Here is a 57,395-nt window from a genome sequence, read left to right as displayed (position 1 = left end):
GGAGCAGAGCCTGCCCGTCGGCGCGTTGTTGAATTTTCCCCATGAACTGAACCTGGCAGAGCACACAGTCTTCGTCAAGGGTCCCGGTGTGTCGCTCGGGCTCGACCAGAGGGCGTCAGCGGCAGGAGTGACCCGCTCAGCGCCGCAACGTCTCCCGCGGGTACTCCCCGAACCGGGCCGCGTACGCCGCAGCGAACCGGCCCAGGTGCGCGAAGCCCCACCGCCGCGCGACGTCGGCCACCGAGGTCGTCGACGGGTCGAGCGCGCGCAGCTCCTCGCGCACGCGCCCCAGCCGGACCTCGCGCAGGTAGGTCATCGGCGAGCGCTCGAACGCCCGCTGGAACGACTCCTGGATCCCCCGGACGCTCAGGCCAGCGGCCTGGGCGACGTCGGAGACCGTCAGGGGTTCGTGCGCGTGTGCCTGGACGTACTCGACTGCGGCACGCAGACGTCCGTCGCTCCGTGTGCTGTAGCCGGCGGGGAACCGCTCGGCCTGCAGCGGGTACATCCGGAGCAGTGCCCGCGCGACGTCGCGCTGCGCCTCGTGCCAGGCGAGCGAGCCGTCGCCGTGCTCACGGAGGGCTCGCAGGGCCCCGGCGACCGAGGTCCGCCACTGCGCGACCGCCTCGGCGCCGGGTTCGGTCAAGCGGTCGAAGGTCATGGAGCCGTCGACCAGGTGGCGTTCGGCGGCGACGTCGAGCACCAGGTCGCGGCGCAGGTGCACCAGGCGCTGGTCCCAGTCCTGGTACTCCATCTCGAACCGGCGCTCGACGGGGAACAGGGTCGGCACACCGGGGCGCATCCGGACCTCGTCGCCGCCGACGTCGACCCGGGCTTCGCCGCGCTCGAGCCACTGCACGACGACCTCGCCCTCGGTGGCGACGTCACCGCGCAGGTACCCGTGCATCTGCGAGCGCCGGATGCTCAGGTGCTCGTCACCGACGCCGACGTACTTGAACCAGTAGTCCTGGTCGAGCGCTCGCGAGTACCAGGCCTTCCCCGCGTACATGCCGGCGAGGGAGGCGATGGCGGAGTCGGTGTCCCGACCACCGACCGCGACGAGCGAGCGTGCCGCGCCGGTCGCGCTCGGGGTGGGCGTGCTCGGAGTGGGCGTCGACGTCTCGGTGTCGGTCATGCGGGCGCCTCCTCCACGGAACAGCACCGCGGGCATCAGCGGTGCCCCTACACGCTACGGACCAGCGGGCCGGCGAGTGCGTTCGTTGCGCTCCGCGGCCTAGCGTCCGCTCCAGCGTACCCAGCCCTGCACCTGCGCCGCGGCGCTCTCGAGCGACGAGTGCGCCCCGGCGATCGAGTTGTCGGGCGAACCGACGGTGAACTGGTCCGTCCGGGTGACGTCGCAGACGACCTCGGAGCCCAGCCACACGTTCCAGTGGTCTGCAGAATCGTGCACCCACCGCAAGCGGTCCGGCATGAGCGTGTCCAATCGAGTGGAGAGCGGCGAGCAGTCGTCGCCCGTCCACGCAGACGGTAGCCCCGTCCGATGTGTGCCGTTCGGGTGCGCTACGACAGGGGCTCGTAGTCCATGACCTGGCCGTCGTCGGTGCACACGGTCGAGGTCGCGCCGGAGTCGTCGATGACGGTGTACTTCGGCGACCACCAGGTCGGGGTGAGTGCGTCGTCCTTCGGGAACGTCCCGACGATCGTGTCCCCCAAAGTCTCGGGTTCACCGTCGATCGGGTCGACGGCGTTCGATCCCTGCGGCATGACGCCGTACGTGGTGCCGGTGACGGTGTCGTACTGGATGTACAGGTCGACGCCGCCCTGCATCTCGTCGTTGCCGAGCTGCACCTCGTAGGTGGTGCGGTTGTCGTCCGGTTCGACGGGGACACCCGTCCACTCGATGCGGTAGGCGTCGGCGGTCTCCTCGAGCGTCACGCTGCCGCGGCCGGTGACGAGGTCGCAGGCTGCGGTCCCCGGCGTCGTCGCCGCGGTGGTCTCGGTCGGTGTCGGTCCCGCGTCACCGGACCCGTCCGTCCCTCCGGAGGCGCACCCCGCGAGCGCAGTGGTCACGAGCGCCGCTCCCGCGAGCAGCATGCCGATCCGTCGGTTCATCCCCATGGTCTTACCCCTGTCGTGGTGCGCCGCTCCGGCGCGGTTCCACCGTAGCAACGGACGTCGGTGGCACCTGGCACGATTGACCCGTGCCAGCAGCCCCGATGATCGACGCCGTCGACGTCATCCGCTTCGTCGGGCCGCAGACCTTCGGTCGCGCGCGCGACGTCGTCCGCGCGGGCCTGGTCGACGACGCGGCCTGGAACGCTGACGACGGCACCGTCACGGCGACCGTCTCCGGCACCGCCGACGACCCCTACGAGTGCCGCATCGACATGACCGTGGCCCGCGGCGACTTCATCCGGCCGGTCCGCAGCACGTGCAGCTGCCCCCTCGGCGGCGACTGCAAGCACGTCGCCGCTGCGCTGCTCACCATCAACGCCCGCGCCCTGGCCGCGAACGCCGGCCCGCGTCCGGAAGCGCCGGCTCCGCCGCCCTCGGACTGGAGGCACGACCTCGCCCGCCTCGCCGGTGACGACGCGCAGGCGGTCACCCCGCAGAGCACCCGCATGGGTCTGCAGTTCGAGTTGCGTGACGCGGTCCCCGCTGCGCTCGCAGCCCGGGCCCGGGCCGCCGGGCGCGCCTTGCCGGCGCCGTCCCGCAGCGTGCGGCTCGGGGTCCGGCCGGTGACCCGGAGCGACGCCGGCAACTGGGTGCGCGGGCAGCTGACCTGGGGCACGCTCCCCTACTCGCAGAACCGCCTGGGCCTCGGCGCCGAGCAGCACGGGTGGTTCATGCAGCTCGCGGCCCTGCACCGCGCCGGTCAGCTCGCGGGGCTGCCCGGCGAGAGCGACTGGCTCCACCTCGACGATTTCCGCAGTCCGCTGCTGTGGCCGTTGCTCCGGCAGGCGTCGGGGCTCGGCATCGCCTTCGTGACCGGCAAGCGCGAGGGCGGCGCGGTCCTCGGTGAGCAGGCCCAGGTGCTGCTCGACGTCGCCCGGCACGACGACGCCGTGGTGATCGGTGCGAGCGCGGTGCTCGACGGCCGCCCGGTCGTCCACGGTGCAGCGCGGATGGTCGGCGACCACGGTGTGTACGTGTTCCGCGAGAGCCCCGAGTTCACGGTCGGACTCGCACCGACCCCGACGCCCGTGCCCGAGGACCAACGCCGCATGCTCCTCGAGGGCACCCGCATCACGGTGCCGACGGCCGAGGTCGACGAGTTCCTGGCCGACTGGTCCCCCCGACTGCGCGGTGCCCTCGGACTCGTCAGTTCCGACGGGTCGGTCGAGCTGCCCGAGCGCACGCCGCCCGAGCTCGTGCTCACGGCGACGTTCGAGCCGGCCCGCGCGCCCCGCACCGACGACCGGGTGCACCTGCACTGGCGCTGGCACGTCGACGGCCGCAAGGACCCGGTCTCGCTGCACGGCCCACTCCCCGACCTGTCCGGGCTGCGCGCCGCGGACGATCCCGCCAGCACCGACGATCCTGCGGACGCGGCGGACGCGGCCAAAGCCCTGGACCCGGCCACGTCGACGGCGCCGGCCGACGACGCGACGGCAGCCGAGCCTCCCGTCCGCCCTGCCGGCCCCGGTGGCGGACTGGACTGGTTCCAGGACGGCACCGTCGACGGGGCCGACGTCGCGGTGTTCGCGAACGAGTTCCTGCCCGAGCTGCCGGCGCTCGGCGTCCGGACCGTCGTGCAGGGCGAGCGGCTCGACTACGAGCGGCTGAGCGGGCGGCCGCACATCCGCGTCACGACGATGCCGTCGGACAAGCACGACTGGTTCGACCTCGGGATCATCGTCAGTGTCAACGGCAAGCAGCTCCCGTTCACGCCGCTGCTCACCGCACTCGCGGGTCGGCAGCGGCGGCTCAAGCTCGTCGACAACTCCTACCTGTCACTGGCCGACCCCGCGTTCGACCGGCTCAAGGAACTCATCGACGAGGCCCGCGACCTCGACGAGTGGGAGCCCGACCAGCCGATCCAGGTGACGCCGCTGCAGGCCGGGCTGTGGACCGAGTTCGACCTGCTCGCTGACGAGACCTCGCACGACGAACGCTGGCAGGAGATCACCGCGGGGCTGATGGGGGCGACGCCCCCGGGCGACGTCCCCGTGCCGGACACCGTGCACGCCGAACTGCGGCCGTACCAGCACGCCGGGTACGCGTGGCTGTCGTTCCTGGCGTCGCACGGCATCGGCGGGGTGCTCGCCGACGACATGGGGCTCGGCAAGACCCTGCAGGTGCTCGCGATGGTCGCCGCCCGCCGTGCAGCAGACCCCGAGGCACCGCCGTGCCTCGTCGTCGCGCCCACCTCGGTCGTCGGCAACTGGGTCGCCGAGGCCGCGAAGTTCACGCCGTCACTGCGGGTGGCCGCCGTCACCTCGACGTCGCTGAAGGACCCCGGGCTCGTCGCCCGCACCGCGTCGCAGGCCGACGTCGTCGTGACCTCGTACGCGCTGCTCCGGCTCGACTCCCCGGCGTGGACCGACCTGCCGTGGTCGGCGCTCGTGCTCGACGAGGCGCAGTTCGTGAAGAACCCGCAGTCGCAGACCCACCGGGTGGCGTCCGATCTGCAGGCACCGGTGAAGTTCGCGATCACCGGCACCCCGCTCGAGAACGGGCTGACCGACCTGTGGGCGCTGTTCCACATCGTCGCGCCCGGACTGCTGTCCACCTGGACCCGGTTCGGCGACGACTACGTCAAGCCGCTCGCTTCCCCCGACCTGCGGGGTGCGGCCCGTCAGCAGCTGACCGCGAAGCTCCGGCGTCGGATCCGGCCGCTCATGCTCCGCCGGACGAAGCAGGCCGTCGCCGCCGACCTGCCACCGAAGCAGGAGCAGGTCGTCCGCGTCACGCTCGATCCCGCGCACCGCGAACTGTACGAGCGCACGCTCAACCGCGAGCGGCTCAAGGTCCTCGACCTCATCGACGACCTGTCGAAGAACCGGATGATCGTGTTCCGGTCGCTGACGCTGCTGCGGATGCTCGCGCTGTCGCCCGCGCTGGTCTCGAACGGTCCGGGCTCAGCGGATCCGGACGTCACGTCGCCGTCGACGCCGATCCCCTCCGCCAAGCTCGACCTGCTGCTCGACGAGCTCGAACAGCTCGCCGCCGAGGGCCGCCGCGCCCTGGTGTTCAGCCAGTTCACGTCGTTCCTGCGGATGGTGTCGGACGCCCTCGACGAGCGAGGCGTCGGCTACGAGTACCTCGACGGGTCGACCCGCAGGCGCCCGGAGGTCATCGAGCGCTTCCGGCAGGGCACCGCCCCCGCGTTCCTCATCTCACTCAAAGCCGGCGGCTTCGGGCTCACCCTGACCGAGGCGGACACCGTGTTCGTCCTCGACCCGTGGTGGAACCCCGCCGCCGAATCGCAGGCCGTCGACCGCACCCACCGCATCGGGCAGACCCGGTCGGTCAGCGTGCAGCGCTTCATCGCCGAGGACACCATCGAGGAGAAGGTCCTCGCCCTCGCCGCGCGCAAGGCCGAACTGTTCGCCACGATGATCGACGACGACGCACTGTTCGCCGAGGACCTGACGGCCGACGACATCCGCTCGCTGCTCGCCTGACGCGCCGGAGCGATCAGGCGGGCGCGAGCGCGAGCGCGGGCGTCAGCGTGCGAGCGCGTCGATCGCCGTGACCTCGTCCGCCGAGAGCTCGATGCGGGCGCCGGCGGCGTTCGACCGGATGCGCTCCGGGTTCGACGACTTCGGGATCACGACGAAATCGTGCGCGACGTGCCACGCGACGATGACCTGGGCGCTGTCGGCCTCGTGTGCGGTCGCGATGTCGAGCAGCGTCGGGTCCTGCAGGTTGCTCGCCTTGAAGGGGCTGTAGCCCTCGAGGACGACCCCGCGTTCGGCAAACCCGTCCGCGATCGTCCGGTCGTACTCGACCGGGCTCCACTTGATCTGGTTCACGGCGGGGGTGGTGCCGGTCGCGGTGACGAGCTCGTCGATCTGGTCGAGCGAGTAGTTGCTCACGCCCACGGCCCGGGTCAGTCCGTCGGACTGGGCCTGGACGACCTGCTCCCACACGTCCGGGCGGGCTGCACCGTTCGGCGGCCAGTGCACGAGCCAGAGGTCCAGGTGGTCGAGGCCCAGCTGGTCGAGGCTCTCCTCGATGGTCTCGCGCACGCGGTCGGCATTGTCCGGCGGCAGCTTCGTCGTCACGAACACGTCGTCGCGGGCCAGGCCGGACTCGGCGAGGGCCGTGCCGACGCCGCGCTGGTTGCTGTAGCCGGTGGCGGTGTCGATGTGGCGGTACCCGGCCGCCAGTGCTTCGCCGACGGCGGCGGGGGCCTCGCCGTCCGGGATCTGCCAGGTGCCGAAGCCCAGGAGCGGCATCGACCCACCGGTGACGGACACGGACGGATTCGCGTAATCGGTCATGTCCCCGTGTCTACGCCGTCGGCGTCCGCCCGTTCGGAGCGTGGCCTCCGCGGCGGTGTCCGAGGTCTCCGGCATGATCGTCGAGGCCACCCGGCCCGCACCACCGCACCACCCAGGAGCCCCACCCGCATGACGTCCCGCCGACGCCGCCGTACCCGCATCAGCCTCACCTCCGTCCTCGTCGTCCTCGCCCTCGCGGTCGGTGGCTACGCGCTCGACGCCACCGGCGTCCTCGGTCCGGACGCCGACGCGGCTGCCGGGCCCACGGCAGTCGGCACGGCCACCGTCGGCACGGACAGCGGCGCACCGGAGCCGAGCCGCGCCTCCAGTCCGACCGTCAGCTCGTCGACCGACACCGATGCTGCGGACGCCCGCGCGCTCCTCGCCACGCTGCCCGTCAAGGGCAAGGCCGCCGGCACCGGGTACGACCGCACCGGTGCGTTCGGCAGCGCGTGGATCGACGTCGACCACAACGGCTGCGACACCCGGAACGACGTGCTCGCGCGCGATCTCAGCAGCATCGTTCGCCAGGGTCCGTGCAAGGTGATGACCGGCACGCTCGTGTCGCCGTACACGGGGGCGACGATCGACTTCGTGCGCGGGAACACGACCTCGACCCTCGTGCAGATCGACCACGTCGTCGCACTCGAGAACGCTTGGCGCACCGGCGCGCAGCAGCTCAGCCAGTCGGAGCGGGAGGCCCTGGCGAACGACCCGTCGAACCTGTTCGCCGTCGACGGCCGGTCGAACTCCCAGAAGCGCTCGGGTGACGCCGCGACCTGGCTGCCCGCGAACACGGCCTTCCGCTGCACCTACATCGAGCACCAGGTCACGGTGAAGGCGAAGTACCGCCTGTGGGTGGCTCCGGCAGAGCGGGCCGCGATGGTTCGGGTGTTGGACGCCTGCTGACGTCGGGCGGGCTGGCGCCGCTGGGTGTCGGCCTGGAGGCGCGGCGCACCTCCGCCCCGCGTGGCAGGCTTCGGACATGGCTGAGCAACTCACGGTCCCGCAGGCGTTCGCGCTCCTCCAGATCGAGCCCGACGGCCGGAAGTCCCTCGACGGGCAGACGTTGGATACCGGTCTCGCGGGCGCGGTCCTCGCTGATCTCGCGCTCCGCGGTGCGGTCTCGCTGCAGAACGGCCTGGTCGCCGTCGTCGACGGCGCCGCCACGGGCGACCCGGTGCTCGACGGTGTCGTCGGCTCGATCGCGGCGTCCGGTACACCGCGCAAGGCGAAGTGGTGGGTGAGCCGCCTCGGCAAGCAGCGGCTCCGCGACGACGTCTTCGCCGGACTCGTCGAGCGAGGGATCATCAGCGTCGAGCAGGGCAAGGTGCTCGGGCTCTTCCCCACCACGAAGCACCCGGAGCGCGACGGAGCCCCGGAGGCACTGCTGCGATCCGGCATCGCGGACGTCCTGGCTCGGCGGGCGGGCCCGACGCCGTTCTCCGCCGCGGTGATCGGGCTGCTCGACGCCACGAACACGCTGCGCAAGCAGTTCGGCGCCGTCGACAAGGGCCTGGTCAAGGAGATCACCTCGGGCACCTGGGCCAGCCCCGCGGTGAAGGCCGTGCTCGAGGAGATCCAAGCGGCGGCGATGATCGCCATCATGGCGGCGACCACCGCGACGACGACCACGATCGTCACGAGCTGAGGTCGGTCGCGCGACGGGCCCTGGTCGCGATTTAAAACAACAGGTGTAGTCTAGACGTCTCGATGCAGATGCATCGATCGGACTCGCTGCCCCACCGCGGACCCCGAGCCCTTCACCGTCGAAGACCTCAGGAGGCCTCCCCCATGCCCGAAACCAACTCCGTCACGTCCCGCTTCGCCGACCGCGTCGTCCTCATCACCGGCGGCGGCTCCGGCCTCGGCCGTGCGACCGCCGTCCGCCTGGCCGCCGAGGGCGCCGCGCTCTCCCTCGTCGACGTCTCCGAGCAGGGACTCGACGCCACGAAGGCCGCCGTGCTCGAGGCCACCCCGGACGCACAGGTCCTGACGACCGTCGCCGACGTGTCCGACGAGGCCCAGGTCGACGCGTACGTCACCGCCACCACCGAGCGCTTCGGCCGCATCGACGGCTTCTTCAACAACGCCGGCATCGAGGGCAAGCAGAACCCCACGGAGTCCTTCACCGCCGCCGAGTTCGACAAGGTCGTGTCGATCAACCTGCGTGGCGTGTTCCTCGGCCTCGAGAAGGTCCTCAAGGTCATGCGTGAGCAGGGCTCCGGCATGGTCGTGAACACCGCGAGCGTCGGCGGCATCCGCGGCATCGGCAACCAGTCCGGGTACGCCGCCGCCAAGCACGGCGTCGTCGGCCTGACCCGCAACTCCGCCGTCGAGTACGGCCGCTACGGCATCCGCATCAACGCCATCGCCCCCGGAGCCATCTGGACCCCCATGGTCGAGAACTCGATGAAGCAGCTCGACGCGGAGAACCCCCGCAAGGCCGCCGAGGAGTTCATCCAGGTCAACCCCACCAAGCGCTACGGCGAGGCCCCCGAGATCGCCGCGGTCGTCGCCTTCCTGCTGTCCGACGACGCGTCCTACGTCAACGCGACGGTGGTCCCGATCGACGGTGGGCAGTCGGCCGCGTACTGAGTCGCTCCGTGACAGCATGGCTGGCGTGAGTACCGATCAGACCAACGGATCAGCCTTCGGCCGCGGCGTCGACAAGGCCCCGCCGACCGCGGCCGCCGAACTCCGCCGCCGGATGGCAGCCTCGCCAGCGGGCTTCCTGCGGAGCGCGGCGTGGGTCCCCTGGAAGCCGGCGGGCGGCCCGGAGGCCGGCAGCGTCGCCCACGTCATGATCCGTGACAAGCCGTTCGTGCCCGTCTTCACCGACCCGGACGAACTCGCCGCCGGTCTGCCCGACGCCGAGGGGCGTCCGGTGCCGATGTCCGAGCTCGTGTCCGCGCTGCCCGAGGAGTTCGGGATCGTGGTCGACCCCACCAGCACGGCCGAGGCGAACTTCCTGCATGCCGACGTCCTCGCCGAGATGCGGGTGCAGATGCAGAGCGGCGTCCCGACCAGCGACGACTGACCCGCTCCGTCCGAGGCTCGGAGTGTTCGTCGTCAGGCAGCCGCCATCGCCGCGGCTGCGACGGCCCACCAGTAGCCGAGCAGACCACCCGCCGGAACGGCCAGGACCGCGAGGACCCGAGCCCGGCGCATGAGGCTGCGGCGGGAGCGAGCGTCGGCGATCTCGCGTTCGAGTCGCTCGAAGCGCTGGACGTGGCGGAGGGTGTCGTTGATGACCACGGCGTCCACGTGCCACGTGCCCCGCTCCTCCGCCAGCATCGACAGGAAGCGCACGGCTTCGTCGGAGTGCGCACGCGGCAGACCTCGGATCCAGTCCCCCACACGCTCGGGCTCGAGGATCACGGCTGCCGGCGGCGTCTTGCCGAACCGGAGATCGGCGGCTGCGACCACCAGGATCGGCTGCACGAGGATCGGACCGCCCGCTGCGGCCGACAGCAGTGCGGTCGCACGCTCGCCCTCGACCAGCGCGCGGTGCGCGTGCGGCGTCCGCTGACCGTTCACCATCAGTGTGCGTCCGCCCGCCCAGACCGCGTGACCAGAGTGGTTCTTCGTGTTGATCGAGAAGACACCGGTCGGACCGACCACGACGTGATCGATGTCCGTGCTGCCCTTCCCGATCGGGACGGCGTGCAGGACCGTGAAGTCCGGGCCGAGTTCCTCGAGCTGTGCCGCGACCTGCCGCTCGCCGATCGCTCCCTTGAACCACGAACGGGCTTCCGGCCGGAGCGGGTCGTGCCCCCAGAACCGCTGCCAGGTCGTCAGCGCGCGGCCGTCGGCCTGGATCGCGAGACACTGCTGCATCACGGCGTACCCGGGCTTGCGGGCGCGGAGTGTCAGCGGCGCCGTTCCCTTCGGGCTCGGACGGTCCGCGGTGATCGTGTGCTCCCCCATGCCTCCACCGTTCCAGGACAATGGTTGGTCCGGCCAGCCCTCGTTCTGGCGTCACAGCGCGGCGGGTGGGTCCACGGTTTCGCGCGGTTGACGGTTCTGGTTCGCGATCCTCGGGGTTCGTGAACCGAAACCGTCAAGCGGGCGTCAGGAACCCGACGCCGCCCCGATCACCGCAAGCGTCAGTGCGATCGCGATCGCTACCGCCGCAGCCGTCCCGAGCGCGACGAGCCACCCGAGCGGCCGCTTCCGACGGACCTTCGCCGCGAGCACTCCGCCCGCCGTGCACACGAAGACCAGGATGATCGCCTCGACCACTGCGGTCTGCATGCCCGTGGACCGGTTGCACACGCGCGTCGAGGACTCCCAGTCACACCCGTACTGCGACATCGTGCCGAGGACCCAGCCGAACAGCACCGCGAAGCCGCTGAGCATCGCGATGACCACGAACAGGGCGACGGTGACGACGAGGTCAACCGTCCGAGCCACGTTCGGCTTCGGAGCCGTGACCGTGTCCGGCGCTGGTCCCCCGGCCGGCAGTGATCCTTGCGATCCTGCAGACATCGTCCCCCGCTCCCCTGGCCCCCTCGGCCGTCTGCAGCCTAGAGGACTCGGCGCGTCGCCTCGGTCAGCGAGCCGGTTCGACGAGCTCGATGAAGCGGGACAGCAGCGAGAGTCCCGCGATCGACGGCGGCAACCCGGTGGTCAGCGCCGGCGAATGCACGAGGTATGCCGCCCACTTCGCCCGCGAGATCGCGACGTTCAACCGGTTCGGCATGAGCAGGAAGTCGAGGCCGCGCGGGATGTCGGCCGCACTCGATGCCGCCAGGGACACGATCGACACCACGGCCTCGCGGCCCTGGAACAGGTCGACCGTGCCGACCTGGGTGCCGGTGAAGCCCGCGCGGTCGAGCTCCTGACGGATCAGGGCGCCCTGCGCGTTGTACGGGGCGACCACGATGACGTCCTCGTCGGTCAGAGAGCGGGTCTCGGAACCGTCGGTCCACGTGCGGCCGACGATGTCGGCGACGAGTGCGACGACCCGTGCAGCCTCTTCAGCAGAGGACGTCGTGTTGCCCGCGTGCACGACCGGCACGGGGTGCACACCAGCGCCGATGCCGTCGAGGTGCCGACCGGAGACCATCGACGCGAGCTGCCCGTCGTAGGACAACGCCGACACGGACTCGGTCAACGCCGGCTCCATGCGCCGGGTGCGGGCCAGGAAGTAGCCGAACTCCGGCGGCAGGACGTGCTCGCCGTCCGCCAGCCAGCCGAGCGCGGACTCGTCGACGGGCTCCGGGTGCGAGCCCTGTGAGACCTGCGGGAGCTGTTGCGGGTCTCCGAGCAGCAGGAGTCGGGTCGCGGCGATCGAGGACGCGATGGTCGGAGCGAGGGAGAACTGCCCGGCCTCGTCGACGACGAGCAGGTCGAGGGACCGGCGCTCGATCGTCGACGCGTTCGCGAACGTCCACGCGGTACCGCCGACCACGCCGCCGGTGCCGGACGCCTCGCACGATGACAGGAACGCGGCAACGGCGGCACCGTTCTTCACGGGCGTCCACGCGGCGGCATCGAGCTCGTCCTCGGTCGCACCGGACTTCGGCACCTTCACGACCCGGTCCGCGGGCACGCCGGCGTTCACGACCGAGGACAGGAAGTTCTCCGAGGTCGCGTGGGACTGGCCGACGACACCGACGCGCCAGCCGTACTCGCGGACGAGCCGTGCGACGACGTTCGAGCCGACGTAGGTTTTGCCCGTGCCGGGAGGCCCCTGGATCGCCAGGTACGAGCGGTCGAGGCCGAGCAGCGTCGACACCACGGCGGACACCGTGTCGTCGCCCTGCACGGGCACGATCGCACCGCGCGGCGGCACCCGGCGCAGCAGGTCGAAGGCCGGGTCCGCCACCATCGAGGGCAGCTCGTCGAGGACCTGCTGCCCCCACTCGGCGATCGCCTCGGGCTGCGGCTTCGCGCGGGGCGGCGCGGACGGCGCGAGCGCGACCGGGAACTCGTGGTGGGGCTCGCCACCAACGGGCAGTCCCTCCTTCACCAGCACCTCGACCGCATCGCCGTCGTCCCCCACGTCCACGATCACGGCGCGAGATGACGCGCCCTTCGACCCGGGGCCCGGAGACACGACCGACGGCGGAAGTGGGTCGTCGTAGACGAGGTGGGGCGTGCCTCCCGGACGGAGCCGCGAACCGGGCGCGAGCGTCCCCGACAACCGGAGTTCCCGCGACTGCGAGCGGGCACGCGGCAGCGTGTCCCAGTCACGCTCGACGGACGCACTCTCCACGACGAGCACGTCGCGGGTGTCGGCCCAGTCGTCGACCGGGTTGCGCAGGCGGTCGAAGTGGTCCTGCCAGAAGGTCTTGGCCTCGCGGCGGTGGTAGTCGATCGCGGCTGCGGCGAGCGCCAGCGCGGTTTCGTCCGGCGTGCGGTCGAGGGCGTCGACACCCTCGAGGTGGGACGCGAGCGCGACGTAGACCGGGTTCGGCTCGCGCTCGACGGGGATCGGCGGGAGCTCGAGTTCGAGCGCGGGATCGGATGCGTTCGGGTCGTCGGTGCGCAGCGACCGGAGCCAGTCGCGCAGGCGCAGGGTCGAGCGGCAGTCGTAGGCGTTGTAGTCGGCGACCTCGTCGAGCATGTGCTGGCCGGCGGCGGGGTCGCCGTTCCGGAGCTCCTCGATCGCGTCGACGTAGGCGGTGATGCTGTCGGCGGCGTTCGTGACGTCGCTCTCGCGCAGGTCGTCGCCCATGTAGAGCGGCTCGAGCTTCTTGATCGAGTAGCTGTGGCTCCCCACGACCAGGGCCTTGCGGACGATCGGGTACAGGTCGACCAGGACCCCGGCGCGCAGCAGGTCGTCGACGGCCTCTTCACCGACGCCGTGCCGGGCGGCGAGCGACAGCAGGTGCGTCCGCTCGTAGGCCGCGTAGTGGTAGATGTGCATGCCCGGGTACTGCTGCCGCCGGGCTTCGATGAACGCGAGGAACTGCTCCAGCGCAACTCGCTCGTCGCGGATCGTGTGCGCCCAGAACGCGGTGAACTCCGCGCGGTCGTCGACCAGGCCGAACAGGTAGTCGAGGCCCCAGTGCACGCCGTCCTCGGTGTGCAGCGGGTCGCCCTCGAAGTCGAAGAACACGTCGCCGGCGTCCGGTGCCGGGATCGCGTCGAGCGCGCGAGCATCGAGGACCTCGAAGCGCGGCTTGACGGGTTGGTCCGGCCCGTCGGCGCCCTTCCGTCGGGCGTCTTCCGACTCGATCTGGAGGCTCGCCTGCCGCACCAGCCGATCCTGCGTCGCGCGGGACAAGCCCGGCACTGCCCGGGTGCGGACCGCCAGGTCGTCGATCGTCCGCACCTCGTGCTTGATGAGCTTCGCCCGTTGGTCGAGACGCATGCCCGCGACGAGGACGAGGTCGCGGTGCTCGGCCACCTGGGTCGAGCAGACGTCGCAGCGGCCGCACGAGGAGTAGCGCGGGTCACCCCACCGCAGTGGCTCGTCGGCGGCGATGCGCTCGGCGATCACGCGCTGCAGCTCCGCGCGCTGCGTGCGGTACACCGGTGCGATGTCGGCGAGGTCGTGCGTGGTCGTCGTCCGGTCGCCGAGCACCAGGTGCACCTGCTGCCCGGTCGGGATGCCGTGCGCCTGCATCTGCTCGGCGTAGGCGGCGAGCTGCAGCAGGGCGCTGATCTTGGCGTGCCGGGCGAGTTTGGTGTCGTAGACCTCGTACTCGCCCTGGTCGTTGCGGATGATGAAGTCCGCGAACCCGATGAACCCTGGGCTGTCCGTCGAGGGCGCCGCGTGGAACGTCGGCTGGTACAGGACATCGGCGCCGTCGGCGAAGGCCTGTCGCGCTTCGGCTGCGGCGCGTGCGTAGTCCGGCGGGGCGGGGCGGTCGAACTCGACGACGTTCCGGGTCTGCTTGAGGATGTCGAGATAGTCGAGCTCGTGCTGGTCCCCCAGGCGGGCGGTGCGCTCGAGCATGTCGTCGTGCGCCTCGGGCAGGGGTTCCCCGCGACCGAGCTTGACGTCGAGCCGGCGCAGGAACGCCCACTCGCAGGCCGACCACGTGCTGAGGTCGCTCGGGCTGAGCAGCACGTGCCCGTCGACGCCGATCTGCATGCGTTCCCCCGTCTCTCTGGTGCCCTGCGAGCCTAGGGCCGCCCGCCGACGCCGGCGCCGCGCGCGGTCAGACGGCAGCGGCCGGCGTCAGCGCACCTCCGCGGACTCCCAAAGGCGGCGCGCCAGCCGACCGGCCTCGAGGACGGCAGGCCAAGCGACCACGGCGAGCAGACAGCCGTCCGTGAGGGCGCGCGTCAGCGGAACGAGCAGCAACGGCACCTGCGTCCAACTCGCGAGCATCCAGCAGCCCGCGGCGATCCCGATGATGCACCCGAGATGCCGCAGTGCCGTGGAACCGGCCCGACGGGCGATCACCACGCCGATGGCGAGCGCGAGGACCGGCCCGAGCATGTGCGCAACCGACACCGACCAGTACACGGCCATCGGTTCCACATCGACAGCCATGCGACCAACCACCTGAACTGCCAGGGCACCGAGCGTCCAGCCCACGATCCGGTCTCCACGCCAGCTGAGCACGCCCCCGATCAGCAGCAGCACGATGCTCGCACCCGCCAACACGGCGGACGAGCCGGCCATCGGACTCTCGAAGAAGATGCGGGTGAAGTCATCGGCTGCCTGGATCGTCACTCCGAGAGCCCCGAGCGCCCCGGCGCTTCGTCCGATCGACACGATGCGCATCAGTCCTCCGCTCCAGACCGGAGCAGGTCGTCGTGCCGTGACATGGCTGTTCGACACACCTGTTTCCACGCGGGGCCGCGCTCGGACAGCATCGATGGCCATCGCGCCTCGTCGTCCTCCGCACGGAGGAGCGCCAGATCACGCTGGTCCAACGACGCTCGCACGGCCTCGCCGACGCCAGAGAACGCCCGGTCGTAGTACGCGCCGTCCGTCTCCGTCACCCGCTCACCGCGGATCGCACGGACGGCCTCGTCGAACGTGTACTGGGAGCAGTTGGTCAGGAACTCCTGCTGCGCCGTCGGGGCAGGGGCGGATGTCGACGACGACCGCACCTCGGGATCCTCGCGAGGCGGATCGACCTGGGAGATCAGATCGCGCGGTCCGACGACGAACCAGTTCACGCCGCGCCGGGCTCCGCGTCCGTCCACGAGAGCGTCAGCCCATGACGGGAGGATCTGGTCGACGGACCGGCTGCTGCCGTACACACGAACGGAGACCGTGTCGGCCGCGTCCACGCAGTCGTAGCCACGCATCGAGTCCCAGAACGTCAAGTCGTCCTGGTAGTCGTCCCGGTCCTCACAGGGGAGCCCCGCAATGAGCACATCGGCAAGACGCTGCTGCGAAACGGTCTCGATGATCCGGGCGCTTTCCGTCGCCGGGCGGACGGTTGTGGTGGTCCGGGGCGTTCGGGTCGTCGTCGGGTCGGGAGCACCGCACCCGGTCGCGGCGACCGCGACGGCGCAAGCGCCCACCCAGATGAGCGAGCGCCTGCGCCGACGTGTCGCGATCAGCCCCACTGCACGCCCGCGACGCCCGAAGCAGTCATTCCCCGGATCTGCTTCGATGCCGCAACGTTGCCCCAGTTGATGACCACGCCACGGCGACCGGTCCCGCATCCCGACGCGGTCCACGTCGTCTGCGCACGAGCGTTGAAGCCCTTGCTCCACACGCAGACCCCGACCCGGCCTTGGTCGCGGTACCAGCTGTACGTGACCTTCGTCTTCGTGCTCGATCCGATGATGCTGCAACCAGACACGGACGCGAGCATCTTCGGAATCGCCGTGAACGCGCGGTCATGGCAGGGATTCTTCCGGCTGATCGAGTTCCCGTCCTCGTCGACCCGGGTCGCGTTCGCGGGGTCGAAGGTCGGGTCGACGACCACGTTGTCGGGAACGGCCGACCATGGGTCAGGTTCGGCCGCGACCGCCGGGCCGGCTGCCAGCAACGGTGAGACCACCGCGGCGACCGCGGCGACGACCAGCATTTGCTTCATGGTGTGCTGCACTGCACACCCCCCTCTCAGTCAGACAACCGCTCTGGTTGCCGCTGCAAGGTATATCAATGTGGTGACTGATATTACAAGTCCAGCTGGTCCGCGCTCGGTGCCGGCACGAACCGCGGCCCGTCGTACCCGTCACGGGTCACGTGCGCCGTGAAGTCCGCGAGCGTGCGGACCCAGTGCCCCCGCTCGCCGTACAGCGCCTGGTAGACGACGACCGGTTCCTCGGTCTCGACGTCACGGGCGACGAGCAGCACCTCGTAGTCGTTGCCCTTGAAGTGGCGGTACCGGCCAGGAGTCACGTCGTCGCTCACACCCGCGATGCTAGGGCCGGCTGGCAGAGCGCTCCTACACTCGGGCCATGACCGAGCACGCTCGAACGGACCGCGGCCTCGACCGACTCGTCAACTTCTCGGACGCCACCGTCGCCATCGCGATCACGCTCCTGATCCTGCCGCTGGTCGACATCGCCAGTGACCTGCGCGACGGCGAGGGCGCGGGCGACCTGCTCAGAGCGCACTGGCCTGCCCTGCTCGAGTTCCTCATCACGTTCTGGTTGATCTCGCGGTTCTGGATCCTCCATCACCAGGTGTTCGAGCACGTCCGCTCCTACAACGCCCGGGTCATGCAGCTGAACTTCGTGTGGCTCATCAGCATCGTGTTCCTGCCCTTCGCGGCGAACCTGCTCAACAGCGGCGAGAACGACGACCGTGTGGCACACGCGCTCTACCTCGGCAGCATGGTCGTGACGAGCCTGGCGCTCACCGGCATCGAACTCGTGCTGCGCCGGAACCCGGAGTTGCTCGCCACACCGCTGGGCGACTCGGCGCGGGGACTCATCGCCGCCGGCCTGCTGTCGCTCGCCCTGATCCTGTCGGTGGTGTTCCCGAACATCGGTCTGCTCTGGGCCCTGCTCCTCGTGCTGCAGGGCACGGTCGCACGGCTGCTCCGCCGAGTCTGATCGCGGTACGGTCAGCGCATGGGACTGGGGGACGCGGAGACCGTACTGGCACGCAAGAACGCGAACTTCGTCATCGACGAAGCGGCAGCGGATGCCGGCCTCGTCCGTTCGATCGCAGCACCCGGCCGGTTCGGGATGCGCCGTCACGAAGCCGCTGGAGGCCGGCTCACCCTGACCCCCGCGGTCCTCTGGTTCCGCGCGCACCCGTTCAACGTCGTCCGGCCGACGTTCGGCATCCCGCTCGACTCGATCGCCGAGCTCCACGACACCTCGCGCAACGTCTCGCGGCAGATGCAGGTCGTCCTGCAGGACGGGCAGCGGCTGACGTTCGTCATCTGGGGCGTCCGGGCGTTCATCGAGCGGATCGACCAGGCGCGCGCCGCGCTCTGACGACACGCGAGCCCACCCGCGTCACGTCGCCGGTCCACCGCGTCCGGCGACCGCCGCGCCGCCCTAGGGGTCGATCCCGGTCATTTGAATAGTATGCCTATTCTAGGCGCCGCCGACCGGCCGCCCGGCCGGTCGGTCGGACCTCCGGACGCGAGCCCCTCCACGATCGTCCGACCGCTCCGAGACCGTCACGTTCGGTCACGTTCACCCCTGGACGCACCAGAACGACGTACCGTCGCGGCATGACCGTCATCGTGGCCGTCGCCGTCCTGGTGGGAGTCCTCGCACTCGCCACCGTGATCGGCCTGCTCCTGCGCTCGAGGACGGGCCGAGCGATTCCGCAGACCGGCCGTGCGCGCAGCACCCACGCCAGCCCCGACCGCACCGTCGCCGACATCGCTCCCCCGACCGCCTTCGGCACCCGCGCCACCCTCGTCCAGTTCTCCACGCCGACCTGCGCCCGCTGCCCGGCGACGGCCCGCCAGCTCGACGCCCTCGCAGCGCAGCACGCCGGCGTCGAACGGCTCGAGATCGACCTCGCCGAGCACCCGCACCTCGCCACCCGCTTCAACGTCCTGCAGACCCCCACGGTCCTGCTCGTCGACGGCGCCCGTGCCGTTCGCACCCGCTTCGGAGGCCCACCCCGGCCGCCGGAGCTCGCCGCAGCCCTCGACACCGTCCTCACCGGCCCACAGGAGTCCCGATGACCACCGCCCCCGACAATGCAGGCATCGACCCGCGCTCCCCGCGCTTCGGTGCCGCGATCACCACGGTCCTGCTCGCGCTGACGATCGTCCTCACGCTGATCCCCGCGACGTGGGTCGTCGGCATCGTCCTGCTCGCGGCCATCGTGGTGCTCTTCGCCATCGGCGGCATCGCCGGCATCCGCCGCCACCCCTACGGCGCGATCTTCCGTCGCTTCGTCCGGCCGCGGCTCGCCCCGCCCGCCGAGCTCGAGGCTCCCGAACCCCCGACCTTCGCCCAGCAGGTCGGCCTGTTCGTGACCGCGGTCGCGCTGCTCCTCGCCGTGCTCGGCGTGCCGTACGCGGCCCCGATCGGAGCCGCCGTCGCCCTGATCGCCGCGTTCCTCAACGCCGTCTTCGACGTCTGCATCGGGTGCTTGCTCTACGTGTGGCTGGTCCGCGCAGGCGTCTTCCGTCCGCGACGCGGCATCGCCTGACGGCGGTCGACCGGGAGGCCCGGCTCACCTCCGACTCGCCCGGCGGCGGAGGCTCCCCCCACGGCAGCCTCCGACGCCGGGTCGGTCAGACGGCGAGCGCCTGCTCACTGAGCGCGACGAGGTCGTCCGCGCGCAGGTTCGGCCAGCCGTGCAGCAGCTCCCGCCACTGGGCCGGCAACGACGACGCCCCGTACAGCGCACCTGCAAGGCCACCGGCGATCGCGGCGACCGTGTCGGTGTCGTTGCCGGTGCGCACTGCGCGGACCAGGGCATCCTCGAGCGAGGAGCTCTGCTTGACCGCGGCGTAGGCGGCCTGCAGCGCGGACACCACCCACCCGTTCGACTCCGTGAAGTCCACCGGCTCCGAGTGCTCGGCCGTGACGATCCGGTCCACCCACAGTCGGCGACGGTCGAGGTCGAGCAGGTCGATCCCACGCAGGACGTCGAGCTCGCCGGTCAGCACCGCGTGCCGGATCGCCACGCACCAGAGCACGCACGCGTCCCCCGCGTCGGACTCGTAGTGCGTCAGGTCGCTGATCGCGCGAGCCGCAGCCGCGAGCCGCTCCTCTTCACCGACGTCACCGCGCAGGTACGCGAGCACCAACGGTGCGGTCCGCATCAGCGACCCGTTGCCGGCGGAGCGGCCCTTGACCTCGTGCTCCCGCCGGGCCGCAGCCCGCGCGACGGAGGCGATCCGCGCCTCCAGACCGGTCAACACGTTGCGCGTCTGGATGCCGACGTCGGGCGCGTTGACCGACCACGCTGCCCAGGCGGCCACCAGGCCGTCGAGGGCTGGCTCCGACGCCGGGTCGCCGCCGCGGGCGACCGTGCGGAGGATCGGAACCGCCATGCTCGTGTCGTCGGTCCACTCCCCCGGCGCCCAGCCGAAGGAGCCGCCGCCGGTCATCGTGATCGGGGTCGGCGCGGGCACTGCCGGTCGGAACTCGTACCCGGCGCCGAGGGCGTCGCCGGCGGCGGAGCCGAGAACGGCGCCGACTGCCCGGTCGTGGATCTGCGGGGTGGTCATGTGGACCTCCGGATCGGGTTTGCGCGGAATTGAGTAAAACCGATCCTGCACCACTCCCCACGTTTACGCAAGTGTGCGTAAACTCGCCAACGTGACCGATGAGTACCGCGACGCGAGCGGCCGACGACTGACGGACTACCCGCGACCATCCGTCGCCGTGGACACCGCCGTGCTGACCGTCCCCGTGGGCGGGCCGCTGTCCGTCGTGCAGGTGCGCGATGCGTCCGAGGGTGACTGGCGGTTGCCCGGGACGTTCGTGCACGAGGGCGAGCTGCTGGCGGACGCGGTGCTGCGGTCGCTCTCCACCAAGGCGGGCGTGACGGGGCTCGCACCGCAGCAGCTGCACGTGTTCGACGACCCGGCACGAGACGACCGCGGGTGGGTGCTGTCGGTGGCACACCTCGACGTGGTGCCGGCTCGTGCTCTGGACCTGGACGAACCCCAGGTGCGACTCACGCCGGTGACCACGGCGCGCGGGATGGTGCACGGGCACGACGACATCCTCGAGTTCGCGGTCGCTCGGCTCCGGTCCGTCTCCATCGACGCACCGGATCCACACGGGTTGCTCGACGAGCCGTTCACGATGTCGGAGTTGCGGCAGCTGCACGAGGCAGTCCTCGGCGAGCACCTGCTGCCGGACTCGTTCCGGCGAGCGATGCTGCCGAAGCTGGTCGCGACGGACACGAAGCGGGCGGACGGGCCGGGGAAGCCGGCGACGCGGTACCGGCGGGGATGACGGAGCCGGTCGGCCGCCAGGGCGACCGCCCAGGTTCGCGTCCGCCGCTCATCGAGTGAGCAGAAAACGTCGAGTCCGCTGCGGCGACTCGACGTTTTCTGCTCACTGAACGCGCGAGCCCCGCCGCGCAGCCACCGCGCCACCCGTAACACGCAATTTACTTTCACCGCTAGCGCTCGCGTACGAAAGACGCTTTCATAGCGGGATGACGATCACCGAGCGGGTCGAGCGCGCCGACGCCTTCGCCCTCGTCCGCACCCAGTCGGCCACGATGCCGTCGAGCATGCGCGCCATCGCCGACGCCGTCCTCGAGGACCCGGCAGCCGCAGCCACCACGAACGCCGCCGAGCTCGCCGGCCGCGCAGGCGTCTCCCCCGCCACCGTCTCCCGCTTCGCCCAGCACCTCGGCTTCGCGAACTTCGCCGGCCTGCAGCGCAGCATGACCCGGGCCGTGGAGCGCGGCATCCACGAGCGCGAGCACACCGAGATCCACGCCGGGGTCGCCGTCGACGACGACGTCGCCACCGTGATCGCGAAGGTCACCGAGGACGTCCGCGCCGTGATGGCCGACACCCGTGCCGCGCTCGACCCGCACGCCCTCGAAGCAGCGGCCGCAGCCGTGAGCGAAGCCCGCCGGGTCGTCCTGTACGGCGTCGGCGCGAGCGGCATCGTCGCGCGGGACCTGCACCTCAAGCTCGAACGCATCGGCATCGTGAGCTCGATCGCCGACGACCCGCACAACGCCCTGACCCTCGCGAGCGTCATCGGCGAGCACGACGTCCTGGTGCTCGTCAGCCACTCGGGTTCCACCACCGAGACCCTCGAGGTCGCCCACGCCGCCGCAGCCCAGCGGTCGACGATCGTCGCCATCACCGGCCACGCCAATGCCCCGCTCGCCACCACGGCCCACCACGTCCTGCTCGGTGTCGCCGGTGCAGAGAGCGCCCTCCGACCCGCCGCCATGGGCAGCCGCATGAGCCAACTCGCCATCGTCGACGCCCTGTTCATCGTCGTCGCGCAGCGCACCGACGAGCGGTCCCAGCCGCTCCTCGCCCGCAGCCGCGATGCCGTCCGCACCCACCACCGGAACTGAGCACCACCATGACCCACGCCCACGACGCCCTCCGCGACGAACTCGCAGCCCTCACCACCGAGGCGACCGACCACTCGCTGGACGACATCGACACGATCTCCACGCTGGAAGCTGCCCAGCGCATGAACGCCGGAGACCGCAGCGTGCCCGCGGCACTGGAGCCGTGCCTCCCGGCCATCGCCCTGGCGGCAGACTCGATCGCCGCAGCGTTCGCGCGCGGCGGCAGACTCGTCTACGTCGGCGCCGGCACGCCGGGCCGGCTCGGCGTCCTCGACGCCAGTGAGTGCCCGCCCACCTTCGGCACCGACCCGAGCCAGGTGGTGGGGCTCATCGCCGGCGGCGACGTCGCCCTGACCACCGCCGTCGAGGGCGCGGAGGACGACGAAGCAGCGGCCGTCCGCGACCTCGACGGGCTCGGCCTGACGGCCGACGACGTGGTCGTCGGGATCAGCGCGTCCGGCAGGACGCCCTACGTGATCGCAGCCATCCTGGAGGCCCGGCGCCGCTCCGCCTTGTCGGTCTCCGTCGCGTGCAACCCCGACTCGGCCGCGGGGCGGGAGGCGGACATCGCCATCGACGTCGTCGTCGGCCCCGAGTTCATCGCCGGCTCGACCCGCCTGAAGGCGGGCACCGCGCAGAAGCTCGTGCTGAACATGCTCACCACGCTCGCGATGGTGCGCAGCCACAAGACCTACGGCAACCGCATGGTCGACGTGCGCGCGACGAACGCGAAGCTCGTCGCCCGGGCGTTCTCGCTCGTGCAGGACGTCACCGGCGCTGCTTCCGCCGACGTGCAGGCGGCGCTCGACGCCTCGGACGGCGAGGTGAAGACCGCCATCGCCGTGATCCTGACCGGTGCGTCGGCTGCTTCGGCCCGTGAGCGCCTCGTCGCTGCTTCCGGTTCCTTGCGCGCAGTCATCTCCTGACCCGTTCTCCCTTCCTCTCTTCCGTTTCCTTTCCCCCGAGGAGCACAGCAATGCCCGATGCACAGCAACTCGCCCAGCAGATCCTCGACTCCGTCGGAGGCTCCGCGAACATCGCCGACGTCGAGAACTGCATGACCCGACTCCGGGTCGAGGTTTCGTCTCCCGCGTCGGTCGACCTGCCGGCGCTCCAGGCCACCGACGGCGTCATGGCCGCCATCGCGGCCGGCTCGAACCTGCAGATCGTGCTCGGCCCGGGTCTCGTCGACCGCGTGGCCGACGACCTGGAGGCCCTGCGCGCGGCCGCCCCGGCGGCTGCGGCTGGTGGGGCTGGCGCGTCCAGTGCCGCAGGTGCGTCTGGTGCGTCGCCTGAGGAGCTCGCTGCTCGCGGTGCGTCCATCAAGGCGACCGCGCGATCCCGTTCCGACGGCCGCACCATGCGCGCGATCCGGAAGATCTCCGCGATCTTCATCCCGCTCATCCCCGCACTGATCGCCTGTGGGCTGATCGCCGGGATCAACGGCATCCTGACGAACCTCGGGTGGGTGCCCGGCGTGACGCCGTTCCTCGGCGTGCTCTCGTCCGGCTTCCTCTCGCTGCTCGCCGTCTTCGTCGGCATGAACGCCGCGAAGGAGTTCGGCGGCACGCCCATCCTCGGTGGTGCGGTCGGCGGCATCATCGTCGCGGCCGGTGTCGCGAACGTCACGGTGTTCGGCGAGACCCTGGCTCCCGGGCAGGGCGGCGTGCTCGGCGCGATGGCCGGCGGCATCCTCGCCGCCTACGTCGAGCGCTTCATGCGGCGCGTGACTCCGGACGTCATTGCGCTCATCGTCGTGCCGACCGTGACCGTGCTGGTCGCCGGGTCGGTGACGCTGGGGATCCTGATGTCCGTCGCCGGTGTCGTCTCGGTCGCGATCGGTACTGCTGCGACCTGGCTGCTCGCGAACGGCGGAGCCTTCGCCGGCTTCGTCCTCGGAGGACTCTTCCTGCCGCTCGTCATGACCGGCATGCACCAAGGACTCATCCCGATCCACACCACCCTGATCGACCAGACCGGGTGGACCGTACTGCTGCCCGTGCTGGCGATGGGTGGTGCCGGGCAGATCGGTGCGTGCATCGCGCTGTGGGTGCGGTTCCGGTCGAACGCTTCGCTGGTGCGGACCATCCGCGGTGCGCTGCCGGCTGGGTTCCTCGGCGTCGGAGAGCCCCTGATCTACGGCGTGACGCTCCCGCTCGGTCGGCCGTTCATCACCGCCTGCATCGGTGGGGCGTTCGGTGGCGGCGTCGTCGGGCTGTTCGACCAGCTCGGGCACTCCGTCGGGGCGATCGCTATCGGGGCCTCGGACCTGTCCTTGATCCCGCTGCTGAACGGCTCGTCCGGGTACGGGTGGGCGTTGCTCGGGTACGGGTCGGGGCTCGTGGTGGCGTACGTCGTCGGGTTCGTGGCAACGCTGCTGTTCGGGGTCTCCGCGTCGGTGCGGGCTGATCTGGAGGCACAGTCGTCTGCGCCGTCCGGCGACCCCGTCGCTCCGGACGCCCCGCTCGAGGTGCAGGTCACGCCGGCTGACTCCGTGGGAGCTGCACGCTGATGCGGTTGGGCGCGAGCGCGTACCTGGCGCACGGTCCGCTGGCTGGTCCGACGTTCGAGGCCGCCGCGGCCGCGGGTGCGAAGCTCGCGTTCACCTCGTTGCACATCCCGGAGGATTCCCCTTCGGGTGCCCGAGCCGCTGCGACCGCGATCGTGTCGGCTGCTGCGTCTTCGGGGTTGTCCGTCTTCGCCGATGTCTCCCCCAGCACCGCCCGGTTGCTCGGTGATTCACCGTGGGAGCTCCTGCGGTCGATCGGAGTGGCGCGGGCGCGGATCGACTTCGGGTTCTCGGTCCCTGAGATCCTCTCGATCGCTGCCGTCCTGCCGATCGCCCTCAACGCGAGCACGCTGCGGGCCGCCGACCTGGCGCCGTTCGCTGACCTGGACGTCGAGCTGATCCACAACTTCTACCCGCGTGAGTGGACCGGGCTGGCGTTGTCCTCCGTCGCGGCGTCGGTGTCAGTCGCCCGCCAGTTCGGTTGGCGTGTCGGTGCGTTCATCGCGGGCGACTCGGTCCGCCGAGGGCCGCTCAGTGAAGGGCTGCCGACCGTCGAGCAGCACCGGAACATGTCGCCGTTGTTCCAGGCTGTGGCGCTCGTCGATGCTGGCGTAAACGATGTGTACGTCGCGGATCCGGCGCTGACCGATCAGTCGTGGTCGCGGTTGAGGTCGCTTTTCCGGGACGACGTGGTCGTGATCGACGGCACTGCGGCGCCGGAGGTGCGTCCGGCGGTCATCGAGGCATTGGCGGTCCCCGATCGGAACCGCCCCGATGCTGCCGAGGCGATGATCCGGCTGGAGCACTCGCGGGAGCGCTTCGCCGGGTTGCCGCTGCCCGAGGTCGGTGGACAACCGAGGCCGGCAGGTTCGGTCACCGTGCAGTTGGCGTCGTCGGGGAGATACTGCGGGGAGGTCGCGATCACGTTGCGGGACTTGCCAGCTGACGATCGTGTCGCCGTCCTCGGAACACTCACCGTGCCCTCGCCGGAGGTGGGAGACCAGTCGCTCACAATCGTCCTCGGCTGACTCCGATTCCACTCATCCTCGCGCCAACCCCGCGAGGCGCCGATCTTCGACCAAGATTCCGGCAATGGAACACTGGGAAGCCGATGACGTGCGGCGACGACACATGGCCCGATTCGGTCGTCGCGACACGGCGCCCGAGCTGGCTGTTCGCCGCGAACTGCACCGACGTGGGCGTCGCTTCTTCGTCGACCGGCGGGTGAGCGCGCGTTGTCGGGTACGGCCTGACCTCGTCTTCCCTCGCGCCAGGGTCGCGGTGTTCATCGATGGCTGCTTCTGGCACTACTGCGAGGAGCACACCCACCTCCCCAAGGCGAACGCGGCGCTCTGGCGCGAGAAGCTGCTCGCCAATCGGCGCAGGGATGTCGCGAACACCGCTGTGCTCCAGTCGGAGGGCTGGCGCGTGGTCAGGGTGTGGGAGCACGACGACGTACGTGAGGCGGCGGACTCGATCGAACTCGAGCTCGCCCGTTGGACGTCGATCGTCGGCCGTTGAGCAGGTAGAACTGGGTTGTGAAGACCATAGAAGTGGTTGCGGCAGTGGCAGTTCGCGAGGACGGCACGATGCTCGCCTGCAGACGCGCGGCAGGACGAAATTCAGCCGGCCTGTGGGAGTTCCCTGGCGGAAAGGTCGAGTACGGCGAGTCGCCACGCGATGCCCTCAGGCGCGAGATTCTCGAAGAGCTCGGAGTCGAGGGCGAGGTCGGCGATCTCATCACACGTGACGCCACGGTAGTCGGCGATGTCATGATCGACCTCGCGTGCTACCGGATGTCGTTCAGGACCGCGGAGCCAAGTAGAAGCACGGACCACGACGCGTTGCGCTGGGTGCCCTCTGCTGAGCTCTCGACACTCAATTGGGCACTCCCCGATCTTCCCGCCGTCAGCCTCTTGCGTGGCGATCAGCCGAGGCCGTATTGACGGGCGGCGGCTTTCTGCCATCTTCGGTGGTACGCGAAGTACCGTTCCGTAGAAGAGCTCCACGCTCCGCAGGTTCGACCGACGACGGCTTCAACAGCGAGTTCGAGGTCAACGGTCATCGGTGTCCGGCGCGGCCCCCTTTCGATTGTCCCGTCGCGGGCCACCGTTACGTATCCGAGCTCGAACATCGAATCGCATCCCAAGGCACACGCGGCCATCACGATGTCCTCTCGGCTCCGCTCAGCATTCGTCGTGTCTGCTCGGCGCTTGATGTGCGCCGTCACGAGCATGGAAACAGGAAGGTCTCGCCCGCAGAGCGCGCAGTCGGCGATGAGCTCGTTCCCGAAGAGGCGCCGTCTCAGACGAGTCTGCTCACCGCGTACACTGACGACGACCTGCCTGTCTCCCCGGTAATCGAAGCCTGTCACTGATTCGACATCAGCAGGCCAGGACGGCATCTGCGCGGCATCGACACGCAGTCCCACCTCGTCCAGCAACCAGTCAGCGAGATCTCCGTCGACCTCGGACAGGTACGTCTGCTTGACCGCGCCCTTCTTGGAGAACGGCCAGCTCGTGATGTCTCGATCAGTTCGGAGCTCCAACGGAATGTCCGCGAGGGCGATCGGGTTCTCGAGAGCCTGGAGGTCGACGCGAAGGAGACGCCCGTCGGCTGACCAAGGCCTTGACTCAACGTCGAATGGCGGAGGCCCGTCGAACGCCGGTGCCAGGACACGGCTCCATCCCCGAATCGCCTTGCGCGAGTAGTGCATCACGACGTCGTCCGGTCTCGCCTCGAGCATCCGGTCCCAGTGCGCTTGAGACGTACCGACGTCCTGCCCAGAGCGGGGTCGGGACCGTTTCGGTGCCCAGAGGACTCCTGCACGCCGTTCTTCGTCGAAAGTCTGTCCCTGATTGACCCAAAAGACCCGCACGGTTCCCCGATCGCCCGTTTTGCTAACGCACGTGAGGATAACGAGCTCAAGGAGGAAGAACCAGTTCGGATCCCGAGCCCGACAGGAACAGCAGCGGTTCTCAGGCGTCCGATCGGAAGGGGAGGGTGCGAGCGAGGTGCTCCCGGAGGAGTGGGTCGACGACGTACACGTACGTTCCCCGGATACCGCGCGTCAGCAGGACCGAGTAGACGTTCGTGACGTACCGCAAGATGTCGTCGTCGGTCAGGACGACGCCGAGCTTCGGAAGGTTCTGTTTCCCTTTCTTGTCGTGGTAATCCGCCCTGCTGAACACGATCTGCCTCGAGTCCGGGTCCAGCTTCAGGTCCGGGCCGATGATGACCCCCGCGTAGTTCAGGTCGTATCCCTGCACAGTGTGGATCGAACCGACTTGATCAACCGCGCCTGGCGAGGTGATCCAATCCTTGTCCGTGCGATTCCACTGGAGTTCGATGCCATCGAGTGCGATGTCGACTGCTCCGCGATCCTTCTTGCTCTTCCACTCCCATGCGAATCCCGCCACGAGGCGCGCTAAGCCGAAACGGCGATCCATCCTTCTGATGGCAGCGTGCATCCCACCGAGGTCATCGAACAGGCGAAGGTCGTAGTCACCCAAGTCCGGTGGCGAAGGCCTCTCGCCGCGGAGCACCGATCGCACGAACCCGACGTAATCCGAGCCAGCGGCCACCCGCATCTGGGTCGTCAGCGGGTGGAATCGGTCGGTGTCGCGGGCATCACGAACAAGAGAACGCTGGACGCGCGGCGAGAGGTCCGCAGGCCGAACACTCTGTTCAGGGTCGAGGAGCAGCACACGATGGGTGCTCTGCGCGCGGATCCAGTCCAGCTGTGTGTGACGTTGATCGTCGTCACCGAGCAGCTTCTGGTTGATCTCAGAGAACGCACGGTTCTGAACGCCTGAGGACTGGTTGGAGCGGCGGCCGAGACGGTGAGCCTCGTCCACGACAAGCAGGTCCCATCCCACGTCTGCTTTCCCGACGTCGAAGGGCGAGAGCACCATCTCCGGCGCGAGACCGGGAGTGCTCTCGAAGACCCGCTGAAGCGAGCGACGCAGCGCCTGTTGCGGCACGACCAGCCCGATGCGGAAGCCCGTCCCGAGGATCGTCTGGTACTCGTTCGACAGGAACGTCGCGAAGAGGGACTCTCGTTCGCCGTCGAAGTCCGTCCCGTCGATGATGTCTCTGAGGAGTTTGATGAGGTAGACCCCGAGCACGGTCTTTCCCGTTCCCGGCTCTCCGCGGACGATCACGGTCTCGCTCACGCTGTTCTCCACGTCGTGGAAGAGGTCCTCCACCACGCGCAGGACAACCCGAGTCTGATCCGCGTTGAGGGCCTTGAACGGAGAGAGCTTGAAGATCTCACTGTTCTCGAGATCTTCGAGCGACTGCTCGAAGAGACCGTCCTCGCGAAGCTGCGCGAAGATCTTCTTGAAGGTCTCTTGGTACGAAGTTCGATCGTAGTACTGGGCACCCACTATCCCTGCGTTGCTGTTGAGCAACTGGTACTTCTGATCGGCGTTCAACCAAGCAATCAGTTGAGATTCGAGATCGAGGCAGACGGATTTGTTGAAGGTCTCGTCGATGATGAGGCGCACGCGCCGGAGCAGGGCGCCGCGGGTACGGAGATGCCGCCTCATGCGCCCGCTGGTGTTCAGCGTCTCACCGACGTACGCCCGGCCGGCCTCCTCGTCGTCGATCACGTAGACCACCGGCCAGTTCACCGTTCGAGGCTCGATCTCCGCGAACCGGCCGAGCGAAGCTGCAGTGAAGTCGAGGACGGCGATGTCAGAGGCGGTCATGCTTCACACTGCGTCCTCGGGATCGCTCGACCGGGTACTTCTTCTTCGTGATTTCCAGTTTGTCGCGGACGATCTCCGTCGGCTCCAGCCCCAAGCGATCCGCGAGCAGATGGCAGTAGGTCAGGACGTCAGCGAGCTCGTCCTTGACCCGACCGGCGTCTGCGTCGCCCGACCACTGGTAGCACTCGAGGAGCTCTGCAGCTTCGATCGCGATGCTCTTCGCCAAGTTCTCCGGCGAGTGGAACTGAGCCCACTCGCGCTCCGCAACGAAACGCCGTAGTTCGTCTCGTAGCCGATGATCCGCCATGCCGGCACGCTAGCAGTCAGATCGACGGCGCAGCTTGCAACACCAGGACCGCTCCGGAAGGAGCACGAATCACGAGCGTGCCGTCTGTTGACCGGCCCTCCGCGACGAACGGAATGAGTCGGGAACCACCATTTAGCGATCCAGCGCACCCTGAGAGAACGGGGCGCTCGAAGTCGAGCGCGTCGAGCGCGTCGAGCGGCAAGGTCGACGCGTGAGTTGCGCTCGACCGATCGAGTGGACGGCTGGCAGCGATGTGGCCTTCAGTTCGTGACGACGTGCCTGCCGAAGCAGACGGGCACTGCGCCGCGACCTCGCGGATCAGCGGGGCCTTCTTTCGTGCGAGTGGAAGTCCGCCCAGTCCACGGCGATTCTGGAGCTTCAGCCTGCGCGAATTCAGCTCCCCGGGCACCGACGCGTGCGGGTGATGGTTCCCCGACCCACCGATGCGGTGGGCAGACTCGATGGTGACCCGTTGCAGGCTGGTGAGGGCGTCCCAGAGCAGTGCGTCCGAATCGAGGCGTGAGCCGTGGTGGGGAACCGATGCCACTCCCACCTGTCGAGTCTGCTCTGGCCGAGCCCCGTTCACCTTCCATCCACAGATCCTGCCCCGTCCTCGCGCCGGGTGCGCGCGAGCCCCGCGGAGCGGGTGAGCACAGAATCGCACGGCGCAGTTGCCCAGCAGCAACGTGGCCCACGTGAAGGCGAAAGTCTGCCCCGATGCCAGCTGCGCACCCGACAGGATCTGCAGAGCCCTTGAATTGAAGCTCCCCCACAACGGGTGCTCCCGACTCACCACCCTGTCCACGAGGATGGTTCAACACCACACGTCCCGGGGACGACGAGTGGTCCGCACAACAGCACTTCGAGGGGCAACACCATGACGATGGCCGGAGAATCCGCAGGGGTCGAGGCACACCGCCAACGCAGTCACGCACGCGAACTCCGCCGCCAGGCAGACGACGCCGAGCAACGCGCTGCCCGCTTCGAGATCGCGCACCGCACCGAGAGCGAGACCGCCCGCATCCTCGCACCACTCGCCGGCATCGGGTACCACCTGCTCGCCGACCGCCGCTGGCCAGGCAGCCGCACGGCACAGGTCGACATGGTCGTCGTCGGCCGTTCTGGCGTCTTCATCGTCGACACGAAGGCCTGGCGCGAGGTCGCGGTCCACGGCGACCGGATCACCCGCGGCCAAGAGGACGTCACCGACGATATCGCCCGCCTCGCCGACCTCGCCTACAGCACCGAGGCAGCACTGGCGGACACGGGCCTGGCGCCCGGCGAAGTCCACGCGGTCGCCGCACTCGCCGGCCAGAAGAAGATGCACGCCCGCGTCGCATCGGTCGACGTGATCGGGGCGCACGACCTCGTCGGGCACATCACGAAGCGCGGAGCCCGACTGTCGGCATCCCGGGTCGACGACGTCCTCGCCGCGATGCTGCACCACTTCCCCGTGATCGGCGACGGCGGAGCTACACCGCCGCAGATCGTCGTCCCGGCACCGGTACTCCCCCGCGAACCCGACGTACTCGTCTCGACGATCGACACCACGGACGAGGAGCTGACCGATCGGCTCCTCGACGGCGTGCTCGAAGCACCGATCGAGGACTGGATGGCGTTCCTCGACCCGGCACAGGCCAAGCTCGTCCGCCGCAGCTTCAACGGCCCGGCACGCATCCGCGGCGCTGCGGGCACCGGCAAGACCGTCGTCGGCCTGCACCGCGCCGCGTACCTCGCACGCGCAACCGGCGGCCGCGTCCTGTTCACGACCTACATCAACACCCTCCCGAAGGTCCTCGAGTCGCTCCTCGAACGGCTCGCGCCCGACATGGTCGGCCGCGTCGACTTCATGGGCGTCCACGCGTTCGCCACGCGCCTCCTGAAGGAACGCGGGATCGCGTTCCGCGCTCCTGGACAGGAGGCCCGACTCGCGTTCGACGACGCGTGGAACGCGATCCGCGCCTCCAGTCCATTGCGGTCGTCGCGATTCTCTCGCTCGTACTGGGAAGACGAGATCAGCCACGTCATCAAAGGCCGCGGCCTGACGCGGTTCGACGAGTACGCGGACCTGGCTCGCATCGGGCGCAAGCACGCGCTCCCGCTGGAGACGCGGCAGGCCGTCTGGGACCTGTACGAGGCGTACGCGCGCGGTCTGCGCGAGCGACGGGCGCACGACTGGGAGGACATCGTCCTGCTCGCACGGGACGCGGTGCGCGCGGTCCCCCTCGAGCGGTACGACGCGGTCATCGTGGACGAGGCGCAGGACCTGTCCTGCGCGATGGTCGCGCTGGTGCACCAGCTCGTGGGTGATCGGACCGACGGCCTGACGCTCATCGGCGACGGCCAGCAGACGATCTACCCCGGCGGGTACACGCTCGGCGAAGTCGGCATCAACCTGTCGGGCCGGGGCGTGGTGCTCGACGTCAACCACCGGAACACCGCCGAGATCCTCGAGTTCGCGAAGGAGATGGTGGCGGACGACCAGTTCGTGGACATCGAGGGCGTCGACGGGGTCGGTGACGCGGTGTCCGACGTCTCGCGCTCCGGTGCAGCTCCGACGATGACGCGCTTCACCGGTCGCGCGGACCACGATCGGGCGATGCTCGACCGGCTGACAGAGGTCCTTCGACTGGTCGGGACCGGTCACGGTGACGTCGGCATCCTCACGGCGACGAACCGGCAGGCGGACGACGTGATGGAGGTACTTGGGCGAGCCAGTGTGCCGACCGTCTCGCTGCAGCAGTATGCGGGACGGAGCTCTGACGCGGTTCGCGTGGGCACCGTGAAGCGGGCCAAGGGCCTCGAGTTCAAGCAGGTGCTGCTCGCGCACGTCGATCCCCGGCTGCTCGATGCTGCCCCGGCCGATCCGTCGGAGACCGAACGGGAGCGGCGGGAGCGTGGTCGCCGGGAGCTCTACGTGGGGATGACCCGGGCGCGAGACGGCCTGTGGGTCGGCGTCCGGAGCGGAGCAGCGCGCGGCCGCTGAGTCGATGGCGAATGCGAGTGCAGATCGTCAGCGCGTGTCCGACATCTGATATTGTCGCCGCCGGAGGGGCAACATTGGGGAATCTCATCGTCGATCTCGCAGCGATGAACGCAGCGAGCACGACCATCACGAGGATCAGCGCAGCGCTGAACGACGAAGCTGGCGCTGGAGGAATCGCGGCTGACTTCGGGAGCGACGCGGTCGCAGCGGCCCACAGCGAGGCCTCGACGTCACACGAGCGATCCGTGCGGGCAATCGCGGAGATGACGGACACCATCGGCGGGTGGGTGCGGACTGCCGCTGAAGAGTTCAGCCGCCGCGACGCTGACCTCGCGAGCGACGCCGAATGACGGCCGATCCGACCCGCGGCGCTCCGGCTTCGATCAGGGTCACCGCGCGGCAGCATGAAGCACGTGCCCAAGCGCTCAGGGACGAACAGACCCGTTTGGAACGCACAGCGGGAGGTCTGAGCGCCGGTGAGTGGTCCGGCTCGGCCAAACGGCAATTCACGTCGGCGGCTGGGACCCTCGGACCGTCCTACTCACGGACGGCATCCCTCATCGAGCACGTCGCGGAGACGCTGTCGCGCTACGCCGACGAGGTCGAGCGCATCCAGGACGAAGCCGCCCGCATCCGCTCCGCACAGGACAGCGCTGCGGCCGATCGGGATCGGCTCGTCACGGACCGCTCCCGGCTCAACGAGTCTGTCGGCGCAGGGACGGATGTCGAAGCCGATCATGTCATGCTCCGCAGGGTCGCCGACGCGCTGACGCAGCAAGACACCGCGGACGCTCAACTGTCCACACGATGGGACGAGCTCGTCGCTGAGCGGACACGCCTGGACGATTCGACGGCCGCGGAGCTCTCCGGCGTCGACTCCGTCGGCGTCGTTGCAGTTCAAGCACACTCAGTGGGCCGGATGTCGGATCGTCAGCTCCTGACCTGGTTGGGTTCGTTGACACCTGACCAGCTCCTTGCACTGCGCGACGATCCCGCGATCGCCGACCGGCTTGGTTCGGTTTCAGACCCCGAGTTGATCGCTGACTGGTGGTCCTCGGCCGGCGGGTCACACGAGCGGGGAAGCAACGACGGGCACTCTTCCGAGCAGGACGCCTTGATCGCAGCGTTCCCCGCCGTGATCGGCAACCTGAACGGCGTTGCGTACTGGGCAAGGGACAGGGCGAACCGCAGCCAACTCACGAAGCTCATCGGGTCCGCGTCCGGCGTTGACCTTGCCGCGTACAAGAACATCCGCGCGTCCCTCGGGAAGTACAAGGGGGTACAGCTGACCTCGCTCGTCCCACACCACCCGCCACTCGCCGCTGTCTCGATCGGTGATCTCGACAGAGCTCACGATGTCACGTACCTCGTCCCCGGGATGGACTCGGACACGAGGAACATGACGGTCGTGGAGCGAGCCGCTTACAACCTCCGGGTCCGCCAACAGGACTACGTTGGAGACGCAGCAGTCGTCGCATGGATCAACTACGAGACCCCGACGCCGAAGACGGTTCTGCACGGCGATCTCGCTCGGGCAGGCAGCGAACGACTCGGGCAGGACCTCGCGGGGTTCAACGCTGCCCGTGGCTCGACCAAGGGAACGCTCAACGTGGTCGGGCACTCCTACGGGTCAACGACGTCCTCGCTCACCCTCGCTGACGGTGATTACGGGGTCGACTCGTACGTGACGGTCGGATCGGCTGGACTGGAACGCGAGATCGAGACCGCCGACGACATCCACTCCGATCGGGTCTTCGCCGCACAGGCGCCGCGTTCGATCCCTGGCCTGCCGGGCGACAACTGGTCGTGGATCGGGCAGGCTTTCAGCATGACTCGCCGAGATCCAGCTAGCCCCTCGTTCGGCGCAACGTACCTGCCGACAGCTGGTCTCCCGCACGACCCGACGATGAACGGTGTGAATCGTCACGATCCAATCTGGAACAACGCGACTGATCACGCCGGCCAGTACGGGTACTTCGACAAGAACACCGAGTCACTCGACAACATCGCCCGCGCGACCACCGGGAAGGTCAGCGACCGATGAGCACACGCACCACGAAAGTGATCCTGAGCTTGGTCAGCGCTTCGGCGCTGCTCGCCGGATGTGCGCAACAACCGAAAGGCAGCGAGATGGACGCCGAACAGGCTCGAGACGGCATGGTCAGCCTGGTCAAGCAGACGATGGATGCTGCCGGTGGGGACTGGACGGCGCTCTCGGACAAACCTGCATCGTCGGAGTGCTCGACGGCCAACGGCAGCTCGGGAGTCACGTTTTCGTGGGACCAGGAGCGCACCGGTGCCGAAGACCCGGAAGCGCTCGTCCGCACGGTCGCGAAGACCTGGAAGCAGCACGACTACGACGTGACCATTCGGCAGGACACGATCGACGACGGACGGCCGCTCTGGTCCGCGGTCACCACCGGCCAGGCGGTGGAATCGATCTCGGTCAACGCCAGTCCTCGACGGGTATCGATCGAGGTGCAGTCGGCCTGCGGCACTGGTGACATCGCAGACTACGAGTGACCGACTACGTAGCACTCCAGCGGAAGGACTGAGCAGATGGTGACGGCAGGCGCTCGCGCTTCGGTGCTGGACCGGGTGCTCATCGAAGCTGGACTGATACGGGCTACCGCACGACCGCGACCACCGCGACTCGCGGACCTTTCCGGGCCGCTGCGGAGCGAGGTCCTCGGCCTCTACCGCCAGCTCGGAGGCAAACTCGATGAACCACTCCTTCGACCGGGCGCTTGGGATCTGCCGTACTCGGACGTAATCGTCGAACTTGATGAAGACATGCACTTCAACCGCTATCGGACGCTGACGCTTGAAGCGCGGTTTGCAGCAGTATTTCCGTGGGCGGCGGCCTACCGCCAGCACGCTGGAGCCCACGAACGCCGCGCGGGAACTGGTGGCAGACGATGGACGAGTCCCTCGTCCGAGCGCATGTTCGGGCCAGCCGACGAGAAGTGGGTGTTCAATCGCGGCGGAGCTCCACGATGGAAGCAACGGGCGCTGTACGACGCGATCAAAGATGCTGCAGCCGCAGCTGGACTTGTCCAGCTGGCACGCGTCTCGATCTACGATTCTGTGGACGGAATCTGCATCGAGGAAGCTCTTCGTGGTCGCGAGACGATAGCGCCGGACTCGCTCCGACGGTTCGTTGAGTCGCGTTCAGCTACCCAGGCATGAGGGCCGAACAATAAGAGACGCGGCACCAATCGACACCGCGCCTCCCGTCCACCACAACGTCATCAACTCACCAAGTGAGCACGAACCGCCCCCGCGTCCCCCCCAGCCTCCAACCGCTCATGCGCCTCCCCAGCCCGCGCAGCCGGCAGCACCTCCGCCACCCGCGGCGTCAACGTCCCACTCTCCACCGCGTGCCGCAGCTGCTCGAGCTTGTCGAACGACCGGTACTCCGAGAACACCATCACCTGCACGAACTCGATCCCCCGAGCCCCGTTGCCCTGCCACCCACGCACGTCGAAGAACACTCCCCCGTCTCGAACAGCATCGACGACGACCCCACGCTGCACCGCAGCATCGGCGAGCGCATCGACCCCCTCCGGCACGAGCTCACGGACAGCGGCAGCAAACCCATCACCACGAGGCACGATGTGGTCCGGTCCGAGCGACCGCACGAGTGCTTCGTCCGCCGGAGCAGCATCCGCGATCACGGTCAGCCCGGCGGCCTTCGCCAGCTGCACCACGTAGTTCCCGAGCAGCCCAGCGGCCCCGGTCACGGCGAGCGTCTGCCCCGGCGCAAGCGAGGCGTGCGACAGGATCTGCAACGCCGTCAGCCCGTTCATCGGCACTGTGGAGGCGAGCGGAAGAGACGTCCCACGAGGAATCCGCGTGAACGACCCCACCGGCGCGACGAGCTCCTGCACGTACGCACCACCGTGGGCGGTGAGCGGCAGCGCCATCGCCATGACCTCGTCGCCGACCTGCCAGCCGGTGACGTCGGGCCCGACCTCGTCGATGACGCCGGCGGCGTCCATCCCCGGCACGTACGGCGGCGAGGCCTGCGAGCTGTCCCGCTGCCCGGCACGCGCCCCCGTGTCGGTCGGGTTCACGGCGAACGCCTGCACCCGGATCCGCACGGACCCCGCACCGGCGTGCGGCTCCGGCACCTCGTGGACGGCGAGGGCCTCCGGCCCTCCGAACTGTTCGACTCCGACGACCTGCATTCTCCCGGTCTACGCGGACGTTGCTTGACGCAACCTGACGCGACCCACGATCGGACGGGAGGCACGGTGCCAGGCCGCCACGGGCCTCCAGTCCGTCACGGGGTGACGTCCACTGCGCGTGGTGCGCCATGCTGACAGCGTGCGTTTCGACGAACTCCTCACCCGTCCCGACGGCCCCTCGATCGCCGAGGAGCTCGCCGCGCGCCGCCGACCCGCCCGGTACGTCCTCGAGGGCATCCACCAGGAGTCACGGCAGAAGTACTCGCCGTTCCGCGTCGACGTCGACGAGGCCGCGCAGACCTGGACCTTGGTCCGCCACCGCGCCAAGCCGGTCTCCTACCGCGACGGCGTGCTGCACGAGCCCGACGACGGCCCGATCGAGGTGTCGTTCGCCCGGAGCACGGCCTCGTCTCCCGTCGTCCGGATGGCCGTGCCCGACCTGATGCTCCGGTGGGGCCGCGCCACGGACGACGTCCACCCGATCCTGGTCCAGCACGTCGGCGAGCACTCGATCCTGGTGACCTTCGAGCACGGCGAGGACCCGGCGTTCCGCTCGACGCTGGTGATCGACGAGCGCGACGGCATCGCCCGCCGCTCGTACGAGTACGGCGAGGCCACGATCATCACGAGCGTGCGGACCGCCGAGCCGGACGAGCTCCTGCCCCGCGCCCGCTTCGTGCAACCGACGGACTGGATCCTGCCGCAGTACTGAGACGGTGACGGTTCCGGTTCACGATCCCCGACGATCACGAACCAGAACCGTCACCACCCCGGGACGACAACACCACCGGTCACCCGTCGACGAGGCCGACGACGAAGCCGTCGATGAGGCCGATCCGCGCCGCGAGCGCAGCGGTGGACAGCCGATCCCGAGCGCGTGCGACTCCGCTCGCCGAGAAGACGAGTCCCTCGGCTTCCAGGACGGCCCGCGGATCACGGTCGTCCGCCGGGTCCGGCCAACGGAACCCCGGCGCCACGGTGCCACTCCCCTGCAGGACCCGGTGCGTCCCGTGGATGTGGGTCCCCGCCAAGTGCGCGCCCACCGCAGCGGGGTGCGTGCCGATCAGGGCCGCGAGGTCGCCGTACGAGGTCCAGCGCCCCGCCGGGATGGCCGCGATCGCCCGGTGCACGACGGACCAGTCCCGGCGGCCGCCGATCGCCCGTGTGCGCACGTTCGGGCCGGTCCACTGGCGGGTGATGCGGTCGGCGAACCACTCGCTCCGTGCCAGGATCTGCGTCCGCCCCCACGCCGGCGCATCGAGCACCAGTCGGTTGAGCGCGGTGAAGCTGCTCTGCCGGTACTCCGCCTGCTTCTCGGGGAACGGGCGGTTGCCGAGCGTCGCGTTGTACCCGGTGAGCGTCAGGTTGCCGAGCGAGTGGACGAGCCGTTCGTGCACGACGTCGACGGGCTCCCCGTCGAGGTCTGCGGCGAGCGCTGCCCGCCAGTCCGGGGTGAGCGTCTGCGGCAGGACGTGCTCGATGGTGGACCGCTCGACGTCGATCGGCTCGTTGGGGTTCAGTTCCTCCTGCACCCACTTCAGGATGAGCTTCTGCTGGTTGCGGAGCCCGCGCAGGTAGAACGGCTGCGTCCGGATCGCCTCGCGCACCTGTTCGTCGGTCGCGAAGTGCTTCCGGCCGGTGGAGAAGTAGTCGAGCAGCACCTGGTCGACGGGTCGGTCGTCGAGTTCCCCGCAGGCCTGCAGGATGATCCGGTTGAGTCCCTGCCCCGGCCGCCCGACGATGGTGCGCCGGACGAGGTACGCCTCGAGGGTCGCGAGCGCCCCGGCGACCTCGGCAGAGGTGCTGGCGCCGGCTGCGCGACGGGACAGCAGCCGCAGGGTGAGCGGGACGGTCGTGGTGGAGGACCACTCGGCGAGGTGCCGCAGGTGCTTCCGGACGGCCGGGTCGGACTCCTGCGACGGGTCCCGGATGCGCATGAGGTGCTCCGACAGTCTGCTGAAGCGTTCGATCTCGGCCAGGATCTGTTCGTCGTCCATCGCCGCCAGGCGGGCCTGCTGCGAGCTGTAGATGTCGCCCTGTTTCAGCAGTGGTTCCTCGGCCACGGCGTCCAACCAGAAGAGCAGTTCGAGGTCGTTCACGCTGAGCCGACGCTGCATCGGGAGCCACCACGACGAGTAGGCCGATTCGCCTCGGTGCCCGAGTCGCATGAAGAGGTCGTTGCGCACCAGGTCGCCCTGTGTCAGCCGCATCCCCGTGTTGTTGAGGGACTCGAAGATCCGGTAGACGTTGTCCTCGTCCTTGGCGGTGATCGAGACGAAGACCAGGCCACCGAGGACGGCGTCGCGGGTCAGTTCGAGGTCGTCGACCCGGCCGAGCTCGCGTCGGAAGTACGTGTACGCGTCGCGCACGCCGGACACCGACGCATCGGGTTCGTCCGGCACGTCGGCGCCGCCGTCGACCACGCTTCGGTACGCGTCACGGTCCGCCTGGGTCGGCAGGAGCTTGAGTCGGGCGTCGCCGGGCTTGAAGCGATCGGCGACGTACTGCTCGTGGATGCTCTCGGCGAGCACGGGCGACTCCGGACGGCGCTCCCGGAACGTGTCGCGCAGGGCGCAGAGCAGGATCGAGAGCGTCGTCAACCGCTGCTGGCCGTCGACCACGAGGAACTCCATGCCGGTCGGGACGACCGTGCCGGTCGAGAACACGAGCGACCCGGTGAAGTGCGTGGCCCCGGGCTCGGTGCGTCGGGTCTCGCTGAGTTCCAGCACGTCGGCCCAGAGCCGCTCGCGCTGGCGGGCCTCCCACGCGTAGGGCCGCTGGTAGAGCGGGACGAGGTACTGCTTCGGTCCCCCGAACAGCTCTTGCAGCGTGGTCTCACGGACGTCCATCCGGCGAGCCAAGCAGAGCCCCGTCGAAATCTGAAGTCACGCATATCGGCGATGCGGTATGACCGGTCGCTGCGTCCGCATCCCCCGATCGGAGGATGCAGCACCACCGCCCCCACCGATCCCCCGCGGCACCCCACCGGCCAGGCTGGACCCATGCCCGAGTCCCCCGCCATCGAGGTCCAGCACCTCAGCAAGACCTACGCCACCGGCAAGGTCGCGGTCGATGACGTCAGCTTCGTCATCCAGCCCGGCGAGACCTTCGCCCTCCTCGGCCCGAACGGCGCCGGCAAGTCCACGACGGTCGAGATCCTCGAGGGGTACCGGTCGCGCACCGCCGGCGAGGTCCGCGTCCTCGGCCACGACCCCGCCCGGACGAGCCGCAGCCACAACGCACGCATCGGCATCGTCCTGCAGACCAGCGCCGAATCCCCGAACGTCACCGTCGCCGAGCAGCTGCACCACTTCGCAACGCTCTACCCGAAGCACCGCAGCGTCGACGACCTCATCGCGGCCGTCGGGCTCACCGCCCAGCGCAACACACGCATCGCCCGACTCTCCGGTGGCCAGCGCCGCCGCGTGGACGTCGCCCTCGGCATCATCGGCCGCCCCGAGGTCCTGTTCCTCGACGAACCGACCACGGGCTTCGACCCCGAGGCCCGCCGCCAGTTCTGGGAGCTCCTGCGCCAGGTGCAGGCCGAGGGCACGACGATCCTGCTCACCACGCACTACCTCGACGAAGCAGCCCAGCTCGCCGACCGTGCAGCGGTGATCGCGGACGGGAAGCTGCTCGACATCGCCCCGATCGACGAGATCGGCGGCACCGCAGCCCGCACACCACGGGTCCGCTGGCGCGACGATGCCGGCGACCTGCACGACGAGCGGACGACCGACCCGACCGCACTCGTCCGCAGCAGCACCACGGCCATGCACGACCTCGAAGTCATCCGCCCGTCCCTCGAGGACGTCTACCTCGGAATGGTGGGCCAGCAGTGAACACCGCGACCAGCCGCATCTCGTACGAGATCCGCTCCTACTTCCGCGCACCCGACGCCGTCTTCTTCACGTTCCTCTTCCCCATCATCATGCTGGCGCTGTTCTCGGTGGCGTTCGCGGACGCCGACCCGATCCGCGCCGTCGCCAGCAACGGGCGACCGATCAGCGTCGACTACGCCACCTACTACCTGCCCGGGCTGGTCGCGACGGGCATCCTGCTCTCCGGCACGCAGTCCCTGGGCGTCGACATCGCGACCGAACGCAGTGACGGCACGTTGAAGCGCCTCGGTGGCACACCGCTGCCGGTCCTGAGCTACTTCGTCGGCAAGATCGGCATGGTCCTCGTCACGACCATCGTGCAGACGGCGTTGCTGCTGGGCATCGCGAGCCTGGTGTTCGGCGTCGACCTGCCGACCGCGGCGAGCAACTGGGGCGTCTTCGCGGGCGTGATGGTCCTCGGCATCGCCACCAGTTGCGTCCTCGGCATCGCTATCTCGGCGCTCCCCCGGGAGGGCCGCCGCGCCACCGCCACGATCGTCCCCATCGTCCTGGTGCTGCAGTTCATCTCCGGCGTCTACCTGCCCTTCACGCAACTGCCCGACTGGCTGCAGAACGTCGCGTCCGTCTTCCCCCTGCGCTGGATGGCGTCCGGCATGCGGTCCGTCTTCCTGCCCGACGCGTTCGCGTCCGCCGAGCCGGGAGGCGCGTGGCACCTCGCCCTCGGAACCCTCGTGTTGGTCGCGTGGCTGGTCGGGGGCACGGTGGCCTGCGCCCTCACCTTCCGCTGGAACCGCAAGGACGCCTGATGGGCCCTGTGGAGAACCGCTCCGCGGTGCTGCATCGATGGGATGCTGTGGTCATGAGCGGCGAAACGTGGGTGCGCAACCGGTGGTTGCACGTGTTCTTCGCGGGCACGATGCTCCTCACCGCCGTGATCACCGCGCTCGGCTGGTCCCCGTGGTCGACCCGCTGGCCCGCGTACCTCGCTGTGGTGGTCCTCGTCGTGGCGTACATCGCGTACGGGCACCGCGGCTACGACAGCCCCCGAGCCGCCGCCGCGTTCCTGCCGCTCGTCGTCGTCGCCGCCCTGGTGCTGCCGGCCGTCGTACCGAGCACCGCCTTCGTGCAGTGCATCGTGTTCCCGCTGGTCTGGGTGCAGTCCGAGCGGGTCCGCACCGCGGTCCTGTTGTCCATCGCGGTCGGCGTCGCGAGCGGCATCGGCCTGCAGGTCTCCGAGGGCCCGGACGCCCTCGTCAGCACCCTGCTCATCGAGGGCATCAGCGTGATCGGTGCCTGTGCGATGGGCGTGTGGATCTCGAGCGTCGCCGGCCTGTCCGAGGAGCGCCGCCAGCTCGTCGAGGAGCTCCGAGCCACCCAGCAGTCCCTCGCCGACGCGAACCGCACGGCGGGCATCGCGAGCGAACGGGAACGCCTGGCCCGCGAGATCCACGACACCGTCGCGCAGAACCTCGCCGGCATCGTCATGCTCACCGAACGGGCTCGCGGGGACCTGGCGAACGACCGCTCCGACGCGCTCGAGGAACGACTCACCGTCCTCGAAGAGTCCGCCCGCGCTGCCCTCGAGGAGTCCCGCACCCTCGTCGCAGCCGGGGCAGCCGGCATGACCCGCGACAGCCTCGCCGGTGCCCTCCACCGCCTCGCCGAACGGCACACCCGCGAGACCGGCGCAGTCGTCACCGTCGATGCGTCCGAGTGCGCGCTGGATCGTGATGCGCAGGTGGTCCTGCTCCGCGTCGCGCAAGAGGCCCTCTCCAACGTCCGCGCCCACGCCGGCTCCGCCTCCGTGCAGGTTCGTCTGTTCCCCGACGAAGGGCACACCGTGCTGCGGATCACCGACGACGGCACCGGGTTCGACCCCGAGCAGCCCACCGCCGGGCACGGCCTGCGCGGACTCCGCGAGCGCCTCGCCCTCGCCGGCGGTACCTGCACGATCACGAGCGCCCCGGGCCGGGGCACCGTCGTCGAGGCGATCCTGCCCACCGGAGCCGCACCGGGCCTCCCGTCCGCCGTTCGCCACCCCGTGACGGAGGTGACCCGGTGATCCGCGTCGTGGTCGCCGACGACCACCCGATCGTCCGCTCCGGCATCGTCGCGCTGCTGCAGGACGCCGACGACATCGACGTGGTGGGCCAGGCCAGCGACGGCCGTGCCGCGGTGTCCGTCGTGCTGGCGGAGCGCCCCGACGTCGTGCTGATGGACCTGCGGATGCCCGAGCTCGACGGTGATGCTGCGACGGCGGAGATCCTCGCGGCGGAACCGGGCGTCCGCGTCCTGATCCTGACGACGTACGAGTCCGACGATCAGATCCTCGCGGCCATCGAGGCCGGCGCCACCGGCTACCTGCTCAAGGCAGCCCCCGAGTCCGAGATCCTCGCAGGGGTGCGTGCGACCGCGCGGGGCGAGACCGCCCTTGCCCCCTCGGCCGCGGCCGCGCTCGTCAGGCGGGCCACCGGTGGGATCCCGACGGGCCCGTCCCTGACCCCGCGCGAACTCGAGGTGCTGCAGCTCGTCGCCCAGGGCAACTCGAACCCGGCGATCGGCCGCGCCCTGTTCCTCAGCGAGACGACGGTGAAGACGCACCTCGGGCACGTGTTCGAGAAGCTCGGCGTCAACGACCGCACCCGTGCCGTGACCCGCGCGATGGAGCTCCGACTACTCCCCTGACCTCCCGCGCTTCCCGACGCGCGCTTGGTGAGCAGAAACGGTCGGGTGCGTCACCGCGACCCGACCATTCCTGCTCACCATGTGACGCGCCCCGCTGCCATCGAGGCGCGCTCACCCGGTGTCACCACCGGCTCAGTGCTCCGCGCCCGCCTCCTCCGGTCGGATGCGGAACACCCGTGCCGTCGGGGTGGCGCCACCGTGACCGACGTGGAGCACGCCTGCCGATGCCTCCCACGAGACGGACCACGATCCGAGCGCCGTCGGGAACAGCGGCTCGACGACGACCGCCTGCCCCGCGAAGCCCGGGAGCGGCAACGACACCGACGAGCCGGCACCGGGCAGCGCCCAGACCGACAAGTACAGCTCCCCGGACGTGGCGCGCAAGCCGAGCGCGAGCCACGGGTCCTCCCACGCCGGCAACCCGAGCGGCCACACCGGCACCGACGACTCGATGACCTCGAGCACTGTCCGGTGTGCCTCGATCGCAGAACGCACGACCGCCCGCTGCGATGTGCTCATCGAATTCAGGTAGCCCGACAGGTACATCCGCCCGAGCACCCCGTTCACGAGCGACAGCTCGAACAGGTCGGGCGACATCGACGGTGCCGGGTACGCCCAGTTCCCCGCCTGCTCGGGCAGCATCGCGGCGGGAGCGGCGGCGGCGATCGACGCGGACAGCACCGGATCCTGCTGGTCCGAGGTCGACTGCATGTGCAACCGGGACAGCATCGCGGAGTCGGCGCGCATCGCTCCCGAGGCGCAGTTTTCGATGAGCAGCGACGGGTACCGGGCCTGCACGGCGTCGAGCCAGTCGAGCAGCGCCCGCTGGTGCTCGAGCATCCCGGCGAACGGCCCGGTCATCGTGTTGTTGTCCATCTTGAAGAACGTCACCCCGAGCTCCCCGACGAGCCGGTCGACGACCGCGTCCAGGTGCGCCCGAGCCTCCGGCGAACGGAGGTCGAGCAGGTGCCGTCCGTGCTCGGCGACCCGCACACCGTGGTGGTGCACGAAGGCATCCTCCGGCAGGTCCACGGCCAGCGGCGAGTGGATGCCGATGACCTCGGGCTCGAGCCACAGCCCGGCCTGCATGCCCCACGACCGGATGTGGTCGATGACGGACCCGAGCCCGGTCGGGAACCGCGACGCAGCTTCCTCCCACGCTCCGACGGTCTCCCACCAGTGCCCCTCGGCGTACCAGCCGGCGTCGATGCAGAACAGGTCCGCTCCGGCGTCGGCAGCGGCGTCGATCAACGGCAGCAGCTTCTCGGTGGTGGGGTCGCCCATGAGCGTGTTCATGTAGTCGTTGAACACGAGCGGCAGGGCTCGATCGGCCTCGCGCACGTGCCGGAACGCCCGACGCTGCGCCGTGAGCACCTCGAAGGCACCACCGACCGAACCGGCGATCCCCACCGACACCGGAACGGACACGAACGGCTGCCCCGGAGCCACGACGGCCGTCCACTGGTGTTCCTGGTCGGTCGGTCCGCTCAGGAGCACGTACGCGCGCCGCCGGGTCTCGCCGAGTTCGTACAGCCACGGCCCGTTGTGCTCGATCTGCCACACGAGCGCGTACGGAGTCGGCACAGCGCTGTCCGCCTGCAGCACCCCGATCGGCAGGGCCTCTCCCGTCGACCACGATCCCCGGTTCTGCACGACGGCACGGCTTCGGGGCGGGTGGTGCTGCGCCTCGCGGTCGATGCGCGCCAGCCCGATCGATCGCAGCGGATCGGTCCGCCACCGGCTCTCGGCCGCCCAGTCGTTGTCCGCGTGCACGAGGGCCAGGTCGTCGACGCCGACACCGGAGTCCGTCAGGAACGCCCCGGTCGCGAACGACGACACGAAGTCCACGACGTGCTCGCCGTCGTCGGCGGACACCTCGGTCCACGTCTGGAAACCCGGCACGTCGGCGCACGCCCGGAACACCGACTCGACCTGGAGGCCCGTGGCCGCGTCCGTCTGCACGATCCGGAACCACGGATCGGTCGCGTCGTCGGACCCACGCCAGGAAACGGGTCGCAGTCGCGCCCCGATCGTGGAGTCCACGTGCCGGAACCCGCCCGGGAACCGCCCGTGTCCGATCGTGGTCAGCTCGACCAACGGCTGCGGGTCGTCGGGTCCGTCGGCGAGCGCTCCACCGGCCGGCACGAAGGACACGAGTGCGGCGGGCTGGTCGTCGCCGATCCGGAAGCGTGCCGAGAACCCGGGCGTGACCCAGTCGGTGAAGGCTCCGCTCACCGTGCGCCGACCGGCGCGGGCGAACTCGTCACCCAGTCACCGACGCCGTGGTCGTAGCAGGTGGTGTTGTCGATCTTCGCGCGGTCGAGGGCGCTGCCCGAGGTCACCGTGCGGTCGATCCGCTCGGGGTCGGGGGCGGCCTCGGCGAGCAGCCGGGTGTAGTCGTGCTGCGGGTTGAGGATCACGGCGTCGGAGGGCCCGCGTTCGACGACCCGGCCGCGGTACAGCACCAGGATCTCGTCGGAGAAGTGGCGTGCGGTCGCCAGGTCGTGCGTGATGTACAGCACCGCGAGGTGGTCCTCGCGCTGCAGGCGTCCCATCAGGTTGAGCACGCTGAGCCGGATCGACACGTCGAGCATCGACACCGGTTCGTCGGCGATGAGCACCTGGGCGCCCGGGGCGAGTGCGCGGGCGATGGCGACGCGCTGCCGCTGCCCGCCGGAGAGCTCGTGCGGTCGGCGGCTCGCGAAGTCCTCGTCGAGGTTGACGCGGCCGAGCAGTTCCCGCACCTTCTCGGCGGTCTCGTCGGCACCTCGGGCCCGGTGGTGCAGCTGCAGCGGCCGGGCGATGTGGTGCTCGATCGAGTGGAACGGGTTGAGCGACGCGAAGGGGTCCTGGAACACCATCTGCACGTGCCGGCGGTACATGCTGCCGACGACGGGTGTGCCGTCCTCGAGCCGCACGTCGATGGAGCCGCGTGTGGTGCTCTCGAGCTTGGCGAGCATCCGCGCGATGGTCGACTTGCCCGAGCCGGACTCCCCCACGAGCGCGACGGTCCGGCCGGGCAACAGTTCGAACGACACGTCGTCGACGGCGCGCAGGGTGGTCCGCTTCAGGCCCTTGCGGGTGTGGAAGTCCTTGCCGAGGTGGCTGACGGTCACGCTGGTCATCGGATCTCCTCGTGGACTGCGGCCGCGTGGTCGTCGACGCCGGAGCGGATGAACGCGCCGCGCTCCCCCGACAGGCTCGGGAACGACTGCAGCAGCTTCTGCGTGTACGGGTGCTTCGGGTCGTGCTGGATGACCGAGGCGCGGTCGCACTCGACGACCTCGCCGCGCAGCATGATCGCGATCCGGTCGCTGATCTCGAGCAGCAGCGGCAGGTCGTGCGTGATGAACACGACGGCGAACCCGAGCTCGTCGCGCAGTCGGACGATCTCGCGCAGGATCTCGCGCTGCACCACGACGTCGAGCGCGGTGGTGGGCTCGTCCATGATCATGATCTGCGGTTCGAGCAGCATCGCCATCGCGATCATCACGCGCTGCCGCATGCCGCCGGACAGCTCGTGCGGGTACGCGGTGATGCGGGACGGGTCGACGCCGACGCGGCTCAGCGCGTCCTCGGCGATCGCCCGCCGTTCCTTGCGGGACAGGTCGCGCCGGTGTTCCTTCAGGGCGTCGTCGAGCTGTGCCCGGATGGTGGTGACCGGGTTGAGGGCGTTCATCGCGCCCTGGAACACCATCGACAGCTTCGACCAGCGCACGGCCCGCAGCTGTTCGTGCGGCAGCCCGAGCAGGTCGATGTCGGTGCCGTCGCGGTCGTGGAACGTGATGCTGCCCGAGGCGACCTTCGCCGGCGGTCGGTGCAGCCGGGTGATGGCGTAGGCCAGGGTCGTCTTGCCGCAGCCGGACTCCCCCGCCAGCCCGAGGATCTCGCCCGGTGCCAGTGTGAGCGACACGTCCTTGACGGCGTGCACGGGGTGTTCGGTCTCGTAGACGACGTCGAGGTGGTCGATCGTCAGCACGGCTTCGGCACTCATCGGACGAACTCCTTCGTGGTGCGTGCGGAACGCGTGGCGCGGGCGGCGCGCTTCGCACGACGGTCGCGCCGTCGCTGCGCCCGCACGTTGGCGAGCCGCGGGTTGATGACCTCGTCGATCGAGAAGTTCACCAGGGACAGGCCCATGCCGAGCAGCGCGATGAGCAGGCCGGGTGGCACGAACCACCACCAGGCACCGTTCGCCAGCGCGAAGCCGTTCTGGGCGTAGAAGAGCATGGTGCCGAGCGTCGACGAGTTCGACGCCCCGAGCCCGAGGAACGACAACCCCGCTTCCCCGAGGATCGCGGCGATCACCGCGAACACGAACTGCGACGCCAGGACGGGCAGCAGGTTCGGCAGGATCTCGACGGCGATGACCCGCCAGGGTCGTTCGCCGGCGACCCGGGCGGCGGAGACGTAGTCGCGGTTGCGGATCGACATCGTCTGCGCACGCAGCACCCGGGCGGACCCGGCCCACGAGGTGATCGCGAGGACGACGGCGATGGTCCAGAGCCCGCGGGCCTCGCGCGGCACCAGGCCGGAGATCACGATGACGAGCGGCAGGCCGGGGATGACGAGGAAAACGTTCGAGAACAGCGAGAACGCCTCGTCCATGATCCCGCCCAGGTAGGCGCCGAGGATCCCGAAGAACGCGGACAGCACCGTGGCGAGCACGCCGACGATCAGGCCGATCTGCAGGCTGCCGCGGGTGGCGTAGGCGAGCTGGGCGAGGACGTCCTGCCCGGTCTGGGTCGTGCCCAGGACGTTCGAGCCGCTCGGTCCCTGCAGTCCGGAGTCGCGGATGGTGGTCGGGTCGCCGACGAGCAGCGGCCCGACGACGCCGAACAGCGTGACGCCGGCGACGAGCGCGATGCCCGTGACGAGCCACGGGGTCAGGGTCGGCAGGAAACGGCGGATGCCGCCCTTCGTCTGCCGCCGGGTGGCGATGGACGTGGTGGTGTCGGCCTCTTCGGCGAGTGCGCCGATGGTGGGTTCGGTGTCCTGCTGGATGTTGGTCATGGCGTGTCCTCCCTAGCTCCGCGCCCGCGTCCGCGGGTCGATGAGCCCGTACAGCAGGTCGACGACGAGGTTCGCGCCGAGGACCGCCAGGGTGATGAACAGGAAGATCCCCTGCATGAGCGCGTAGTCGTTGTTCGTCACGGCGGACAGCAGCTTCGACCCGATGCCCGGGTACGAGAACACCTGCTCGGTGACGACGGAGCCGGACACGATGAACCCGAGGGAGATCGCGAAGCCGGCGACCGAGGGCAGGACGGCGTTCCGGGCGGCGTAGTTCCGCAGGATCTTGCCGTCGGAGAGCCCCTTGGCCTGGGCGGTGGTGATGTAGTCCTCGGACAGCGTCGACACCATCATGTTGCGCATGCCGAGCAGCCAGCCGCCCAGGGACGCGAGCACGATCGTCACGGCGGGCAGCACCCCGTACTGGACCGCCGAGGCGATGAAGTCCCAGTTGAACCCGGGGGTCAGGATGACGTCGTAGCCGCCCTGCGCCGGGAACAGGTGGATGCCGGTGGCGAAGAAGTACACCAGGATCAGCGCGAGCCAGAAGTACGGCACCGCGGCGAGCAGGGTGGTGGCGGGCACGAACGAGTCGAGCCAGGTGCCCGGACGCCAGCCGACGAAGGCACCGAGGCCGACGCCGATGATCGCGGCGAGGATCGTCGCGATCCCGACCAGGGCGATCGTCCACGGCAGCGAGCTCGCGATGACCTCGGTGACGGGCGCCGGGAAGTAGCTGACGGACACCCCGAGGTCACCGCGGAACACGTTAACCAGGTAGTGGCCGTACTGGGAGATCAACGGTTCCGAGGAATCGCCACCGAGGAGCAGCTCGTACGCCTGCCGTGTCGCCGGGGTCACCTGCCCGCCGCGCTGCTGGAGCTTGGCGAGCAGGATGTCCACCGGGTTCCCGGGCAGCAGCCGCGGGATGATGAAGTTCAGCGTCAGTGCCGCCCACAGCGCGACGATGTAGAAGCCGATCTTGCGCAGGAAGTAGGTCATCGTCGAGTGCTCCTCGGTCGCGATCCCATCGTGGTCAGCCCTTCGCCGGCTTCAGTGCCTTGAAGATCTCGGCGTTGTCCGGGCTCGCCCAGACCGCCGGGAAGGCGTAGAGGTCGTCCTTCGTGGGCCAGCCGGTGAACTTCGCCGCGTGGAACTCGCTCGTCGTGCCGCCGGTCATGACGGGGATGTACGGCAGGTCCTCGACGATGTGCTGCTGGATGGTGTCGAGCTCCGGCTGCGTGGCGGCGGTGTCCTCGGGGTTGATCGTGGCGAGCTTCGCGATGGCCTTGTCGACGTCGGGGTTGCTGTACCGCGAGATGTTCATCGGGGCCGCTTCACCGACCTTCGCGGTGTTCGCCGTCGTGAAGTAGTTGTTGTACAGGTAGTACGGGTTCGCCGTCGGGCCCTGGCCGAGCGAGTCGATCGCGAGCTCGAAGTTGCCCTTGGTCTTCTTGTCGGTCCACTCGTTCCACGACGACTGCTGCGCCTTGAGCTCGATGCCCGCGGCCTTGAGCTGCTGCGTCATCGTGTCGATCGCGGTGATGTAGTCGGTCCAGCCGGTGACGACCTCGACGGTCAGGGACAGCTTCTTGCCGTCCTTGGCGTAGATGCCATCAGCGCCCTTCTTCCACCCGGCGTCCTCGAGCGTCGACGCGGCGGCGGCCTTGTCGGCGGTCTCCGGCATCACGGCGGGCTCGATGTCCTTCGAGATGGTGTCCTTCTGCGTCGTGGTGAGCGCGAAGGTCGGCGAGATCTCGCTCGCGGTGTTCTCGAACGCCAGCGAGTTGAGCTGCTTGCGGTTGATGGCGTCGGCGATGGCGTGGCGCACGGCCGGGTCGGTCTGCGGGCCGGCGCAGCCGAGGTCCGTGTTCGCGCAGGTGAGCAGCGCCATCTGGTTCTGGCCGACGGTGATGCCGTCGTAGCCGTTGTAGTTGCCGGCGATGTCGTCCATGTTCGGCACCGGGCCGGTCTGCCAGTCGATCGAGCCCTGCTTGAGCGCGTCGGCGCCGGCGGTGTTGCCGGAGAGCGACAGGTAGCGGATGGTCTTCACGGCCGGGGCGCCGTCCCAGTACTTCTTGTTCGCCTCGAGGGTGAAGGCCTGCGCCTTGAAGGTGCCGAGCGTGTACGGGCCGGTGCCGACGGGCTCGCGCACGACGTCGGTGGTCGGGTCGATGTCCTTCCACAGGTGCTCCGGCACGATCCAGGTCTTGCCGAGCAGGTTCGGGCCGAGCACGAACGACGGCTTGTCGAACGTCACGACGACCTTGTCGTCGCCGTCGGCCTTCGCGGTGCCGTCGTAGCCGATCGAGTTCAGGGCCTTCTGCTTCGTGAGCATGTCGAGCGTGAAGACGACGTCCTTCGACGTGAAGGGCTCGCCGTCGCTCCAGGTCGCCCCGTCGCGCAGCGTGATGGTGAGCTGGGTGCCGTCCGTGTTCCACTCGTAGGACTTGCCGAGCAGCGGCTTCGGGTCCTTCGTGTTCACGTTCGTGATGAAGAACAGCGACTCGTAGATCGTGCCGACGCCGCCGATGTTGGACGGCGACCACGGGTTGAAGTTGATCTGGTAGTCGCCGGACTGTCCGGTGTAGGCGACCAGGGTCGAGGCGGCGTCGCCCTTCGTGCTGGCGCTGCCGCTCGCGCTGCAGCCGCTCAGCGCGAGGCCGGCGGCGAGGAGTACGGCGGCGCCGATGGCGAGCCGTGAACGGGTTGGGTTGAACATCGTTGTCCTCTCGGTCTGCGTCGTCGCAGGATCCACGTTGTGAGCGTGATTGTTACACGCGTAAACTAAGGCGGTCAAGGGGTCGTGTCACGGCCCCGTAACGATGAGGAGACGCAATGGAGCGGACCACCCTGGACGGCACGTGGACGGTCGAGGCGGTGCACGGACCGGCACAGGCCGATGCGCACCGGGAGCCGGTCACCGCGATCGTCCCCGGCTGCGTACACACCGACCTGCTGCGGGCGGGTCGGATCGCCGACCCGTTCGACGGCGACAACGAGGCCGCGACCCAGTGGATCGGCGACACGGTCTGGCGGTACCGCCGCACGTTCGAGTGGTCGGGCACGGACACGCACGACCGCCACGACCTGGTCGCCGACGGTCTCGACACCCTCGCGACGATCGAGCTGAACGGCGTCGTCGTCGCGACCACCGCGAACCAGCACCGCGCGTACCGGTACCCCGTCGGGCATCTGCTGCGCCCCGGCGCGAACGAGCTCGTCGTCACCTTCGACGCCCCGGTCCCCGCGGCCGAGCGGCTGTCCGCCCTGCACGGCGGCGAACTCCCCCACGTCAACCACCACCCCTACAACGCGCTGCGCAAGAACGCGTCGAACTTCGGCTGGGACTGGGGCATCGACGTCGCCACGAGCGGCATCTGGAAGTCGATCGGCATCGAGTCGTGGAGCGGCGCCCGCATCGCGGCCGTCCGCCCGCTCGTCGACGTGGACCGTACCACCGGCGTGCTCACCGCGCACGTGGACGTCGAGTTCGCCGGCTCCTCCGGCGCCTTCTCGCAGGCCATCGGCAGCGCGCCCGTCGCGTCCGCGGGCGGTGACGCCGCTGCCGGACTGGAGGCCCGGATCACCCTGGCCCCGCACCACGCGTCCGCAGCGCGCCCCGGTGCGGACACCGTGCCTCCCGTCCGCCCCGCCGACCACGCGGAGACCGCCGGCCGGGTCGTCGGCGCGCGCCCCGTCGTGACCGGTCCGGACCGCACGGCCGGGTCCGCCGTCGTGCGGCTCGAGGTGCCCGAGGTCGCCGTCTGGTGGCCGCGCGGCGAGGGCGACCAGCCGTTGTACGACGTCCGGGTCGAGGTCGGCGACGACGTCTGGACCGGCCGCGTCGGGTTCCGCACCGTCACGCTCGACACCGCGGCCGACGCCGGTGGAGCGCCGTTCCTGCTCCGGGTGAACGACCGGCCCGTGATCGTGCGCGGCGCGAACTGGATCCCCGACCACGCGTACCTGACCGAGATGACGCCCGAGCGCTACGCCGACCGGATCGACGACGCGATCGACGCGAACGTCAACCTGCTCCGCATCTGGGGCGGCGGGATCTACGAGTCCGACGACCTGTACGACCGGTGCGACGAACTCGGCGTGCTCGTCTGGCAGGACTTCCTGTTCGCCTGCGCCGCCTACGCCGAGGAACCCTGGCTCGCCGACGAGGTCGAGCCCGAGGTCCGCGAAGCCGTCACCCGGCTCAGCCCGCACCCGTCGCTCGTGGTGTGGAACGGCAACAACGAGAACCTCGTCGCGTACGCCGAGTGGGGGTGGCGCCCGTCGCTCGTCGGCCGGACCTGGGGCAACGGCTACTACCGCTCGCTGCTGCCGTCCATCGTCGCCGAGCTCGACCCGACCCGTCCGTACACGCCGGGCAGCCCGTTCTCGTTCGACGAGTACCTGACGCCGAACGACGAGCGGAACGGCAGCGTGCACATCTGGGACGTCTGGAACCGGCTCGACTACCGCGCCTACGCCGACTGGAACCCGCGGTTCGTGGCGGAGTTCGGGTTCCAGGGGCCGCCCGCGTGGTCGACCCTGACCGCGGTGGTCCACGACGAGCCGCTCGACCCGGACGGCCACGAGATGCTCGTGCACCAGAAAGCCGACCAGGGCAACCAGAAGCTCGCCGACGGCATGCGCGGGCACCTGCCCGCACCGACGAGCATCGAGGACTGGCACTGGGCCGCGCAGCTGAACCAGGCGCACGCGATCCGCTTCGGCATGGAGTGGTTCCGGTCCCGCACGCCCGACAACACCGGCATGATCGTCTGGCAGCTCAACGACGACTGGCCCGTGGTGTCCTGGGCACTCGTCGACCACGCGGGCATCCGGAAGCCGGTCTGGTACGCGGTGCGGCAGGCCTACCAGCCGGTCCTGCTCACCGTGCAGCCCGCTGCGTCCGGTGCTGCCGGTGCTGCGGGTGGGCTCGACGTCGTGCTCGTGAACGCGTCCGGGGCATCGGTCGCCGAGGAGGTCACGGTCTCCCGCGTCGCGTTCGACGGCACCGTGCTCGAGTCGTCCTCGTTCCCGCTCACCGCCGGGCCCGCCGACGCCGACCGGGTCACGCTGCCGGCTGCGCTCGCAGTGCCCGAGGATGCCGGCTCCGAGGTGCTGGTCGTCACCGGGGCAGGGACCCGCACGGTGTTCGACTTCGCCGAGGTCGTCGATCAGGTCCTCGCCCGGTCGCCGCTCTCGACGTCGGTCACGGCGACCGACGACGGGGCGGTCGTGACGGTGACGGCGACGTCCTACGCGCGGGACGTCTCGCTGTTCCCGGACCGCGTGGACCCGGCCGCTCGGGTCGACGACGGCCTGGTGTCCCTGCTCGCCGGCGAGTCGGTGACGTTCACGGTGACGGGTGCGCCGGGCATCGACCCCGAGGCGCTCGTCGGCCCGCTCGTCCTCCGCCACGCGGGCTCGCTGCTCCCCTGACGCGGGCGCCCGCTCGCCGACCGTGCTGTCGGCGAGCGGGCGATCCGCTCGGCAGGGGGCGGGTCAGTCGAGGGCGGTCAGTTCGAACACGATCGCGGTCGCGGGGGCCAGCAACGGCAGCCGCGCCCCGACGTCCTCGAGCACCGCCCCCGACAGCTCCAGGTGCCCGCGAACGAGCCACGCCGGCGGCACCATATCGAGCCCGTGCGGCACCCGCAGCCCCGCGACCGGGGCCAGCCGGTAGCGCCGAGCCCGGTCGAGCCCCCGCATCCGCAACGGCACCGGCAGCGACTGCGGCCCGGTCTCGGTCCGTGCGACCCGCACCAGCGCCCGCGACCGGTCGACGGCCACCACCGAGGTCGCCACGAGCCCGGGGTCGCCGAACTCCAGGTGCCGCAGCCGCCCGGTGTGCAGGAGCCCGCGCTCCCGCTTGTACAGCGCCGTCCACGCCCGCAACCGGTCGAGCTCCGACGGTGACAGCCGGGTGACGTCGGTCTCGATGCCGGCGGAGCCGAACAACGACACCGCCATCCGGAAGTCCAGGTCCAGGTGCCGTCCGGTGGTGTGCGAGACCGAGGGGCCGACGTGCGAACCGATCAGCTCGAGCGGCAGCAGCGCCTCGGTCCAGCGCTGGATCGGCAGCCGTTCGAAAGCGTCGTTGGAGTCCGACGGCCACACCCGGTCGGTGCGCTCAAGCACGCCGAGGTCCACTCGGGCGCCCCCGCTCGCGCACGCCTCGATCTCGAGCCACGGGTGCCGGGCGCGCAGGGCGTCCATCAGCGCCCAGACCCCGCGGGTGTGCGCGTCGATGCCGGCGCGTCCGGCGTGCACCGCGTGCACGATGTCGCGGTTCTGGTCCCACTTCACGAAGTCGACGTGGTGTGCCGCGATCACGGCGGACATCGCCTCGAGCACGTACGCCCGCGCGAGCGGGTTCGCCATGTCGAGCACGTACTGGTTCCGCCAGGTGCGGACGTCGTCCTCGGGGCGCTGCAGCAGCCACTCGGGGTGCGCCGCAGCGAGTTCGGACACCGGACTCACCATCTCGGGCTCGAACCACAGTCCGAACTCCATGCCGAGTCCGCGGACCCGGTCGACCAGCGGGCCGAGGCCGTCGGGCCACACCGTCGGGTCGACGCGCCAGTCACCGAGCGACGTCGAGTCCGAACGCCGTCCGAGGAACCAGCCGTCGTCCAGCACGAACCGCTCGACGCCGATGTCCGCCGCGGTCTCGGCCAGGGCCACCAGGGGCGCGAGCTCCTGCCGGAAGTAGACGGCCTCCCAGGTGTTGAGCACCACGGGCCTCGGGCGCTTCGGGTGGCCGGGGCGGCTGCGGAGTGAGTCGTGCAGCCGGTCGGACAGGCCGTCCAGCCCGGCGTCGCTCCAGACGAAGACGGCGTCGGGCGCGGCGAAGGACTCCCCCTGCTCGAGGACGACCTCGCCGGCGCGCAGGAGTTCCCCGGCGCCGAGCAGCGGTCGCGCTTCGGCGAGCACGTCGTACCGGTGCACCGAGTCGGCGCTCCAGGCCAGGTGCACGCCCCAGACCGCACCGGAAGCATCCGAGAACCCGGGCGTCCCGAGCACGAGCAGCGTCGGGGCGTCGTGGCCGGTGCGACCACGACGGCTCTCGCGCGCGTGGCTCCCGGCAGTCAGGGCTCGACGCTGCGGGGTCCGCTCCCGGGTCCAGCGTCCGGCCAGGTCGAGCACCTCGCCGACCCGTTCGTCGACGGGCAGCGTCGCCTCGAGCGCCTGCAGGTGCACGGGAACGGCGGCCCCGTTCGTCACGGTGTGCCCGACGCGCAGCACCCCCGCGCCGTCGAGCCGGAAGGCACTCCGCAGCAGCAGTTCGTCGGACACCGCGGTGACGACCAGGGAGCCCGGCTCCGCGGTCACCTCGACGTCGCGCCACCGCGGCACGAGCGGCAGCCCGTCGACGTGCCCCGCGATCCCCGGTCGGCCCTCCCACCCGTCGCGTTCGGTCGGCAGCACCGTCAGCGGCCAGGGTGCGTCGAGGGCGCTCGGTCCGAGCGGCCGTCCGACCGCGAGCCGCAGGTCGTCGCCGTCGCTCTCCGCGACGGATCCGACGTCGCGGCCCCAGTGCAGCACCTCGGGCAGTCCCTCGTCGGCGGTCGCGAGCACGAGCGACACCCCTCCGTCGCGCAGGACGTGCACCCGCCGGCCGTCCAGCGCGTGCGCCGGCGCCGGGTCGCGGTCCACGACGGTCACGACGCACGCTCCTCGCGCAGGACGCGGACGCGTCCCGCGGGGACGACGGTCTCCGGCCCGTGGCCGGAACCGTCGAGAAGGTCCGTACCGGACGCGGTGACCGTGACGTCGTCAGCGCGGTGGTTGACGAGGAACAGGAACACGGAACCGTCGTCGTGGACGCGGCGCACCGCCTCCAGGCCGGGAGGCGCGGTGACCGTCCGCGGGAGCGCGCGCTCCTCGATGACCCGGTCCACGAGCCGCTGGGTGCTCTGGGCAGGCAGCATCGCGGACACGTACCAGGCGCCGCCGCCGACGGCGCGGCGCGTGACCGCTGCGCGGTCCGCGAGCGGGCCAACCGTGTACCGGAGCACGACGTCGGCGTCGTCGACCACCACGGCCTCGGCCCAGTCGGTAACGGTCCCGCCGTCGTCGAGCGTGCGGGTCTCGTCGCGCTGCAGCGGGGTGAACTCCTCGCTCCAGGCGCCGAGCACCTGCCGGAACGCGCCCGGGTAGCCACCGGCGCGGATGCGGGCGGTCTCGTCGGCCACGCCGGACAGGTAGGTGACGATCAGGGTCGCACCACGGTCGACCACCGCGGCGATCCGCGCGGCGGTGGCGTCGTCGACGACGAGCATCGTCGGGACGACGACCACGTCGTACCCGTCGAGGTCGGCGTCCGAGGGCACGACGTCGGTGAGCACCTGCCGGTCGTGGAACGCGGCGTACCAGGCACGGAGCTCCCGCGAATACCGCAGGGCTCGGTGCGGCTTCAGCCCGGACTGCAGCGCCCAGCCGGACGGCTCGTCGACGACGATCGCGACCCGCGCCGGCTCGACGCGGGTGCCCTGCACCGGGGCGAGGTCACGGAGTGCACGGCCGAGCGCGACGACCTCCCGCCAGATGCGCGTGCGGGTGCCGGCGTGCGGGACCATCGCGGAGTGGAACTGCTCGGCCCCCGCGGTCGACGCCCGCCACTGGAAGAACAGCGCGCCGTCGGATCCGCGGGCGACGTGCACGAGCGAGTTCCGCAGGATCTCCCCCGGCTCCTTCGCCCGGTTGCGCTGCTGCCAGCTCGGACCACCCGTCGAGTGCTCCATGAGCAGCCAGGGGTTCCGGCCGTCGGTGATGCCGCGCATCCGGTCGGCGGCGAGGGCGAGGTCCTGCTCGCGGTGCGGGTCGTCGACGAGCGTGTAGTGGTCGTTGGCCGGGATCGCGACGTGCTTCGCCCACTCGGCGTAGTCGACGACCTGCGATCCCGCACCGACCATGAAGTTCGTCGTGACGGGGACGTCCGAGTGCTGCTCGATGACGGCCTTCTCGGCGTCGAAGTGCCGGAGCAGGGCGTCGGAGGAGTACCGCTCGAAGTCCAGCGCGAGGCCGGGGTTCGGTGCGCCGCCGACGCCTCGAGGCGGCGAGACCTCGTCGAAGGACGTGTAGGTGTGCCCCCAGAACGCCGTTCCCCACGCGGCGTTCGCGGCGTCGACGTCCCCGTACCGTGCGGCGAGCCAGCGTCGGAAGTCCGCTGCCGACTCCTCGCAGTAGCAGCGACCGTTCCCGCCGCCGAGCTCGTTGCTCACGTGCCAGAGCCGCACCGCCGGGTGGTGTCCGTAGCGTTCGGCCAGGGCACCGACGATCCGCAGGGCGTGCTCGCGGAAGACCGTCGAGGCGGCGCACCACCCGAGGCGTCCACCCGGCCGCTCGCGGCGTTCCGTGGCGTCCACCGGCAGGACCTCGGG

The 57,395-nt window shown here is 70.0% G+C and carries 51 protein-coding genes and 1 pseudogene (1 of these 52 running past the window's edge); 27 read left to right on the top strand and 25 right to left on the bottom strand.

What is annotated here, in order from left to right; translation table 11 throughout:
• Positions 1–136: 136 nt before the first annotated feature.
• The 3 genes from ACGH48_RS07645 to ACGH48_RS07635 all read right to left on the bottom strand — a co-directional run bounded on the left by ACGH48_RS07645 (position 137) and on the right by ACGH48_RS07635 (position 2,079).
• Positions 137–1,135: a helix-turn-helix transcriptional regulator gene (locus ACGH48_RS07645; protein WP_396290881.1), complete on the bottom strand. Its 999-nt coding sequence runs from the start codon at positions 1,133–1,135 to the stop codon at positions 137–139.
• A 99-nt stretch (positions 1,136–1,234) separates the two neighbouring features.
• Positions 1,235–1,411, bottom strand: coding sequence for a hypothetical protein (locus ACGH48_RS07640; RefSeq protein WP_185021381.1), 177 nt, complete (start codon positions 1,409–1,411; stop codon positions 1,235–1,237).
• Positions 1,412–1,521: 110 nt separating this feature from the next.
• Entirely contained in the window at positions 1,522–2,079 is a 558-nt protein-coding gene (locus ACGH48_RS07635) for a hypothetical protein (RefSeq protein WP_396290879.1), read from the bottom strand.
• An 83-nt stretch (positions 2,080–2,162) separates the two neighbouring features.
• Between ACGH48_RS07635 and ACGH48_RS07630 the strand changes: the two genes are divergently transcribed.
• Positions 2,163–5,588 carry an SNF2-related protein gene (locus tag ACGH48_RS07630; protein WP_396290878.1) on the top strand — a complete coding sequence of 1,142 codons (3,426 nt, stop codon included), beginning with the start codon at positions 2,163–2,165 and terminating at the stop codon, positions 5,586–5,588.
• 42 nt (positions 5,589–5,630) lie between these two features.
• Here ACGH48_RS07630 and ACGH48_RS07625 read toward each other — a convergent pair whose 3' ends face one another.
• Positions 5,631–6,410: an aldo/keto reductase gene (locus ACGH48_RS07625; RefSeq protein WP_396290876.1), complete on the bottom strand. Its 780-nt coding sequence runs from the start codon at positions 6,408–6,410 to the stop codon at positions 5,631–5,633.
• Positions 6,411–6,539: 129 nt separating this feature from the next.
• Here ACGH48_RS07625 and ACGH48_RS07620 point away from each other — a divergent pair, with 129 nt between their 5' ends.
• From ACGH48_RS07620 to ACGH48_RS07605, 4 genes are all read left to right on the top strand, one after another.
• The gene (locus tag ACGH48_RS07620; RefSeq protein ID WP_396290874.1) at positions 6,540–7,319 is read left to right on the top strand and encodes an HNH endonuclease family protein; all 780 of its coding nucleotides are present in this window, start codon (positions 6,540–6,542) and stop codon (positions 7,317–7,319) included.
• Positions 7,320–7,395: 76 nt separating this feature from the next.
• Positions 7,396–8,061 carry a GPP34 family phosphoprotein gene (locus tag ACGH48_RS07615; protein ID WP_396290873.1) on the top strand — a complete coding sequence of 222 codons (666 nt, stop codon included), beginning with the start codon at positions 7,396–7,398 and terminating at the stop codon, positions 8,059–8,061.
• 143 nt (positions 8,062–8,204) lie between these two features.
• Entirely contained in the window at positions 8,205–9,008 is an 804-nt protein-coding gene (locus ACGH48_RS07610; RefSeq protein WP_340197179.1) for an SDR family oxidoreductase, read from the top strand.
• 25 nt (positions 9,009–9,033) lie between these two features.
• On the top strand, positions 9,034–9,450 hold the full coding sequence (locus ACGH48_RS07605) for an SseB family protein (protein WP_396290872.1): 417 nt from the start codon (positions 9,034–9,036) through the stop codon (positions 9,448–9,450).
• A 32-nt stretch (positions 9,451–9,482) separates the two neighbouring features.
• Here ACGH48_RS07605 and ACGH48_RS07600 read toward each other — a convergent pair whose 3' ends face one another.
• From ACGH48_RS07600 to ACGH48_RS07575, 6 genes and pseudogenes are all read right to left on the bottom strand, one after another.
• Positions 9,483–10,340 carry a nuclease-related domain-containing protein gene (locus ACGH48_RS07600; RefSeq protein WP_340197177.1) on the bottom strand — a complete coding sequence of 286 codons (858 nt, stop codon included), beginning with the start codon at positions 10,338–10,340 and terminating at the stop codon, positions 9,483–9,485.
• A 144-nt stretch (positions 10,341–10,484) separates the two neighbouring features.
• Positions 10,485–10,907 (bottom strand): annotated as a pseudogene (locus tag ACGH48_RS07595) (hypothetical protein); the annotation flags it as partial.
• A 58-nt stretch (positions 10,908–10,965) separates the two neighbouring features.
• The gene (locus tag ACGH48_RS07590; RefSeq protein ID WP_396290871.1) at positions 10,966–14,460 is read right to left on the bottom strand and encodes a TM0106 family RecB-like putative nuclease; all 3,495 of its coding nucleotides are present in this window, start codon (positions 14,458–14,460) and stop codon (positions 10,966–10,968) included.
• An 87-nt stretch (positions 14,461–14,547) separates the two neighbouring features.
• Positions 14,548–15,099, bottom strand: coding sequence for a hypothetical protein (locus tag ACGH48_RS07585; RefSeq protein ID WP_396290869.1), 552 nt, complete (start codon positions 15,097–15,099; stop codon positions 14,548–14,550).
• Positions 15,099–16,010, bottom strand: a complete 912-nt coding sequence (locus ACGH48_RS07580) for a hypothetical protein (RefSeq protein ID WP_396290868.1) — start codon at positions 16,008–16,010, stop codon at positions 15,099–15,101. Before ACGH48_RS07580 ends, ACGH48_RS07585 begins: the two co-directional genes overlap by 1 nt.
• A gap of 445 nt (positions 16,011–16,455) precedes the next feature.
• On the bottom strand, positions 16,456–16,692 hold the full coding sequence (locus tag ACGH48_RS07575) for a DUF1653 domain-containing protein (protein ID WP_396290866.1): 237 nt from the start codon (positions 16,690–16,692) through the stop codon (positions 16,456–16,458).
• Positions 16,693–16,739: 47 nt separating this feature from the next.
• On the opposite strand from ACGH48_RS07575, the gene ACGH48_RS07570 reads away from it, so the two are divergent.
• From ACGH48_RS07570 to ACGH48_RS07555, 4 genes are all read left to right on the top strand, one after another.
• Positions 16,740–17,339 carry a TMEM175 family protein gene (locus ACGH48_RS07570; RefSeq protein ID WP_123313030.1) on the top strand — a complete coding sequence of 200 codons (600 nt, stop codon included), beginning with the start codon at positions 16,740–16,742 and terminating at the stop codon, positions 17,337–17,339.
• An 18-nt stretch (positions 17,340–17,357) separates the two neighbouring features.
• Positions 17,358–17,729: a hypothetical protein gene (locus tag ACGH48_RS07565; RefSeq protein ID WP_123313031.1), complete on the top strand. Its 372-nt coding sequence runs from the start codon at positions 17,358–17,360 to the stop codon at positions 17,727–17,729.
• 242 nt (positions 17,730–17,971) lie between these two features.
• Positions 17,972–18,436: a thioredoxin family protein gene (locus ACGH48_RS07560; RefSeq protein WP_396290865.1), complete on the top strand. Its 465-nt coding sequence runs from the start codon at positions 17,972–17,974 to the stop codon at positions 18,434–18,436.
• A complete protein-coding gene (locus ACGH48_RS07555) occupies positions 18,433–18,909 on the top strand; it encodes a DUF4395 domain-containing protein (protein WP_123313033.1) in 477 nt (158 codons plus the stop codon). Before ACGH48_RS07560 ends, ACGH48_RS07555 begins: the two co-directional genes overlap by 4 nt.
• Positions 18,910–18,994: 85 nt before the next feature.
• Here the strand turns inward: ACGH48_RS07555 and ACGH48_RS07550 are convergent, their stop codons facing one another.
• Positions 18,995–19,936 carry an ADP-ribosylglycohydrolase family protein gene (locus tag ACGH48_RS07550; protein WP_396290863.1) on the bottom strand — a complete coding sequence of 314 codons (942 nt, stop codon included), beginning with the start codon at positions 19,934–19,936 and terminating at the stop codon, positions 18,995–18,997.
• Between the two features lie 91 nt (positions 19,937–20,027).
• Here ACGH48_RS07550 and ACGH48_RS07545 point away from each other — a divergent pair, with 91 nt between their 5' ends.
• The 7 genes from ACGH48_RS07545 to ACGH48_RS07515 all read left to right on the top strand — a co-directional run bounded on the left by ACGH48_RS07545 (position 20,028) and on the right by ACGH48_RS07515 (position 26,220).
• Positions 20,028–20,672: an NrtR DNA-binding winged helix domain-containing protein gene (locus ACGH48_RS07545; RefSeq protein WP_396290862.1), complete on the top strand. Its 645-nt coding sequence runs from the start codon at positions 20,028–20,030 to the stop codon at positions 20,670–20,672.
• A 205-nt stretch (positions 20,673–20,877) separates the two neighbouring features.
• Positions 20,878–21,765 carry a MurR/RpiR family transcriptional regulator gene (locus ACGH48_RS07540; protein ID WP_396290861.1) on the top strand — a complete coding sequence of 296 codons (888 nt, stop codon included), beginning with the start codon at positions 20,878–20,880 and terminating at the stop codon, positions 21,763–21,765.
• 8 nt (positions 21,766–21,773) lie between these two features.
• The gene (gene murQ / locus ACGH48_RS07535) at positions 21,774–22,691 is read left to right on the top strand and encodes an N-acetylmuramic acid 6-phosphate etherase (protein WP_396290860.1); all 918 of its coding nucleotides are present in this window, start codon (positions 21,774–21,776) and stop codon (positions 22,689–22,691) included.
• Between the two features lie 50 nt (positions 22,692–22,741).
• Positions 22,742–24,277: a PTS transporter subunit EIIC gene (locus ACGH48_RS07530; protein WP_396290859.1), complete on the top strand. Its 1,536-nt coding sequence runs from the start codon at positions 22,742–22,744 to the stop codon at positions 24,275–24,277.
• A 5-nt stretch (positions 24,278–24,282) separates the two neighbouring features.
• On the top strand, positions 24,283–25,302 hold the full coding sequence (locus ACGH48_RS07525) for a MupG family TIM beta-alpha barrel fold protein (RefSeq protein ID WP_396290858.1): 1,020 nt from the start codon (positions 24,283–24,285) through the stop codon (positions 25,300–25,302).
• 64 nt (positions 25,303–25,366) lie between these two features.
• Positions 25,367–25,795, top strand: coding sequence for a DNA mismatch endonuclease Vsr (gene vsr, locus ACGH48_RS07520; RefSeq protein ID WP_396290857.1), 429 nt, complete (start codon positions 25,367–25,369; stop codon positions 25,793–25,795).
• 17 nt (positions 25,796–25,812) lie between these two features.
• On the top strand, positions 25,813–26,220 hold the full coding sequence (locus ACGH48_RS07515) for a (deoxy)nucleoside triphosphate pyrophosphohydrolase (RefSeq protein ID WP_396290856.1): 408 nt from the start codon (positions 25,813–25,815) through the stop codon (positions 26,218–26,220).
• On the opposite strand, the gene ACGH48_RS07510 is transcribed toward ACGH48_RS07515, so the two are convergent.
• The 4 genes from ACGH48_RS07510 to ACGH48_RS07495 form a co-directional block, all read right to left on the bottom strand.
• Positions 26,202–26,990: a hypothetical protein gene (locus ACGH48_RS07510; protein WP_396290854.1), complete on the bottom strand. Its 789-nt coding sequence runs from the start codon at positions 26,988–26,990 to the stop codon at positions 26,202–26,204. The genes ACGH48_RS07515 and ACGH48_RS07510 overlap by 19 nt on opposite strands.
• Before the next feature lie 262 nt (positions 26,991–27,252).
• Positions 27,253–28,986 (bottom strand): DNA/RNA helicase domain-containing protein, encoded by a 1,734-nt coding sequence (locus ACGH48_RS07505; RefSeq protein WP_396290853.1) that lies wholly within the window; start codon positions 28,984–28,986, stop codon positions 27,253–27,255.
• Complete coding sequence (locus ACGH48_RS07500) at positions 28,973–29,293, bottom strand: nucleotide pyrophosphohydrolase (protein WP_123681698.1); 321 nt, start codon at positions 29,291–29,293, stop codon at positions 28,973–28,975. Before ACGH48_RS07500 ends, ACGH48_RS07505 begins: the two co-directional genes overlap by 14 nt.
• A gap of 16 nt (positions 29,294–29,309) precedes the next feature.
• Positions 29,310–29,846, bottom strand: coding sequence for a hypothetical protein (locus ACGH48_RS07495; protein WP_396290852.1), 537 nt, complete (start codon positions 29,844–29,846; stop codon positions 29,310–29,312).
• A 324-nt stretch (positions 29,847–30,170) separates the two neighbouring features.
• Here ACGH48_RS07495 and ACGH48_RS07490 point away from each other — a divergent pair, with 324 nt between their 5' ends.
• The 5 genes from ACGH48_RS07490 (at position 30,171) to ACGH48_RS07470 (ending at position 35,468) form a co-directional block, all read left to right on the top strand.
• Complete coding sequence (locus tag ACGH48_RS07490; RefSeq protein WP_396290851.1) at positions 30,171–32,279, top strand: UvrD-helicase domain-containing protein; 2,109 nt, start codon at positions 30,171–30,173, stop codon at positions 32,277–32,279.
• Between the two features lie 17 nt (positions 32,280–32,296).
• Complete coding sequence (locus tag ACGH48_RS07485) at positions 32,297–32,629, top strand: hypothetical protein (RefSeq protein WP_396290850.1); 333 nt, start codon at positions 32,297–32,299, stop codon at positions 32,627–32,629.
• Between the two features lie 95 nt (positions 32,630–32,724).
• Positions 32,725–34,323, top strand: coding sequence for an alpha/beta hydrolase (locus tag ACGH48_RS07480; RefSeq protein WP_396290849.1), 1,599 nt, complete (start codon positions 32,725–32,727; stop codon positions 34,321–34,323).
• Positions 34,320–34,802 carry a hypothetical protein gene (locus ACGH48_RS07475; RefSeq protein WP_396290848.1) on the top strand — a complete coding sequence of 161 codons (483 nt, stop codon included), beginning with the start codon at positions 34,320–34,322 and terminating at the stop codon, positions 34,800–34,802. The genes ACGH48_RS07480 and ACGH48_RS07475 overlap by 4 nt, the downstream gene beginning before the upstream one ends.
• A 75-nt stretch (positions 34,803–34,877) precedes the next feature.
• Positions 34,878–35,468, top strand: coding sequence for a hypothetical protein (locus ACGH48_RS07470; protein ID WP_396290846.1), 591 nt, complete (start codon positions 34,878–34,880; stop codon positions 35,466–35,468).
• A 62-nt stretch (positions 35,469–35,530) separates the two neighbouring features.
• On the opposite strand, the gene ACGH48_RS07465 is transcribed toward ACGH48_RS07470, so the two are convergent.
• Complete coding sequence (locus ACGH48_RS07465) at positions 35,531–36,469, bottom strand: NADP-dependent oxidoreductase (protein ID WP_396290845.1); 939 nt, start codon at positions 36,467–36,469, stop codon at positions 35,531–35,533.
• A gap of 139 nt (positions 36,470–36,608) precedes the next feature.
• On the opposite strand from ACGH48_RS07465, the gene ACGH48_RS07460 reads away from it, so the two are divergent.
• Positions 36,609–37,181 carry a hypothetical protein gene (locus tag ACGH48_RS07460; RefSeq protein WP_396290843.1) on the top strand — a complete coding sequence of 191 codons (573 nt, stop codon included), beginning with the start codon at positions 36,609–36,611 and terminating at the stop codon, positions 37,179–37,181.
• A 79-nt stretch (positions 37,182–37,260) separates the two neighbouring features.
• Here the strand turns inward: ACGH48_RS07460 and ACGH48_RS07455 are convergent, their stop codons facing one another.
• Positions 37,261–39,318: a DUF262 domain-containing protein gene (locus tag ACGH48_RS07455; protein ID WP_396290841.1), complete on the bottom strand. Its 2,058-nt coding sequence runs from the start codon at positions 39,316–39,318 to the stop codon at positions 37,261–37,263.
• A gap of 153 nt (positions 39,319–39,471) precedes the next feature.
• Here ACGH48_RS07455 and ACGH48_RS07450 point away from each other — a divergent pair, with 153 nt between their 5' ends.
• From ACGH48_RS07450 to ACGH48_RS07435, 4 genes are read left to right on the top strand one after another with little or no spacing between them, the layout of a single operon-like run.
• Positions 39,472–40,311 carry an ABC transporter ATP-binding protein gene (locus ACGH48_RS07450; protein ID WP_123313052.1) on the top strand — a complete coding sequence of 280 codons (840 nt, stop codon included), beginning with the start codon at positions 39,472–39,474 and terminating at the stop codon, positions 40,309–40,311.
• A complete protein-coding gene (locus ACGH48_RS07445; RefSeq protein ID WP_123313053.1) occupies positions 40,308–41,117 on the top strand; it encodes an ABC transporter permease in 810 nt (269 codons plus the stop codon). The genes ACGH48_RS07450 and ACGH48_RS07445 overlap by 4 nt, the downstream gene beginning before the upstream one ends.
• A gap of 53 nt (positions 41,118–41,170) precedes the next feature.
• A complete protein-coding gene (locus ACGH48_RS07440; RefSeq protein WP_396290840.1) occupies positions 41,171–42,373 on the top strand; it encodes a sensor histidine kinase in 1,203 nt (400 codons plus the stop codon).
• A complete protein-coding gene (locus ACGH48_RS07435) occupies positions 42,370–42,996 on the top strand; it encodes a response regulator transcription factor (protein WP_340195888.1) in 627 nt (208 codons plus the stop codon). Before ACGH48_RS07440 ends, ACGH48_RS07435 begins: the two co-directional genes overlap by 4 nt.
• 132 nt (positions 42,997–43,128) lie before the next feature.
• Here ACGH48_RS07435 and ACGH48_RS07430 read toward each other — a convergent pair whose 3' ends face one another.
• Genes ACGH48_RS07430 through ACGH48_RS07405 form a run of 6 tightly spaced genes read right to left on the bottom strand, consistent with a single transcriptional unit; the run spans position 43,129 to position 50,731 of the window.
• A complete protein-coding gene (locus ACGH48_RS07430; RefSeq protein WP_396290838.1) occupies positions 43,129–45,231 on the bottom strand; it encodes a glycoside hydrolase family 36 protein in 2,103 nt (700 codons plus the stop codon).
• Entirely contained in the window at positions 45,228–46,121 is an 894-nt protein-coding gene (locus ACGH48_RS07425) for an ABC transporter ATP-binding protein (protein ID WP_396290837.1), read from the bottom strand. Before ACGH48_RS07425 ends, ACGH48_RS07430 begins: the two co-directional genes overlap by 4 nt.
• Positions 46,118–46,990 carry an ABC transporter ATP-binding protein gene (locus tag ACGH48_RS07420; RefSeq protein ID WP_123313058.1) on the bottom strand — a complete coding sequence of 291 codons (873 nt, stop codon included), beginning with the start codon at positions 46,988–46,990 and terminating at the stop codon, positions 46,118–46,120. Before ACGH48_RS07420 ends, ACGH48_RS07425 begins: the two co-directional genes overlap by 4 nt.
• The gene (locus tag ACGH48_RS07415) at positions 46,987–48,009 is read right to left on the bottom strand and encodes an ABC transporter permease (protein WP_123313059.1); all 1,023 of its coding nucleotides are present in this window, start codon (positions 48,007–48,009) and stop codon (positions 46,987–46,989) included. The genes ACGH48_RS07420 and ACGH48_RS07415 overlap by 4 nt, the downstream gene beginning before the upstream one ends.
• A 12-nt stretch (positions 48,010–48,021) precedes the next feature.
• On the bottom strand, positions 48,022–49,011 hold the full coding sequence (locus ACGH48_RS07410; RefSeq protein ID WP_123313060.1) for an ABC transporter permease: 990 nt from the start codon (positions 49,009–49,011) through the stop codon (positions 48,022–48,024).
• Between the two features lie 34 nt (positions 49,012–49,045).
• A complete protein-coding gene (locus ACGH48_RS07405) occupies positions 49,046–50,731 on the bottom strand; it encodes an ABC transporter substrate-binding protein (RefSeq protein WP_340195891.1) in 1,686 nt (561 codons plus the stop codon).
• Positions 50,732–50,847: 116 nt separating this feature from the next.
• Between ACGH48_RS07405 and ACGH48_RS07400 the strand changes: the two genes are divergently transcribed.
• Entirely contained in the window at positions 50,848–53,451 is a 2,604-nt protein-coding gene (locus ACGH48_RS07400; RefSeq protein ID WP_396290836.1) for a glycoside hydrolase family 2 protein, read from the top strand.
• 63 nt (positions 53,452–53,514) lie between these two features.
• On the opposite strand, the gene ACGH48_RS07395 is transcribed toward ACGH48_RS07400, so the two are convergent.
• On the bottom strand, positions 53,515–55,677 hold the full coding sequence (locus tag ACGH48_RS07395; RefSeq protein ID WP_396290834.1) for an alpha-galactosidase: 2,163 nt from the start codon (positions 55,675–55,677) through the stop codon (positions 53,515–53,517).
• On the bottom strand, positions 55,674–57,395 hold the 3' portion of the coding sequence (locus tag ACGH48_RS07390) for a beta-galactosidase (RefSeq protein ID WP_396290833.1). 294 nt of this gene lie beyond the right edge of the window; only the last 1,722 of its 2,016 coding nucleotides appear in the window; its start codon lies beyond the right edge, outside the window; its stop codon occupies positions 55,674–55,676. Before ACGH48_RS07390 ends, ACGH48_RS07395 begins: the two co-directional genes overlap by 4 nt.

Origin of the sequence: Curtobacterium pomorum, assembly GCF_044497295.1 — a bacterium.
Taxonomy (GTDB): domain Bacteria; phylum Actinomycetota; class Actinomycetes; order Actinomycetales; family Microbacteriaceae; genus Curtobacterium.
Note: the sequence above shows the minus strand (reverse complement) of the source record. Positions and strands in the feature narration are given on the sequence as shown.

Bases quoted from the DNA above. Each gene is read 5' to 3' on its own strand.
- ACGH48_RS07615 (WP_396290873.1), top strand. From the start codon at position 7,396: ATGGCTGAGCAACTCACGGTCCCGCAGGCGTTCGCGCTCCTCCAGATC.
- ACGH48_RS07420 (WP_123313058.1), bottom strand. From the start codon at position 46,990: ATGAGTGCCGAAGCCGTGCTGACGATCGACCACCTCGACGTCGTCTAC.
- ACGH48_RS07555 (WP_123313033.1), top strand. From the start codon at position 18,433: ATGACCACCGCCCCCGACAATGCAGGCATCGACCCGCGCTCCCCGCGC.
- ACGH48_RS07635 (WP_396290879.1), bottom strand. From the start codon at position 2,079: ATGGGGATGAACCGACGGATCGGCATGCTGCTCGCGGGAGCGGCGCTC.
- ACGH48_RS07560 (WP_396290865.1), top strand. From the start codon at position 17,972: ATGACCGTCATCGTGGCCGTCGCCGTCCTGGTGGGAGTCCTCGCACTC.
- ACGH48_RS07405 (WP_340195891.1), bottom strand. From the start codon at position 50,731: ATGTTCAACCCAACCCGTTCACGGCTCGCCATCGGCGCCGCCGTACTC.
- ACGH48_RS07565 (WP_123313031.1), top strand. From the start codon at position 17,358: ATGGGACTGGGGGACGCGGAGACCGTACTGGCACGCAAGAACGCGAAC.
- ACGH48_RS07410 (WP_123313060.1), bottom strand. From the start codon at position 49,011: ATGACCTACTTCCTGCGCAAGATCGGCTTCTACATCGTCGCGCTGTGG.
- ACGH48_RS07505 (WP_396290853.1), bottom strand. From the start codon at position 28,986: ATGACCGCCTCTGACATCGCCGTCCTCGACTTCACTGCAGCTTCGCTC.
- ACGH48_RS07620 (WP_396290874.1), top strand. From the start codon at position 6,540: ATGACGTCCCGCCGACGCCGCCGTACCCGCATCAGCCTCACCTCCGTC.
- ACGH48_RS07645 (WP_396290881.1), bottom strand. From the start codon at position 1,135: ATGACCGACACCGAGACGTCGACGCCCACTCCGAGCACGCCCACCCCG.
- ACGH48_RS07585 (WP_396290869.1), bottom strand. From the start codon at position 15,099: ATGCGCATCGTGTCGATCGGACGAAGCGCCGGGGCGCTCGGGGCTCTC.
- ACGH48_RS07450 (WP_123313052.1), top strand. From the start codon at position 39,472: ATGCCCGAGTCCCCCGCCATCGAGGTCCAGCACCTCAGCAAGACCTAC.
- vsr (WP_396290857.1), top strand. From the start codon at position 25,367: ATGGAACACTGGGAAGCCGATGACGTGCGGCGACGACACATGGCCCGA.
- ACGH48_RS07625 (WP_396290876.1), bottom strand. From the start codon at position 6,410: ATGACCGATTACGCGAATCCGTCCGTGTCCGTCACCGGTGGGTCGATG.
- ACGH48_RS07500 (WP_123681698.1), bottom strand. From the start codon at position 29,293: ATGGCGGATCATCGGCTACGAGACGAACTACGGCGTTTCGTTGCGGAG.
- ACGH48_RS07600 (WP_340197177.1), bottom strand. From the start codon at position 10,340: ATGGGGGAGCACACGATCACCGCGGACCGTCCGAGCCCGAAGGGAACG.
- ACGH48_RS07590 (WP_396290871.1), bottom strand. From the start codon at position 14,460: ATGCAGATCGGCGTCGACGGGCACGTGCTGCTCAGCCCGAGCGACCTC.
- ACGH48_RS07550 (WP_396290863.1), bottom strand. From the start codon at position 19,936: ATGACCACCCCGCAGATCCACGACCGGGCAGTCGGCGCCGTTCTCGGC.
- ACGH48_RS07530 (WP_396290859.1), top strand. From the start codon at position 22,742: ATGCCCGATGCACAGCAACTCGCCCAGCAGATCCTCGACTCCGTCGGA.
- ACGH48_RS07465 (WP_396290845.1), bottom strand. From the start codon at position 36,469: ATGCAGGTCGTCGGAGTCGAACAGTTCGGAGGGCCGGAGGCCCTCGCC.
- ACGH48_RS07415 (WP_123313059.1), bottom strand. From the start codon at position 48,009: ATGACCAACATCCAGCAGGACACCGAACCCACCATCGGCGCACTCGCC.
- ACGH48_RS07540 (WP_396290861.1), top strand. From the start codon at position 20,878: ATGACGATCACCGAGCGGGTCGAGCGCGCCGACGCCTTCGCCCTCGTC.
- ACGH48_RS07440 (WP_396290840.1), top strand. From the start codon at position 41,171: ATGAGCGGCGAAACGTGGGTGCGCAACCGGTGGTTGCACGTGTTCTTC.
- ACGH48_RS07570 (WP_123313030.1), top strand. From the start codon at position 16,740: ATGACCGAGCACGCTCGAACGGACCGCGGCCTCGACCGACTCGTCAAC.
- ACGH48_RS07425 (WP_396290837.1), bottom strand. From the start codon at position 46,121: ATGACCAGCGTGACCGTCAGCCACCTCGGCAAGGACTTCCACACCCGC.
- ACGH48_RS07400 (WP_396290836.1), top strand. From the start codon at position 50,848: ATGGAGCGGACCACCCTGGACGGCACGTGGACGGTCGAGGCGGTGCAC.
- murQ (WP_396290860.1), top strand. From the start codon at position 21,774: ATGACCCACGCCCACGACGCCCTCCGCGACGAACTCGCAGCCCTCACC.
- ACGH48_RS07475 (WP_396290848.1), top strand. From the start codon at position 34,320: ATGAGCACACGCACCACGAAAGTGATCCTGAGCTTGGTCAGCGCTTCG.
- ACGH48_RS07610 (WP_340197179.1), top strand. From the start codon at position 8,205: ATGCCCGAAACCAACTCCGTCACGTCCCGCTTCGCCGACCGCGTCGTC.
- ACGH48_RS07455 (WP_396290841.1), bottom strand. From the start codon at position 39,318: ATGGACGTCCGTGAGACCACGCTGCAAGAGCTGTTCGGGGGACCGAAG.
- ACGH48_RS07490 (WP_396290851.1), top strand. From the start codon at position 30,171: ATGACGATGGCCGGAGAATCCGCAGGGGTCGAGGCACACCGCCAACGC.
- ACGH48_RS07510 (WP_396290854.1), bottom strand. From the start codon at position 26,990: ATGCACTACTCGCGCAAGGCGATTCGGGGATGGAGCCGTGTCCTGGCA.